The sequence below is a fragment of the Pseudoalteromonas sp. AS71 genome, from assembly GCF_038900275.1.
Taxonomy (GTDB): Bacteria; Pseudomonadota; Gammaproteobacteria; order Enterobacterales; family Alteromonadaceae; genus Pseudoalteromonas.
Genome location: NZ_JBBMQZ010000018.1, coordinates 1 through 57,671, shown reverse-complemented (window position 1 = coordinate 57,671; position 57,671 = coordinate 1). Strand labels below are relative to the sequence as shown.

General features: G+C 40.7%; 50 protein-coding genes (1 of these 50 running past the window's edge). 16 read left to right on the top strand and 34 right to left on the bottom strand.

Annotation, left to right across the window (positions count from 1 at the left end; genetic code table 11):
- The 5 genes from tilS to lpxB form a co-directional block, all read right to left on the bottom strand.
- Positions 1-544: the 5' end (the start) of a tRNA lysidine(34) synthetase TilS gene (gene tilS / locus WNY98_RS14240; protein WP_342878203.1), read on the bottom strand. Its footprint begins 761 nt before the window's first position; only the first 544 of its 1,305 coding nucleotides appear in the window; the start codon lies at positions 542-544; its stop codon lies off the left edge, out of view.
- An 84-nt stretch (positions 545-628) separates the two neighbouring features.
- A complete protein-coding gene (accA, locus tag WNY98_RS14235; protein ID WP_024599973.1) occupies positions 629-1,585 on the bottom strand; it encodes an acetyl-CoA carboxylase carboxyl transferase subunit alpha in 957 nt (318 codons plus the stop codon).
- 16 nt (positions 1,586-1,601) lie between these two features.
- Positions 1,602-5,093 (bottom strand): DNA polymerase III subunit alpha, encoded by a 3,492-nt coding sequence (gene dnaE / locus WNY98_RS14230; RefSeq protein WP_342878202.1) that lies wholly within the window; start codon positions 5,091-5,093, stop codon positions 1,602-1,604.
- A 2-nt stretch (positions 5,094-5,095) separates the two neighbouring features.
- Positions 5,096-5,698 (bottom strand): ribonuclease HII, encoded by a 603-nt coding sequence (gene rnhB, locus WNY98_RS14225; protein ID WP_076924448.1) that lies wholly within the window; start codon positions 5,696-5,698, stop codon positions 5,096-5,098.
- Positions 5,688-6,845, bottom strand: coding sequence for a lipid-A-disaccharide synthase (gene lpxB, locus WNY98_RS14220; RefSeq protein WP_076924449.1), 1,158 nt, complete (start codon positions 6,843-6,845; stop codon positions 5,688-5,690). Before lpxB ends, rnhB begins: the two co-directional genes overlap by 11 nt.
- A 301-nt stretch (positions 6,846-7,146) precedes the next feature.
- Here lpxB and WNY98_RS14215 point away from each other — a divergent pair, with 301 nt between their 5' ends.
- Genes WNY98_RS14215 through cydC form a run of 5 tightly spaced genes read left to right on the top strand, consistent with a single transcriptional unit; the run spans position 7,147 to position 13,564 of the window.
- The gene (locus WNY98_RS14215; RefSeq protein WP_076924450.1) at positions 7,147-8,730 is read left to right on the top strand and encodes a cytochrome ubiquinol oxidase subunit I; all 1,584 of its coding nucleotides are present in this window, start codon (positions 7,147-7,149) and stop codon (positions 8,728-8,730) included.
- The gene (gene cydB / locus WNY98_RS14210) at positions 8,727-9,866 is read left to right on the top strand and encodes a cytochrome d ubiquinol oxidase subunit II (RefSeq protein ID WP_342878201.1); all 1,140 of its coding nucleotides are present in this window, start codon (positions 8,727-8,729) and stop codon (positions 9,864-9,866) included. The genes WNY98_RS14215 and cydB overlap by 4 nt, the downstream gene beginning before the upstream one ends.
- Positions 9,867-9,878: 12 nt before the next feature.
- A complete protein-coding gene (cydX, locus tag WNY98_RS14205) occupies positions 9,879-10,043 on the top strand; it encodes a cytochrome bd-I oxidase subunit CydX (protein ID WP_002958303.1) in 165 nt (54 codons plus the stop codon).
- Positions 10,033-11,826: a thiol reductant ABC exporter subunit CydD gene (gene cydD, locus WNY98_RS14200; RefSeq protein ID WP_342878200.1), complete on the top strand. Its 1,794-nt coding sequence runs from the start codon at positions 10,033-10,035 to the stop codon at positions 11,824-11,826. The genes cydX and cydD overlap by 11 nt, the downstream gene beginning before the upstream one ends.
- A complete protein-coding gene (gene cydC, locus WNY98_RS14195) occupies positions 11,819-13,564 on the top strand; it encodes a thiol reductant ABC exporter subunit CydC (protein WP_342878199.1) in 1,746 nt (581 codons plus the stop codon). The genes cydD and cydC overlap by 8 nt, the downstream gene beginning before the upstream one ends.
- On the opposite strand, the gene WNY98_RS14190 is transcribed toward cydC, so the two are convergent.
- The 14 genes from WNY98_RS14190 to rpsB form a co-directional block, all read right to left on the bottom strand.
- Positions 13,547-13,939, bottom strand: a complete 393-nt coding sequence (locus tag WNY98_RS14190) for a septal ring lytic transglycosylase RlpA family protein (protein WP_182780454.1) — start codon at positions 13,937-13,939, stop codon at positions 13,547-13,549. The two genes, cydC and WNY98_RS14190, sit on opposite strands and share 18 nt — an antisense overlap.
- A 148-nt stretch (positions 13,940-14,087) precedes the next feature.
- Positions 14,088-14,858 (bottom strand): acyl-ACP--UDP-N-acetylglucosamine O-acyltransferase, encoded by a 771-nt coding sequence (lpxA, locus tag WNY98_RS14185; protein ID WP_007580998.1) that lies wholly within the window; start codon positions 14,856-14,858, stop codon positions 14,088-14,090.
- A 2-nt stretch (positions 14,859-14,860) separates the two neighbouring features.
- A complete protein-coding gene (gene fabZ, locus WNY98_RS14180) occupies positions 14,861-15,313 on the bottom strand; it encodes a 3-hydroxyacyl-ACP dehydratase FabZ (RefSeq protein ID WP_024599065.1) in 453 nt (150 codons plus the stop codon).
- 26 nt (positions 15,314-15,339) lie between these two features.
- Positions 15,340-16,362, bottom strand: coding sequence for a UDP-3-O-(3-hydroxymyristoyl)glucosamine N-acyltransferase (lpxD, locus tag WNY98_RS14175; RefSeq protein ID WP_076924455.1), 1,023 nt, complete (start codon positions 16,360-16,362; stop codon positions 15,340-15,342).
- A 7-nt stretch (positions 16,363-16,369) separates the two neighbouring features.
- Positions 16,370-16,888 (bottom strand): OmpH family outer membrane protein, encoded by a 519-nt coding sequence (locus WNY98_RS14170; protein ID WP_007580993.1) that lies wholly within the window; start codon positions 16,886-16,888, stop codon positions 16,370-16,372.
- 11 nt (positions 16,889-16,899) lie between these two features.
- The gene (bamA, locus tag WNY98_RS14165) at positions 16,900-19,371 is read right to left on the bottom strand and encodes an outer membrane protein assembly factor BamA (protein ID WP_024599063.1); all 2,472 of its coding nucleotides are present in this window, start codon (positions 19,369-19,371) and stop codon (positions 16,900-16,902) included.
- Positions 19,372-19,467: 96 nt separating this feature from the next.
- A complete protein-coding gene (gene rseP / locus WNY98_RS14160) occupies positions 19,468-20,820 on the bottom strand; it encodes a sigma E protease regulator RseP (protein WP_024599062.1) in 1,353 nt (450 codons plus the stop codon).
- Position 20,821: 1 nt separating this feature from the next.
- The gene (ispC, locus tag WNY98_RS14155; protein ID WP_342878198.1) at positions 20,822-22,027 is read right to left on the bottom strand and encodes a 1-deoxy-D-xylulose-5-phosphate reductoisomerase; all 1,206 of its coding nucleotides are present in this window, start codon (positions 22,025-22,027) and stop codon (positions 20,822-20,824) included.
- A complete protein-coding gene (locus tag WNY98_RS14150; RefSeq protein WP_024599060.1) occupies positions 22,024-22,890 on the bottom strand; it encodes a phosphatidate cytidylyltransferase in 867 nt (288 codons plus the stop codon). The genes ispC and WNY98_RS14150 overlap by 4 nt, the downstream gene beginning before the upstream one ends.
- A gap of 19 nt (positions 22,891-22,909) precedes the next feature.
- Positions 22,910-23,689: an isoprenyl transferase gene (locus tag WNY98_RS14145; protein WP_024599059.1), complete on the bottom strand. Its 780-nt coding sequence runs from the start codon at positions 23,687-23,689 to the stop codon at positions 22,910-22,912.
- A gap of 58 nt (positions 23,690-23,747) precedes the next feature.
- Positions 23,748-24,305: a ribosome recycling factor gene (frr, locus tag WNY98_RS14140; protein ID WP_024599058.1), complete on the bottom strand. Its 558-nt coding sequence runs from the start codon at positions 24,303-24,305 to the stop codon at positions 23,748-23,750.
- Positions 24,306-24,318: 13 nt separating this feature from the next.
- Positions 24,319-25,068: a UMP kinase gene (pyrH, locus tag WNY98_RS14135; RefSeq protein WP_024596498.1), complete on the bottom strand. Its 750-nt coding sequence runs from the start codon at positions 25,066-25,068 to the stop codon at positions 24,319-24,321.
- A 157-nt stretch (positions 25,069-25,225) separates the two neighbouring features.
- Positions 25,226-26,077 carry a translation elongation factor Ts gene (tsf, locus tag WNY98_RS14130; protein WP_008168613.1) on the bottom strand — a complete coding sequence of 284 codons (852 nt, stop codon included), beginning with the start codon at positions 26,075-26,077 and terminating at the stop codon, positions 25,226-25,228.
- 103 nt (positions 26,078-26,180) lie between these two features.
- Entirely contained in the window at positions 26,181-26,909 is a 729-nt protein-coding gene (gene rpsB / locus WNY98_RS14125; RefSeq protein ID WP_024599057.1) for a 30S ribosomal protein S2, read from the bottom strand.
- Positions 26,910-27,180: 271 nt separating this feature from the next.
- Here rpsB and map point away from each other — a divergent pair, with 271 nt between their 5' ends.
- From map to dapD, 3 genes are read left to right on the top strand one after another with little or no spacing between them, the layout of a single operon-like run.
- Positions 27,181-27,966, top strand: coding sequence for a type I methionyl aminopeptidase (gene map, locus WNY98_RS14120; RefSeq protein ID WP_024599056.1), 786 nt, complete (start codon positions 27,181-27,183; stop codon positions 27,964-27,966).
- A 30-nt stretch (positions 27,967-27,996) separates the two neighbouring features.
- Complete coding sequence (glnD, locus tag WNY98_RS14115; RefSeq protein WP_076924458.1) at positions 27,997-30,615, top strand: [protein-PII] uridylyltransferase; 2,619 nt, start codon at positions 27,997-27,999, stop codon at positions 30,613-30,615.
- Between the two features lie 9 nt (positions 30,616-30,624).
- A complete protein-coding gene (gene dapD / locus WNY98_RS14110) occupies positions 30,625-31,452 on the top strand; it encodes a 2,3,4,5-tetrahydropyridine-2,6-dicarboxylate N-succinyltransferase (RefSeq protein WP_002958324.1) in 828 nt (275 codons plus the stop codon).
- Positions 31,453-31,562: 110 nt separating this feature from the next.
- Here dapD and WNY98_RS14105 read toward each other — a convergent pair whose 3' ends face one another.
- On the bottom strand, positions 31,563-32,561 hold the full coding sequence (locus WNY98_RS14105; protein ID WP_342878197.1) for a DUF2971 domain-containing protein: 999 nt from the start codon (positions 32,559-32,561) through the stop codon (positions 31,563-31,565).
- 161 nt (positions 32,562-32,722) lie between these two features.
- Here WNY98_RS14105 and WNY98_RS14100 point away from each other — a divergent pair, with 161 nt between their 5' ends.
- Entirely contained in the window at positions 32,723-34,753 is a 2,031-nt protein-coding gene (locus WNY98_RS14100; RefSeq protein WP_024606267.1) for a BCCT family transporter, read from the top strand.
- Positions 34,754-34,836: 83 nt separating this feature from the next.
- Here WNY98_RS14100 and WNY98_RS14095 read toward each other — a convergent pair whose 3' ends face one another.
- The 8 genes from WNY98_RS14095 to pspA form a co-directional block, all read right to left on the bottom strand.
- Positions 34,837-35,181: a 4a-hydroxytetrahydrobiopterin dehydratase gene (locus WNY98_RS14095; RefSeq protein WP_342878196.1), complete on the bottom strand. Its 345-nt coding sequence runs from the start codon at positions 35,179-35,181 to the stop codon at positions 34,837-34,839.
- 37 nt (positions 35,182-35,218) lie between these two features.
- A complete protein-coding gene (phhA, locus tag WNY98_RS14090) occupies positions 35,219-36,016 on the bottom strand; it encodes a phenylalanine 4-monooxygenase (RefSeq protein ID WP_342878195.1) in 798 nt (265 codons plus the stop codon).
- Positions 36,017-36,247: 231 nt separating this feature from the next.
- Positions 36,248-37,435: a methionine gamma-lyase gene (gene megL, locus WNY98_RS14085; protein ID WP_342878194.1), complete on the bottom strand. Its 1,188-nt coding sequence runs from the start codon at positions 37,433-37,435 to the stop codon at positions 36,248-36,250.
- A gap of 146 nt (positions 37,436-37,581) precedes the next feature.
- Positions 37,582-38,607, bottom strand: coding sequence for a TIGR01620 family protein (locus tag WNY98_RS14080; protein ID WP_342878193.1), 1,026 nt, complete (start codon positions 38,605-38,607; stop codon positions 37,582-37,584).
- A complete protein-coding gene (locus tag WNY98_RS14075) occupies positions 38,604-40,022 on the bottom strand; it encodes a YcjX family protein (RefSeq protein WP_342878192.1) in 1,419 nt (472 codons plus the stop codon). The genes WNY98_RS14080 and WNY98_RS14075 overlap by 4 nt, the downstream gene beginning before the upstream one ends.
- Before the next feature lie 63 nt (positions 40,023-40,085).
- A complete protein-coding gene (gene pspC, locus WNY98_RS14070) occupies positions 40,086-40,487 on the bottom strand; it encodes an envelope stress response membrane protein PspC (RefSeq protein ID WP_024596503.1) in 402 nt (133 codons plus the stop codon).
- Positions 40,484-40,717 carry an envelope stress response membrane protein PspB gene (pspB, locus tag WNY98_RS14065; protein ID WP_076924465.1) on the bottom strand — a complete coding sequence of 78 codons (234 nt, stop codon included), beginning with the start codon at positions 40,715-40,717 and terminating at the stop codon, positions 40,484-40,486. Before pspB ends, pspC begins: the two co-directional genes overlap by 4 nt.
- A gap of 67 nt (positions 40,718-40,784) precedes the next feature.
- Positions 40,785-41,444, bottom strand: a complete 660-nt coding sequence (pspA, locus tag WNY98_RS14060; protein WP_024600109.1) for a phage shock protein PspA — start codon at positions 41,442-41,444, stop codon at positions 40,785-40,787.
- 186 nt (positions 41,445-41,630) lie between these two features.
- Between pspA and pspF the strand changes: the two genes are divergently transcribed.
- The 7 genes from pspF (at position 41,631) to WNY98_RS14025 (ending at position 48,583) form a co-directional block, all read left to right on the top strand.
- The gene (gene pspF / locus WNY98_RS14055) at positions 41,631-42,695 is read left to right on the top strand and encodes a phage shock protein operon transcriptional activator (protein WP_076924466.1); all 1,065 of its coding nucleotides are present in this window, start codon (positions 41,631-41,633) and stop codon (positions 42,693-42,695) included.
- 15 nt (positions 42,696-42,710) lie between these two features.
- Positions 42,711-44,318: an ABC transporter substrate-binding protein gene (locus WNY98_RS14050; RefSeq protein WP_342878191.1), complete on the top strand. Its 1,608-nt coding sequence runs from the start codon at positions 42,711-42,713 to the stop codon at positions 44,316-44,318.
- Positions 44,318-45,352, top strand: coding sequence for an ABC transporter permease (locus tag WNY98_RS14045; RefSeq protein WP_342878190.1), 1,035 nt, complete (start codon positions 44,318-44,320; stop codon positions 45,350-45,352). Before WNY98_RS14050 ends, WNY98_RS14045 begins: the two co-directional genes overlap by 1 nt.
- Positions 45,339-46,232 (top strand): ABC transporter permease subunit, encoded by an 894-nt coding sequence (locus WNY98_RS14040; RefSeq protein ID WP_024600105.1) that lies wholly within the window; start codon positions 45,339-45,341, stop codon positions 46,230-46,232. The genes WNY98_RS14045 and WNY98_RS14040 overlap by 14 nt, the downstream gene beginning before the upstream one ends.
- The gene (locus tag WNY98_RS14035; RefSeq protein ID WP_002958338.1) at positions 46,233-47,225 is read left to right on the top strand and encodes an oligopeptide/dipeptide ABC transporter ATP-binding protein; all 993 of its coding nucleotides are present in this window, start codon (positions 46,233-46,235) and stop codon (positions 47,223-47,225) included.
- Positions 47,225-47,986: an ABC transporter ATP-binding protein gene (locus WNY98_RS14030; RefSeq protein WP_024600104.1), complete on the top strand. Its 762-nt coding sequence runs from the start codon at positions 47,225-47,227 to the stop codon at positions 47,984-47,986. The genes WNY98_RS14035 and WNY98_RS14030 overlap by 1 nt, the downstream gene beginning before the upstream one ends.
- Before the next feature lie 105 nt (positions 47,987-48,091).
- Positions 48,092-48,583, top strand: coding sequence for a VOC family protein (locus tag WNY98_RS14025; protein WP_076924468.1), 492 nt, complete (start codon positions 48,092-48,094; stop codon positions 48,581-48,583).
- Between the two features lie 67 nt (positions 48,584-48,650).
- Here the strand turns inward: WNY98_RS14025 and WNY98_RS14020 are convergent, their stop codons facing one another.
- The 6 genes from WNY98_RS14020 to tig all read right to left on the bottom strand — a co-directional run bounded on the left by WNY98_RS14020 (position 48,651) and on the right by tig (position 57,224).
- On the bottom strand, positions 48,651-50,552 hold the full coding sequence (locus WNY98_RS14020; protein WP_342878189.1) for a SurA N-terminal domain-containing protein: 1,902 nt from the start codon (positions 50,550-50,552) through the stop codon (positions 48,651-48,653).
- Positions 50,553-50,723: 171 nt separating this feature from the next.
- The gene (locus tag WNY98_RS14015; protein WP_157823336.1) at positions 50,724-51,014 is read right to left on the bottom strand and encodes an HU family DNA-binding protein; all 291 of its coding nucleotides are present in this window, start codon (positions 51,012-51,014) and stop codon (positions 50,724-50,726) included.
- Between the two features lie 183 nt (positions 51,015-51,197).
- On the bottom strand, positions 51,198-53,567 hold the full coding sequence (gene lon / locus WNY98_RS14010) for an endopeptidase La (protein ID WP_294123145.1): 2,370 nt from the start codon (positions 53,565-53,567) through the stop codon (positions 51,198-51,200).
- 151 nt (positions 53,568-53,718) lie between these two features.
- Entirely contained in the window at positions 53,719-55,002 is a 1,284-nt protein-coding gene (gene clpX, locus WNY98_RS14005; RefSeq protein WP_002958344.1) for an ATP-dependent protease ATP-binding subunit ClpX, read from the bottom strand.
- Positions 55,003-55,137: 135 nt separating this feature from the next.
- Entirely contained in the window at positions 55,138-55,755 is a 618-nt protein-coding gene (clpP, locus tag WNY98_RS14000) for an ATP-dependent Clp endopeptidase proteolytic subunit ClpP (RefSeq protein ID WP_024590978.1), read from the bottom strand.
- Positions 55,756-55,919: 164 nt separating this feature from the next.
- Positions 55,920-57,224, bottom strand: a complete 1,305-nt coding sequence (gene tig / locus WNY98_RS13995; RefSeq protein ID WP_024600100.1) for a trigger factor — start codon at positions 57,222-57,224, stop codon at positions 55,920-55,922.
- Positions 57,225-57,671 lie beyond the last annotated feature (447 nt).

The following is a 57,671-nucleotide window of genomic DNA, read 5'->3' as shown; positions in this document are numbered from 1 at the left end:
ACTGCGCTGCAAACGCTTCTATATCGCTGCGCGTTACACTTAACAATGGCCTAAAGCATACACGCCCACTTTGCAGTAAACGCTCTTTATACATAGCACCAAGCCCTTTTAAACCCGAGCCACGCTTTAAGCGCAGTAAAAACGTTTCTACTTGGTCGTTTAAGTGTTGGCCCAGTAAAATAATGCTGCCTTGTGGGCTTAGTTCATCAAGTGCTTTATAACGGGCGTCGCGTGCTTGGGCTTCAAGACTTGTGCGCGACTGCTGCTCAATGACAACTTTCGCAGTTTCATAAGGCACACTAAGCTCAATACATACGTTTTTGCAAAAGCGTTGCCAGTCATCAGCATACTGGCTCAAGCCATGGTGAACATAAATAGCCGAGACATTAATTGCAGGGTTATCTGCTTTTAAAGTGCGCATTAAATGCAACAACACCACAGAATCAACGCCACCAGAGAGCGCCACTGTAAAAGCAGTGTTGCCTTGCTCAATATAGCTATTTAGTGATTTTTTTAATTGCTGATAAATTGCTGATGTATGCATATGGGCGCACTTTAATATAAAAACTCTGAACATTTTAAAGCAAAAAAGCCGCATAAGCGGCTTTTTTTTTAACATTTAATGCGTTTAGCAATAACCAAACGACATTAAACGTTTATAACGTTGATCAAGCATTTCTTCAAGCGTAAGCGCTTGAAGATCAGCTAAGTCACGTTTTAGGCGTTCTTTTAAGTTACGTGCCATACCATCGTAATTGCGGTGCGCTCCACCTAGAGGTTCATCAATTAAATTACTGATTAAATCTAGTTCTTTCACGCGCTCTGCGGTTACACCCATAGCTTCTGCTGCAAGTGGTGCTTTGTCGGCGCTTTTCCAAAGAATAGACGCACAACCTTCAGGCGAAATTACAGAGTAAGTACTGTATTGCAACATGTTAACTCTGTCGCCAACACCAATCGCTAATGCACCACCTGAACCGCCTTCGCCTATAACCGTACATATTGTCGGCACTTTAAGTGTCGCCATTACTTTTAAGTTACGTGCGATTGCTTCAGATTGACCACGCTCTTCTGCACCAACACCTGGGTATGCACCCGGTGTGTCGATAAAAGTCATGATTGGCATTTTAAAACGCTCAGCCATTTCCATTAAGCGTAATGCCTTACGGTAACCTTCTGGCTTTGGCATACCAAAGTTGCGTTTAATTTTTTCAGCAGTGTCACGGCCTTTTTGTTGGCCAATAACCATTACTGGTTCGCCATCTAAACGCGCAACGCCACCTAAAATAGCCGGATCGTTAGCAAAAGTACGATCGCCAGCAAACTCGTCAAATTCCGTGAAAATGCGCTCGATATAATCTCGAGTGTAAGGACGCAACGGATGACGTGCTAACTGTGATACTTGCCAAGCGCCTAAATTAGAAAAAATCTCCTGTTTTTGTTTGGCACTTTTTTCTTTTAGTTTGCTGACTTCCTCTTCTAACTCAAGGTCTAATTCGCCAGCGCGGCTTATATTTTGTAATTCTTCAATTTTTGCTTCTAATTCTGCAATTGGAAGCTCAAAATCAAGATAATTGAGGCTCATGCTCTAAACTACCTAATTAGTTAAATTCTAGTTCTACATCTTGCGCTGCCATTAATGATAACTTATGTATTAAGTCGTCACTTGGCGTAACACACCATTCGATCCCAAGAGTTAATTGAGCCAACGCATCTGGACGTTGGTAATAAACCTTGATCGGACACGTTCCCATTTTATAGGGTTCGAGTACTTTTTGTAATTTATCGAAGAAACCTGCCTCGACTTGCACCATGTTCAGCGTCATTTTAATCGCTTTAATACGTTTTTCACGCGCTTGAGCAATGGTGTTTATTTCTCTGGCGGTCATTGTAATACCACCGGAGAAGTTATCAAAGCTGACCTGTCCAGATATTACCAAGATATTGTTAACTTGGAGCATATCTTGGTACTTTTCAAACTCGTCTGAATACAAGCGTACATCAATCCGTGCACTCTTGTCATCTAAAGTTACTAAGGCCCAACGATTTCCTTTTTTATTGATTAATACCCTTGAAGCAATCACTAAACCTGCGGCCGTTGCAAATACATCACGGTTAGTTGGCTGTAAATCAACTATTTTCCCGCTGGTATAATGCCTAAGCTCACGTCGGTACTGATTTATCGGGTGCCCAGTTAAATAAAGGCCTAGGGTTTCTTTTTCACCATCTAACCATTCGTTATCGGTGAGTCCCGTGGCTTTAATAAAGGCTTGTTCAACTTCGTCAGGCTCGGTGGCTAATAAACCAAACAAATCACTTTGCCCTAATAGCTCAGCTTTGTTGTGTTGATCAGCTGCACGCATTGCATCTTTTAAACTGGCCAGTAATGTAGCACGTCCAGATTGGGTTTTCTCTGGTCCTAATTGATCCAAAGCACCTGCGTAAATTAATTTTTCAGTAACACGTTTATTTAAGCGTTTTAAATCAACACGGGCACAAAAATCAAATAAATCTTTAAATGGGCCACCTTTTGCACGCGCTTCTAAAATTGCTTCAACCGGAGCCTCACCTACGCCTTTTATCGCGCCAATGCCGTAAACAATTTCACCTTCAAGGTTTACTGTAAACTTAAACTCACCTGCATTTACGTCTGGTGGCAATAAAGTGAGCTTCATGTTTTCACATTCGTCCACCAAAATAACTATTTTGTCGGTGTTATCCATATCGGCCGACATTACCGCAGCCATAAACTCAGCAGGATGATGCGTTTTCATCCACAGCGTTTGATACGAAACGAGTGCATATGCCGCTGAGTGAGATTTATTAAAGCCGTAACCAGCGAATTTTTCTACCAAGTCGAAGATTTTTATCGCGAGCTCGCCGTCGATGCCGTTATTTCTTGCGCCATCTTCAAACGTTGAACGCTGCTTTGCCATTTCTTCGGGTTTTTTCTTACCCATTGCACGACGCAGCATGTCGGCGCCACCTAGCGTGTAGCCTGCTAGTACTTGCGCAATTTGCATTACTTGCTCTTGATACAAGATAATGCCGTACGTTGGATCAAGTATTGGTTTTAAGCTTTCGTGCTGATACTGCGCATCTGGGTATGAAATTTCTTCTCGGCCCAATTTTCGGTCGATAAAGTTATCTACCATGCCTGATTGCAGCGGACCTGGTCGGAACAAGGCCACAAGTGCAATCATATCTTCAAAGCAGTCGGGTTTAAGTCGGCGTACTAAGTCTTTCATACCGCGCGACTCTAGCTGGAATACAGCGGTAGTCTCAGCGCGAAGTAGTAACTCAATACTTTTTTTATCATCCAGTGGGATGGTATTTATATCGACAAGGTCTTTACCTTGGCGCTCCATGCGCACGTTGGTCATATCGACCGCCCACTGCAATATAGTCAGTGTACGTAAACCCAAGAAATCGAACTTAACTAAGCCTGCGGTTTCTACGTCGTTTTTATCAAATTGTGTGACCGGAAACTTACCTTCGTCATCGCAATAAAGCGCGGCAAAGTCGGTAATAGTGGTTGGTGATATTACTACGCCACCCGCATGTTTACCTGCGTTACGTGTACACCCTTCAAGGATGCGACACATGTCGATTAAATCTTTTACTTCGTTGTCGCCATCGTAGGCTTCTTGCAAGCGTGGTTCTATATCAAACGCTTTAGCAAGCGTCATCCCTGGATCGCCTGGAATCATTTTTGAAATACGATCAACAAACCCATAAGGATGCCCAAGCACTCGCCCTACATCGCGTATTACCGCTTTTGCAGCCATAGTACCAAAGGTAATAATTTGCGATACGGCGTTTCGACCATACAAAGCCGACACGTGATCAATTACCTCGTCACGTCTATCCATACAGAAATCGACGTCGAAATCGGGCATTGATACACGTTCTGGATTCAAAAATCGCTCAAAAAGCAAATCGAATTCAAGTGGATCCAAATCGGTAATTTTAAGTGCGTACGCAACTAACGAACCCGCACCTGAACCACGACCAGGTCCAACAGGGATATTGTTATCTTTACTCCACTGAATAAACTCCATTACGATTAAGAAGTAACCGGGGAATCCCATTTGGTTAATTACGCCAAGTTCTATATCAAGTCGCTCGTCGTATTCAACACGTTTTACTTTTCGCTCTTCTTCATCGGGGAATAAAAACTGCAACCGCTCTTCAAGACCATCTTGTGACACTTTAACTAAAAACTCATCAATCTTAAGTGAGCCAGTTGGGTAATCAGGTAAAAAGTAAGTCCCTAGCTGAACAGTTACATTACAACGCTTAGCTATCTCTACCGTGTTTTGTAAAGCCTCTGGAATGTCGCTAAACAGCTCTGCCATTTGCTCTGATGTTTTTAGGTATTGTTCTTCAGAGAAACGTTTAGGGCGGCGTTTATCATCCAGCGTGTAGCCGTCAAAAATAGCAACGCGAATTTCGTGCGCTTCAAAGTTTTCTGGCTTTAAAAACACTACTTCGTTGGTGGCTACAACAGGTAACTGCTCTTTGGTAGAAAGCTCTACCGCCATGTGTAAGTAGTCTTCTTCAAGCGGTCGATTGGTGCGAACTAGCTCAAGGTAGTAGTTATCGCTAAAATGCTGCTTGTAAAAACTAACTACCGATTCAATGACACTTGGGTTATTTTTTAATAACGCTTTACCTAAGTCACCGTCTTTAGCGCCAGAGAGAATAATTAAGCCCGTTTTATGTTCCACCAGCCATTCTCGGTCAATCACTGGCCTATGAAACACATGCCCACGCTGATACGCTTTAGATATTAACAAGGTAATATTTTTATAGCCGTCGTTGTCTTTGGCTAATATGGTTAAGCGGCTTGGCTCGTCAGGAAATTCAGGACTACGAACCCAAAAATCTGCCCCCACAATAGGCTTAATACCGGCGTTATGCGTGGCGCCATAAAAGCGCACTAAGCCACAAAAGTTCATTTGATCGGTAATCGCAATCGCAGGCATTTGCAGCTCTTGCGCTTTAGCGACTATCGGCTTTGTTTTAGCGAGGCCGTCAACCATCGAGAAGTCAGAATGAACCCTTAAATGGACAAAATCAGGAGCCGCCATACTTAACCCTCGCCATTGGCTTGCGCCAATACACGTTGCACAGGCTTAAAGCTTTTACGATGCTCGTCAATCGCGCCGTACTGTTCAAGCGCCGCAAAATGCGCTTTAGTCGGATATCCTTTGTGCCCTGCAAAGCCATATTCTGGGTGGCGTTTATCAAGTTCAATCATTTCATCATCACGCGCTACTTTAGCTAAAATAGACGCGGCTGATATTTCAGCTACCAAGCTATCGCCTTTAACAACGGCTTGCGCTGGCATTGCTAATTTAGGCAAACGATTACCATCTATAAATACAAATTCAGGTTGTGTGCTTAACGCCTCTACTGCGCGGGTCATGGCAAGCATCGTTGCGTGCAGAATATTTAATTCATCAATCTCTGTCGGATTGCAGCGACCATAGGCGTAACACAATGCTTTTTCCTTTATTTCAATCGCGAGTGCTTGGCGTTTTTTATCTGTTAATTTTTTAGAATCTGCTAAGCCTGCAATAGGTTTAGTGGGATCTAAAATAACGGCGGCAGTGACTACGTCGCCAACAAGTGGGCCGCGCCCTACTTCATCTACACCGGCAATTAAGGCTACGTTGGGTCTATCAATTTGCATTTATTAACTCCGCCACAGCATTGGCTGCTTGTTCACTGGCATTTAATCTAATTTTTTCGTGAATAGCTAAAAAGCGTGCTTTTAGCTCAATGTTATCTGTATTAAGCATAGGAGTAAGCGCATTTGTTAAATTAGCCACATTACACTCACTTTGTAAAAACTCAGGTACTAGCTCTTCGTCGGCTAATAAATTAGGCAGCGAAAAGTACTTAATATTAAACGTAAATAAGGTTTTAAAAATCCAATAGCTTAAAGGCTTTATTTTATAGCCCACTACCATTGGCTTTTTATAAAGCATGCCTTCAAGTGTTGCGGTGCCCGACGCTAATAAAATAGCATCAGCAGCTTGCATAGCTAATTTTGATTGTCCATCAAGCAGGTTAACATTAAGGTTTGGCGCGGTAGCATTTAATATATCAGTAAACTGCGCTTTGCGTTTTTCGTTAACCAGTGGCACCACAACTTTAAGATTTGGGTTTTTAGCTTGCAACTGCGCGGCTGTTTTAATGTAAGTTTCACTTAGCAAACCAACTTCAGATCCTCGACTACCAGGTAGCAACGCCAGTACTTTGTCATCAAGGCTTAAGCCGAGTTCTGCACGTGCTTTACTATCGTCGTGCTCAAGCGCTATATCGTCAGCCAAAGTATGCCCTACAAATGTACATGGCACTTGGTGTTTATCATAAAATTCTTTTTCGAATGGTAATAACGCCAACACTAAGTTAGTCGCTGCACTAATTGTATGAATACGCTTTTCGCGCCACGCCCAAACAGACGGACTTACATACTGTACGGTTTTAATGCCCGCATCTTTAAGTGGTTTTTCTACACGTAAGTTAAAGTCGGGTGCGTCTATACCTATAAATACATCAGGTGGATTATCTACAAAATGCTGCACGAGTTGTTTACGTATTTTAAGCAAACGCGGCAAACGACCAAGTACCTCAACAAGTCCCATTACCGACAGCTCATCCATGTCGTAAAGTGTTTTACAGCCTTGCGCTTGCATTTTAGGCCCAGCTATACCTTCAAAAATAGCATCCGGGAAGTGCTTTTTAAGGGCTTTAATTAAGCCTTCGCCTAAAATATCGCCCGACAGTTCACCTGCCACAATACCAATTCGTAGTTGTTTTTTATCTTCATTCATTTGATTTTATTTCACAAGTAAACCAAGCGTTCATGAGTATTAGTTTACCGTGTTTTACTGTTTGGTTAAACGCTTTAAATAACTGGTTTTTTATCATTAAATTTAATTTATTGTATTGTTTGTTTTTAATACTGATGTAGCATATAAAATATATATTAAGTTTTACTAATATACATATTGACAAAAATTGCACAAACGTAAATAATATTACAAACTTTCAGTAATTACTGAAAGTTCATTAAATGTTAACTTTGCCAATTAAATATTGTCCTGTTAATCCGTCACTCTCAAGGAGCCAATAATGATAGATGAAACCTTTGTGGATCTATCGCGATTACAGTTTGCTGTTACCGCTCTCTTTCATTTCTTATTCGTACCATTAACTATAGGTATGACCTGGATTTTAGTTATTATGGAATCGGTTTATGTTATGACCGGTCGCGAAATTTATCGTGACATGACTAAGTTTTGGGGAAAATTGTTTGGTATTAACTTTGCAATTGGTGTGGCGACAGGCCTTACCATGGAGTTTGAGTTTGGTACTAACTGGTCTTATTACTCGCATTACGTGGGTGATGTTTTTGGGGCTCCCCTTGCTATTGAAGGTTTAATGGCATTCTTTTTAGAATCGACTTTTGTAGGTATGTTCTTTTTAGGCTGGGATAGACTCTCTAAACGCCAACATTTAGGTGCAACCTTTTTAATGGCCATTGGTACCAATATGTCGGCGCTGTGGATTTTAATTGCCAACGGCTGGATGCAAAACCCAGTAGGTGCTGAATTTAACTATCAAACCATGCGCATGGAAATGACAAGCTTTGCAGAGCTTGTATTTAACCCTGTAGCACAAGTTAAGTTTATTCATACTGTATCGGCAGGCTATGTAGCTGCATCTATGTTTGTACTGGGCATAAGCAGTTGGTACATATTAAAAGGCCGTGATTTAGCGTTTGCTAAACGTTCTTTCTCGGTCGCATCGGGCTTTGGTTTAGCGTCAATTTTATGTGTAATTTTACTCGGTGACGAATCAGGCTACGAGGTAGGTGAAGTTCAAAAAGTAAAACTTGCAACAATTGAAGCTGAGTGGCACACCGAAGAAGCTCCGGCTGCGTTTACCGCATTTGGTTTTCCTGATTCAGAAGAGCAAGTAACACATGCTGCGGTTAAAATACCTTATGCACTGGGATTAATTGCTACGCGTTCACTTGATGAGCAAGTAACGGGTATTAACGACCTAGAAAAACAACACGAAGTACGTATTCGCAACGGTATGATTGCTTATGAATACCTTACAAAGCTCAGAAACGGCGAAGATACACCAGAAAATATTGCCAAGTTTAATTCTATCAAAGACGATTTAGGCTATGGCTTGTTGCTTAAGCGCTACACACCTGATGTTGTAGATGCTACCGAAGAGCACATTCAAAAAGCCGTTAAAGACTCATTCCCTAAAGTAGGCCCTATGTTCTGGTCATTTAGGATTATGGTTGCCTGTGGTGTAGCCATGCTTGGTGTATTTATATTGGCATTTTACTACAACGCACATCGCGTTATTGAGCAAAAGCGCTGGTTGTTATGGGCTGCAGTATTGAGCATTCCACTACCTTGGATAGCTATTGAATTTGGCTGGATAGTTGCTGAGTATGGCCGTCAACCTTGGGCTATATCTGAAATACTGCCGACCTTTTTAGCGACGTCGTCACTGACAGTAAACGATATTTTAATTAGCTTAACTGGGTTTATTGTTTTCTACACTGGTTTAGCCATAGTTGAAGGTTGGTTGATGATTCGCTTTGTTAAGCAAGGACCAAGCTCTCTACATACTGGTAAATACCATTTTGAATTACCAAACAAAGCTGAGCAAACTAAAGGAGAGCAATCATGATTTTTGATTATGAAACATTAAAAATGCTTTGGTGGTTGATCATTGGTGTGCTGCTTATTGGCTTTGCTATTACCGATGGAATGGATATGGGCGTTGCTATGTTGCTTCGCCTAGTTGGTAAAACTGACTCAGAGCGACGTACGGTAATTAATACCATTGGCCCGCACTGGGATGGTAACCAAGTCTGGTTTATAACTGCAGGCGGCGCGTTATTTGCAGCGTGGCCTATGGTTTATGCTGCCGCATTTTCGGGCTTTTACTTTGCCATGATGCTAGTACTATTTGCTTTGTTTTTTAGACCACTTGGGTTTGATTACCGCAGTAAAGTAGACTCAAAACGCTGGCGCAACAACTGGGATTGGGGCTTGCTTGCAGGCAGCGCGATTCCAGCTCTGGTTTTTGGCGTTGCATTTGGTAATTTATTTTTAGGCGTACCGTTTAATATTGATAACCTAATGCGTGTTAGCTACCAAGGCTCATTCTTTGGCTTACTAAACCCATTCGGATTACTTGCTGGCTTAGTCAGTATTACTATGTTGGTTGCTCATGCAGGTATGTGGTTACAACTTCGTACAGCCGATGCAGTAGCTGAGCGTTCGGGTCAATATGGGCGTTATTCACTAATTGTATTTATTGTGTTATTTGCTGCAGCTGGCTTTTGGGTTGCTAATTTAACGGGTTACCAAATTGTATCAATGGCTGATACGCAAAGTCATGCAGACCCTTTAGCTAAAGTAGTCACTACAGCGCAAGGTGCTTGGTTAAGTAATTACAGCAATCGTCCGTGGACAATGACCTTCCCTATTTTAGCCTTTGCAATGGCATTAAGTGCACTTGTGTTTTCTAAATTAAATAAGCCAGCACTTGGACTTATTTCAACAAGCTTAATGTTAATTGGCGTGATTATGACAGCAGGTGTTTCACTGTTCCCATTTATTATGCCATCAAGCAATAATCCAAATATTAGCTTAACAATTTGGGATGCGGTATCGAGCCATAAAACGCTCAATGTAATGTTTGTTGCAGTGTGTATTTTTGTTCCACTTATTTTAGCTTATACCACTTGGTGTTACGTAAAAATGTGGCGCAGAGTAACGGTTGAAGAAATTGAAAACAACACTCACGGTAGCTACTAAGGAGACTAAACTATGTGGTATTTCGCTTGGATTTTAGGTGTACTTTTGGCCTGTACCTTAGGTGTAATAAATGTAATGTGGTACGAATTTCATCAAAATAAAAACAGCATTGCTGATGATGAACAAGCCATGCACGATTTATTAAACGATGCTAACAACACAAAAGATGACGACTAACCCCCGACCAGATCGCGCGCAGCAGCAATCACTGCGCGCTTTTTTAAAGCGTCAAAGTAAACCCGCTGCAGTGTGGTTAAAGTTAAGCATTGCACTGGGTACTTTTAACGCATTACTAATGATTGCGGGTGCTTATTTACTTGCGCAAACTATTCACAATGTAATGTTTGAAGGTAATAATTTAGCCCAAGTTACTCACTTACTATGGCCCTTAGCAGGCATTATTTTATTGCGCGCGGTGTTTTTAGCATTAAGCGAACGCTTGAGTGCATATGCTGCACTTAAAATAAAATCGGCTATGCGCCAAACACTTCTAAATAAGCTCAGCTTACTTGGGCCAAGCTATATAGAACAACACGGCCAAGGCGCTACATTAAATACCCTGCATAATGGCGTAGAAGCACTCCACGACTATTATGCTAAATATCTACCCGGTGCTGCTTACAGCGCGCTTATTCCGCTGGCAATATTGGTTGTTATTTTTCCGACAGATTATAAAGCTGGGCTGATATTTTTATTAACCGCCCCGCTCATTCCTTTTTTCATGATTTTGGTAGGCTCAAAAGCCGAAGCTTTAAACCAAAAACGCTGGAAGCAACTTGCCGTGCTAGGCAATTACTTTTTTGACCGCGTACAAGGTTTAACTCAACTCAAGCTATTTAATGCAACACGTACCGAGCTGAAACAAATAGCTAAAATTTCAGATGATTTTAGACACGCTACACTCGATGTTTTAAAAATCGCGTTTTTATCATCATTTGCACTTGAGTTTTTAGCTACCATTAGTGTTGCACTCGTTGCCGTAATTATTGGTTTTAGACTGTTTTTTGGTACTCTTGATTTTGCCACTGGCTTTGTAGTGCTACTTTTAGCGCCTGAATTTTATTTACCACTGCGCCAACTGGGTAGCCATTACCATGCACGCTTACAAGGCATTAGTGCAGCGGCCGATATGGTTGCGATTTTAAATGCACCATTGCCAAGTGACGAAAATGCGTCAGGGACTACAAGTACGCTTGAAAACAATTTAACTTTAAATGCAATTAACTCCATAAGTATTACCGACCTTAGTTTTATATACCCAGATAGTAACGAAGGCATTAAAAATATAAATTTAACACTGCCAAATAAAGGCTTAATTGCAGTTGTGGGCAGTAGTGGATCAGGTAAAAGTACGTTGTTTGATTGCCTATTAGGGTTTCATCCTGAGGTGATAAACCACCTATCTATTAATGAGCAGAGTTTAAGTACAACCGATATTACTTACCTGCAAAATAACATTGCATGGATACCACAAAAAGCGACGCTGTTTTACGACACCATTGCTGCCAACATTAAATTGGCCAAACCAACTGCCACACAGCAAGAGCTTGAACATGCAGCAAAGCAAGCTGGTGTGCTTGAATTTATAAATACCCTACCCGATGGTTTTAACACCCAGATAGGTGAGCAAGGAGAGGGGCTTTCTGGCGGACAAAAGCAACGCATCGCACTGGCTCGCGCATTTATAAAGCAAGCACCAGTCTTAGTGCTTGATGAGCCTACAGCGCACCTTGATAGCCAAACAGAGCAGCTTATTCAAGATGCTATTAATGAATACGCTAAAAACAACTTAGTATTAGTCATTGCTCATCGATTAAATACCGTTAAACACGCTAGTAATATAATTGTTATGCACGATGGAAAAATAGCTGAGCAAGGTCACTTTGAGAAACTTGCAGCGCAAAATGGTGTATTTGCTAACTTATTAAAAACGGCTAAGCAAGGGGTGGCGCATGCATAACTTTATTCGCTTATTAAAGCTTTGCGCTCCTCATTACAAAGCAATGCTACTAGGCACATTTTTAGCGACGATTACGGTATTAGCTAATGTGGGTTTATTGGCTATATCTGGCTGGTTTTTAGCATCAATGGCGGCTGCAGGTATTGCGGGCGTGCAAATGAACTACTTTACTCCAGCAGGTACGATTCGGTTTTTAGCAATCGTACGAACTGCATCGCGCTATGGAGAACGTTTGGTCACTCATAACGCCACGTTTTTATTACTAAGTGAAATACGTACCAATGTATTTGCAACGTTAAGTAAGCTTAACAACGTTGATTTAGCAATGAGCCGCAGCGCCGATTTAGTTAACCGATTACAAAACGATGTAGACGCACTCGACAAGTTTTATTTAAACGTTTTACTGCCTATGCTGGTCGCTCTTTTGAGTGTACCAATCATCATGTTGTTTATGTCGGCCTATAATGGCAACGTCGCCCTTATTTGCTTTACTGGCATTATACTTATTGGTGTGGTTATACCAGCCCTACTCAGCGCAAAGCTCACTAAAAACAGCCATAAAGAAACACAACTTAGTGCACAACTTCGCTCTGAGCTTTCAGATACACTCACAGGACTTAGAGAGCTTAGTATTTATCAAGCCCGTTCGCAGCAGCTTAATAAGTGCGATGAATTAAGCGAGCAGTATAATCAGCAATTATTTATTCGCCACAAAGCACTGGCAAACTCAGATGGGATGAGCTTGTTGGTTGTTCAATTAGCCATGCTTGCTAGCATAGCAACCATTGTCCCGCTGGTTTACGCCAACAGTATGGTAAATGTAGAACTTGCTATGTTAAGCCTATTTGTACTGGCAAGTTTTGAAAGCGTATTGCTACTACCTAACGCGTTTATAGAGCTTCCTAGTGTACTAAAAGCAGCAGAGCGATTATTTTCGCTTGAAGATAAAGCAGCTAACTCACAAGTTAAAGATACACATGTAGACGTTGATGAAAAATTTAGTGCGCAAAATAACACATTGGCACTTAACAATATCAGCTATCAATATGGTGAACAAATAGCACTAACTGATGTTAGCTTTGAGTTGATACCCCAGCAAAAAGTAGCGATTGTCGGTAGAAGCGGCAGCGGTAAAACCACGCTTGTAAATTTACTTACTGGTTTATGGCCTTTGCAACAAGGGAACATCACTCTAAATAATCAAAATAGTGTTGTTAATTTATATTCATTAAATAGCGATATACGCGCAAACGTTATAAATATACTCGCTCAGCAGCATCATATTTTTGATGGCACACTGAGTGAAAATTTGCGTTATGCCGCACCGAGTGCCACTAAAGAGCAATTGATTGAAGCGCTAACGTTAGCGCAATTAAGCCCATGGTTTAATGAACTAAAAGAAGGCTTGAAAACACGATTAGGCACTGGCGGACGTAACGTATCGCAAGGCCAATCTAGGCGTATAGCCATTGCGCAAGCATTACTTAAAAACCCTGCTATTTTAGTCCTTGATGAACCAACAGAAGGTCTCGATAATCAATCTAAGCAAGGGGTAATGCAAGCAATCATGCATGTTATGAATAACGCGAGTGTGCTCACAATTACGCACGATCCCGCTCTACTTGCTCAAATGGATAATGTTGTATGGTTAGAAGACGGTAAAGTAGTGGCTCAAGGCTCTCACAAAGAGCTCAGTAGCGCTTATCCAGATTATGTGGCACTAACTACCCGGTTTTAATACCTTTACTGATACATCAATAACGCCGACTTTAGGGTCGGCTATTTTTTTAAACATGCTTTTTGATAAATCAATAATACGACCTCGCACATACGGGCCTCTGTCATTTATTCTTACTGTGACTGATTTATTATTAGCTAGGTTGGTAACAATTACTTTAGTACCAAAATCGAATTCTAAATGGGCAGCCGTTGCAGCTTGTTGGCTAAAGCGCTCTCCGTTGGCAGTTGTCCTCCCGTGGTATTTATCTGCATAAAAAGATGCTTTGCCAACTTGTGTGATTTCCCCAGTAGATGATTTAACAATAGGCTGGCTACTACAAGCGGCTAAAGCTGAAGTAATAAAAAGAGTGACAACTAACTTAGGTAAACGCATAGGATGACTTTTATTATACAAATTAGATGCATACTAACTTGAGTTCGCTGAGTATTAACTGAATTGGGTCTAAACCATGGGCAATAAAAAACCACCTTCGATTTATCATCTAGGGTGGCTTTTTAAATACTTAAAGCAAACTCGCGAATTATCTTACGATGCCGCGCTCTGAGTTTTTAACAAAGTCGACCATCAATTTCACAGCAGGATACTTTGCGGCATCCTCACTAAGCGACTCAATAGCTTCTTCTGCACCTAAGCTTTTACGATAAAATGCTTTGTATGCTCGGCGTACAGCCATAATTTCATCACTTTCGAAACCACGACGCTTCATGCCTTCTTTATTGATAGCTGCAGGACCTGCAGGCATACCAATGGTAGTAACAAATGGTGGTACATCTTTGTTAACACCAGAATACATACCAATAAAGGCATGTGCACCAATTTTACAAAACTGATGAACACCCGAATTACCACCAAGGATAACCCAGTCACCAACATGTACATGGCCGGCTACACTTGCATTGTTAGCAAAAATTACGTTATCGCCAATTACCGCGTCATGTGCAACGTGGGTATAAGCCATAAACAAATTATTACTACCAATTTTAGTAACGCCTTGGTCTTGAATCGTTCCACGGTGAATTGTGGCACATTCACGGATAACGTTGTTATCACCCATGATCAATGTAGTTGGCTCGTTATTGTATTTTTTGTCTTGGCAGGCTTCGCCTACAGACGCAAATTGAAAAATATGATTGCCAGAGCCAATAGTTGACGGCCCTTTAACAACAACGTGAGACTCAATAATACAGTTATCACCGATAACAACATCATTGCCAATATAACTATACGGACCAACTGAGACATTGTTGCCTAGTTTAGCGCCAGGTTCGATTATTGCTGTAGAATGGATCACTATTAAAACTCTCTTCTAGCACACATAATTTCGGCACTACATACTACTTTGCCGTCGACTTTTGCTTCTGCAGAAAACTTCCAAATGTTGCGACGTTCTTTTAAAAACTCAACATGAAGATGCATTGTATCGCCTGGTATTACAGGTTGCTTAAAGCGCGCATTATCAACAGCTGCAAACAAATAAAGCTCATTTTCGCTGCGATTTTCAACCGTTTTAAAACCCAATAAACCCGTTGCTTGTGCCATCGCTTCTAAAATTAACACACCCGGAAAGATGGGCTGGTTTGGAAAGTGCCCAGTGAAAATAGGTTCGTTTATAGAAACATTTTTAATAGCATGTAAAGATTTACCTGGAGTAAAATCGATAACACGATCAATTAGTAGCATCGGGTAACGATGCGGTAATAAAGCTAAAATTTCTTGAATATCAAGGCTATTTAATTCGTTTGCCAAAATAGCATCCTTATTAGTGTTCAATATTATGACTTAGCCAATGCTTCAAGCGCTTTAAGACGAGACTTCATATCTGAAAGGTTACGCAAGTGAGCAATAGTTTTACGCCATTCTTTGTTTGTTGTATGGGGCATACCAGATGAGTAAATACCTGGTTCGGTGATTGATTTTGTCACCATACTCATGCCGGTAATTATAACACCATCACATACAGACATGTGACCATTAATTGCAACCATGCCACCAATTTGACAGTTCTTGCCAATGGTAACGCTTCCTGCAAGAACAGTGCAGCCCGCAATTGCGGTGCCTGAATTAACTTCAACGTTGTGCGCTATTTGACACTGATTATCGATAATAACATTGCTGTGAATGATGGTATTGTCCAGTGCACCACGATCAATTGTCGTACTAGCACCGATTTCAACTTTGTTGCCTATGATCACTGAACCAAGCTGAGGTATTTTAACCCACTGCCCGCGCTCATTTGCATAGCCAAATCCATCACTACCTACAACACTATTTGCTTGAAACAAACAATCTGAACCAATTTCAACATCGTGATAAATAGTCACACTAGGCCAAAGCTTAGTGCCTGAACCTATTTTAACACGTTCCCCGATAAAACTGTTCGGACCAATTTGCGCGTTGTCACCTATCACTGCATCAGCTTCAATGACTGCGTTAGCACCAATAGCGGCGCTATCACTAACAATCGCTGTTGAATGAACAGTTGCACTTGGATGAATACCCGTCGAGGCTGAGCGTGGTGTAGTATCCATAAATTGCGCTAATTTTGCGTAACTTACATACGGATTAGCAACAATAACTTTGCTACCACTAAAGTACTCTGCATCAGCTTGGCTTACTATTACAGCGCTGGCTTGAGTAGTCTCAAGTTGCGAGCGATATTTTGAGTTCGCTAAAAATGCAATATGCCCAGAATGGGCATTTGCAAGTGTCGCTATTTTTTTTATTTCTAAAGCGCCATCACCCTGAAGTTCGGCGCCTAGAAGTTCCGCAATTTGCGAAAGCGTATAATTTTGCATAGAGTGATTATTTCTTACTAACAGCGGCTACAACTTTAGATGAAAGATCAGTCACTTCTTTAGGGTTAAAGTAAATAGTAGTGTCTTTTACTTTAACTTCGTCGAAGTCGCCGTCTTTAGCAATCTCTTCAATTGTTTTGATGATTACACCTTGAACTTTTGCAAGCTCTTGGTTTTGACGCGCTTTGATTTCTTGCTCTAAAGGGCGACCCTGTTCAGCAAGATTTTTTTGCATGCCTTGAATTTTTTCACGTAACGTATCTTTTTGAGCTTGGCTCATAGTGGTACTTTCACGTTTAAATTTTTCAGCTTCAAAACGAATATCGCCTTGTAACTTTTCAAGCTCTTGACGACGTTCAGCAAACTCAGTTTGTAAAGACTGTTCAATTTTAGCCATTTGAGGAATTTGCTTGTAGATTTCCTGCATATCAACAATACCTACTTTGTGTGCAAATGCATTCACAGAAGTACCCATCATTAAAGTTGCTAAAACTGCTACAGCTGTTGATTTAAATAATTTTTTCACAAAAAACTCCTTTAGAAAGTGTTACTAATGTTAAAGCTGATGGTTTTCGTATCGTCATCTTCTTCTTTTTGCAATGGATACGCAAAACTGATCAGCATTGGACCCATTGGAGAGATCCATTGTAATGAAAGACCGGTTGAAACCCTAAAGCGCATTGGGTCTGAATAGTCATCTAACTTAGCACGTTCATCAACGCCTAAGTTTTGATAGCGGTCTACGTTAAACTCAGTATCCCATACGTTTGCAGCATCAACAAAGAAGCTAGTACGTACAGAGCTGGTATTTTCTTCATCTAAGAATGGCGTAGGAACAATTAGCTCCATACCTGCCACTGCTTTAGCATTACCACCAATACGGCCTTGTGGCACTAGAATATCAAATTCTGATGCGCCACCAATGCTACCGGTTGTAGTACCGTCTGCACCTGGCGTACCCGGAATAGACTGCGGTATACGTGATACAGCACGTGGTAATATTGTATTACGGTCAAAGCCACGAAGTTCCATTTCAGTTATACGGAAGTACTCTTGGAATGGAAGTGTTTGCTCATACCCATTTGTAGAACCATAACCATTACCATAACCAAGTGCTGCACGCGTTGAGAATACCCAACGGTGATCATTTGATATAGGCCAGTAAAAACGCGAATCGTAATTCAGTTTAAAGTACTGAAGATCTGAGTTAGGCGTTGTTGCTGTTAAGTTTAGAGTTTGACGCGAACCCGCTGTTGGGAATAAACCACGGTTAACGGTAATACGCGACCAACCAACACTCAGCTCATACTTAGTAAAGTCAAAGCCTGCATCTGGGTTATCTGGATCTAAGAATGTTTCACGAAGTACACGCGTTTGCTCGTACTCTGCAATATCCGAAAGCTCTTCTTTAATCCAACGAGCGCCAAAGTTAACACGATTTACAGCATCAATTGGAAAACCAATATTTGTGCCTAAACCATAACTTTTCGATTTATATTCAACAAGACTAAATTTACTTGCATCGTAGTTTCTGTAAAAGATACTACTGCCTTGCGATACACCATCTGGCGTAAAGTACGGGTCTGTGTACGATAAGCTTAAGCTTTCAGAACCTGTAGACGTATTAAGGTTTAAACCAATTTGGTTACCTGTGCCTAAAAAGTTAGATTCTGTTACACCAATATTAAACTGCAGACCTAAGTAAGAGCCATAAGCAAGACCAGCATTAAAGCTACCTGCTGATTGCTCTTTTACAGTAAAGTCTACGTCAACTTGGTCATCCACACCCGGTACAGGCACTACGTTAAAATCAACAGTTTCCATGTAAGGTAAACGTTGAATTTGCAGTTTTGAACGCTCAAGGTTTTGATTAGATAACCATGCGCCTTCAAGTTGTGTCATTTCACGACGAAGTACTTCATCAGCCGTATTTTGGTTACCGCCAACAATAATACGACGAACGTATACACGCTTACCTGGATTAACCGATAGTGTTAATTGCACTTCTTGGTTTTCGTCGTCAATTTCTGGAATTGTACGAACTTCAGCATTAGCATAACCAAAACGTGCTAAGTAGCTTTTAATAAACTCTTCAGATGAAGTAACTACAGAGCCGTTATAAAGCTCACCCGCTCTAAGGGGGATAACACTTTTAATTAAGTCTTCACGGCCAAGCAAGTCACCAATAAAGTCAAAACCTTTAACTTTATATTTTACGCCCTCAGTTAAGTTAGCTGTAACGTAAACTGATTCACGTTCAGGACTCACTGAAACTTGCGTTGAGTCGATATTAAAACGTAGGTAACCACGGTCTAAATAATAACTACGAATTTTTTCTAAATCGCCTTCAATGGTTTGCTTTTGGTAGCGGTCGCTACCCATAAACTGCCACCAAGGTAAATCTTGTTGCGATTCAGCAAGCTTAAGAAGCTCTTCATTAGAAAAAAGTTCATTACCCACTAAGTTAATTTGGCGGATAGAAGCAGCATCACCTTCATCAAACTCTAACTTAAGTTTAACGCGGTTACGTGGCAGCTTAGTAATACTGATGTCTACTTTAGCGTTGTATTTACCAATACTGTGGAAAAACTCAACTAAGCCTTTTTCGATACTATCGATAACGGTTTTATCAAGTGGTTCACCTTGGCGAATATCTTGCTGATCAAGAGACTCATTAAGCTGCTCGTCTTTAATGTCTTTATTGCCTTCAAACTCAATAAAGCTGATGGTAGGACGTTCCGTTACTTTAAAAATAACGTTGTTGCCATCACGAAGTGCTTTTATGTTATCAAAGTGCCCTGAACGATAAAGTGACTTTATTGTTTTTGAAATCGTATAGTCATCAACATTATCGCCTACGTTAATAGGAATATGTGTTAGCGCTGCACCAAGTGCTACGCGCTGCAAACCTTCAACTTTTAGGTCTTCAACAATAAAGGAGTTTTGGCCTAGGGCTGCAAAACTTGCACCCAATAAACTTGTTATTGCCAAATGTTTTTTTATAGCCATTTTATTATCTTTATCCTTTACAACTGTATTACCGCATAACACCTTACTAGTGGTGCTTTACAATCGTGTTCTAATTAGTAATTTGCCACGCTGTAACTACAAACGCGATACATCATTGAACAAAGCGAAACATGTTAGAAAAATGAGCAACAAGGCACCCACTTTAAAACCAAACTCTTGTGTCTTTTCAGAGACCGGCTTTTTACGAAAAAGTTCAATTATGTAATACATTAAGTGTCCACCATCAAGCACTGGTAAGGGTAATAAATTAAATACACCCAAGTTAACGCTTATTAAAGCTAGAAAGCTTAAAAAGGCCACTAACCCATAGCTTACGCTAGTTCCAGCGCCGACTGCAATGCCCACAGGACCACTTAAATTTTTAACCGAAACCTGGCCTGTAATTAAATTACCAATCATGTCAAAACTGAGAGTAATTAAGCGCCACGTTTCTTTTGTGCCTCGCACGATACTATCGAGCGGGCCGTAATGTCTAGTCTCTACATAACCATCAGGCCATTGCTGAACAACAGGAGCAACACCTAAAAAGCCTTGCTCAATACCGTTATTATCTATGCGCCCTTTAGGGGTAACTGTAATGGCTTGTATAGTATCTTGTCTTTTTACACTAAATTGTAAAGATTTGTTAGCTGATTGCGTAATAAGATTAACTAATTGCTGCCAATTGCTTATTGTTTCACCGTTTACAGCTAAAATTGTGTCGTTAACTTGTAAATTAGCGTGTTCTGCGGCTGAGTCTTTAGTTACGGCGGCTATTGTTAAAGTTGCCTGAGGTCTAAATGGCACAATACCCAACGAACTTAGTGGTGGTACGTCTCGCTGATCAAGCTTCCACCCCTCTAAATTAAGCGTTTTAACACGTGGTTGCAGGTTTTTATCACGAACAATAACTTCAACGCTTTCTTCGCCTAAGTTAGACATAAGCGCAAACGTGGCATCTTGCCATGTCGTTATGTCATCATCACCAATTTTTATAATATGTTGAGAAGGCATAATGCCTGCCTGCTCTGCACGACTGCCTTCGGTTATGCTGCCAACAACGGGCTTTACCGACTGCACACCTACCATATACATCACCGCAAGAGCAAAAATGGCAAACAAAAAGTTAGCCATTGGTCCCGCAGCAACAATAGCAATACGGGCTTGTACAGATTTAGCGTTAAACGACAAGTGGCGTTGATTTGCTGGTACGTCATCAACTCGCTCATCAAGCATTTTTACATATCCGCCTAATGGTATAGCGGCAATCACGTATTCGGTATTATATTTGTCATGCCATTTTAACAGTGGCTTACCAAAACCAATTGAAAAACGCAGCACTTTAACGCCCATTTTTCGTGCAACCCAAAAATGGCCATATTCATGTATGGCCACTAAAATACCAAGCGCTAAAATAAACGAGCCAAGATTCCAAAAAAAATCAAACATATTAATGCGCCACTTTTGTTATAAATTCTGAAGCGCTAATACGCGCTAATTTATCACACTCTAAAATTTCATCTAGGCTTTGCACATTGGTGTAAGTTGCAGCTTCTAGCGTCTGTGCATTTATTTTGTATATATCGGTAAAACCAATTTTACCGCTTAAGAACGCGCCCACAGCTATTTCATTTGCTGCGTTAACCGTTGTTGTTGCGCCCTGCCCTGCACTACACGCATCAATCGCTAATTGTAAATTTGGGTAACGAGAAAAATCAGGTTTAGTAAACGAAAAATCACAAATATCAGAGAAGTTTAACGGTTTAACACCCGCACTAATTCGCTCAGGATATGCAAGTGCATGGGCAATTGGCGTGCGCATATCGGGGTTACCCATTTGCGCTAAAATAGAACCATCGTGGTACTGCACCATTGAATGAATAATACTTTGCGGATGAATAACCACATCAATATCACTCGCATCACAATTAAATAACCACTTAGCTTCAATAAACTCTAAGCCTTTATTCATCATAGTTGCGGAATCTACTGATATTTTTTGACCCATCGACCAATTAGGGTGCGCTACCGCTTCACTTACAGTTACATCTTTCAATGTGTTTATATCGCGCGTTAAAAATGGCCCACCAGAGCCGGTAAGCAAAATTTTACTTACGCCATGTTGCTGTAGTTTTTGATCGCCTTTGGCATTTTGTAACGAAGAAGGTAGGCATTGAAAAATTGCATTATGTTCGCTGTCTATTGGCAGCAAAGTGGCTTTATGTTGTTTAACTTTGTCAATAAACAACTGACCTGACATAACTAAAGATTCTTTATTAGCAAGCAGTACTTTTTTACCTGCTTCAACAGCACTTAATGTCGGCAGTAAACCCGCTGCACCTACAATTGCCGACATTACAATGTCAACATCAGGATGAGCGCATAAGTCACTCATTGCTTGCTCACCGTGCATAACAAGAGTTTGGCACTGGGTGTTAGCGAAATAAGCAGATAACTGCTCTGCGGCCTGCTGGTTAGCCATAATTGCATAAAGCGGCTCATGTTCAATACACAACTCCGCCATTTTTTTTGCATTTTGTCCTGCAGCCAAAACAAAAACATCAAATAACTCTTTATTGCGCGATACAACATCAAGTGTACTTAAACCAATTGAGCCTGTTGCGCCTAAAATAACCAGCAATTGCTTTTGGCTCATAAACTAAGAGTCCACGCATAGCACATAACAAACATTGGAGCAGCAGCCGTTAAGCTGTCAATTCTATCTAAAATACCGCCGTGCCCTGGTAAACATCGACCGCTATCTTTTAAACCAGCTTCACGTTTAAACATGCTTTCCAGTAAATCACCTACCGCAGAAAACAACGCAATAAATGCTGTCATTATCGCGTACACAGGCCATACAACTAAATCAACATCGGTAAAGTGACAAAATGCTAATACAAAAATAATAGAAGCAACTACACCGCCTGCTAACCCTTCAATTGTTTTATTAGGGCTTACTTTAGGCATTAATTTATGTTTACCAAAACTCTTGCCTGTAAAGTAAGCACCCACATCTGCGCTCCATACAATACCAAGTACGACTAAAATTAGTACTGAACCAAAATGAGTTGATTCAACGTACTGCGCACTGCGTAATGTATTTAGTGCAAGCCATAACGGTACAAGCGTTAATAAACCTGCAATGCCGCGCATAACTAAGCCTTCATTCCACGCCTTAGCCATTTCTGGGTAGCGCCAAATTAAATAGCTAGCAACAATCCACCAAGCAAACGAAAGCGTAAATAAATAATTTGCATCACCTACTAGCTTGCCATTTTCCCATAATGATTCAATAGGCCAATGTAAATTAAGCAGGCCAAGTAAGGCTGCAATCAACACAACAAAGGCGCCACGTTTGAGCTTGTTACATAAGCCCATAAATGCAGACCATTCCCATGCGCCTAATAATACAATTGCACCAGCAAAGTAACTAAATAACGTAAGCGGTGTATAAAAAACCAAAGCCAATGCTGATGGTGCAAGCACAAGTGAGGTTAAAATTCGTTGTTTTAACAAAATGTGACCCTTATTCTATTTAGGTTTGAGCGAGTAATTGTTTTATTTGTTCGCCCGTACAACCAAAACGTCGCTCTCTGGCAACGTAACACGCAATGGCCTCAGCAAATGCTGCTTCATTAAAATCAGGCCAAAGTGTCTCGGTAAAGTAAAGTTCTGCATAAGCAACTTGCCATAGTAAAAAATTACTAATACGAACATCGCCACCAGTGCGAATAAGCAAATCAGGTTCTGCCTGATCTGCCATGCTCATATGCTGTGCTAAGCGCTCTTCTGTAATATCTTCTGCGTTGAGTGTGCCCTGCGCAACTTGCAAAGCAAGTTGTTTAGCCGCATTGGCAACATCCCAACGACCACCATAATTGGCTGCAACATTTAAACACAGCCCGGTGTTATTTTCAGTCAGCTTATGCGCAGCGTCTACCTTGCTACGTAATCCTTCAGAAAATCGTGATAAGTCTCCAATAATGGTCAGTTTTACATTGTTTTTATGAAGCTTTTTAACTTCCTTTGTTAAAACAAATAAGAAAAGCTCCATTAAAGTGTTTACTTCGTCTTCAGGGCGGCGCCAGTTTTCACTACTAAAAGCAAATAAGGTTAACGATTGTATCCCTAATTTAGTACAAAACTGAACAGATTGACGAACTGCGTCTACGCCTTTTTTATGCCCATACACACGAGGTCTATTTCTAGCTTGCGCCCAACGTCCGTTCCCATCCATGATGATAGCAACATGTTTGGGTAAACATTGCTGTGAAATTGTGTCAGCATCTAGAACCATAAATATCGAGTATTCCATAAAAAAACGCCGCCTAGTATACCCTAGACGGCGTTTCAAAACTAATAATTTTAGTTGCTTAGATTTCCATCAATTCTGTTTCTTTAGCTGCTAATAAAGTATCCATTTCTTTAATAAACTTATCAGTAAGCTTTTGAATCGCATCATCTGATTGACGCGCTTCATCTTCAGATATGTCTTTATCTTTTAATAAACCCTTTACATCGCCATTAGCATCACGACGAATGTTACGAATAGCAACACGACCGCCTTCAACTTCAGCACGTACAATTTTGATTAGGTCTTTACGACGCTCTTCTGTAAGTGGAGGAAGTGGTACACGAATAACAGTACCTGCCGACATAGGGTTTAAACCTAAATCAGACGCCATAATTGCTTTTTCAACAGCTTGCGCTAAAGACTTATCAAATACACCAATAGCCAGTGTACGAGAATCTTCAATTGTTACATTAGCAACTTGGTTTAAAGGCGTTGGTGCTCCGTAGTACGACACCATAATGCCATCTAAAATTGCAGGATGTGCACGGCCAGTACGAATTTTAGATAATTGGCTACCTAGTGCTGTTACACTTTTTTGCATGCGCGCTTGCGCGTCTTTTTGAATATCGTTAATCACGGTGTAATCCTAATTATTTGATTATTTCATCTGAGGCTTGTGAAGAAATAAGTGTTCCTTCTTCTTCACCCATAATTACGCGTTTTAGCGCGCCTGATTTATTCATGTTAAATACGCTCAATGGCATATTGTGATCGCGGGCTAAAGTAAATGCCGCTAAATCCATAACTTTTAATTCTTTTTCAATGATTTCATTGTAGCTTAAATGGCTGTAAAGCGTTGCTTCTGGGTTCTTAACAGGGTCATCACTGTATACGCCATCAACTTTAGTCGCTTTAATTACTGTATCTGCTTCAATTTCGATACCGCGTAAACATGCTGCAGAATCGGTAGTAAAAAATGGATTACCTGTACCCGCTGCAAAAATAACAACGCGGCCAGTTTTCAATAAACTAATTGCTTCAGCCCAGTTATAAGCGTCACATACACCATTAAGCGGAATAGCCGACATCAAACGACAATTTACAAATGCACGGTGTAGCGCATCACGCATTGCAAGGCCGTTCATAACCGTTGCAAGCATGCCCATGTGATCGCCCACTACGCGATTCATACCTGCTTCTGCAAGTGACCCACCGCGTAAAAAGTTGCCTCCACCAATAACTAAACCCACTTCTACGTCGAGCTCAACTAGCTCTTTAATTTCTTGTGCCATACGGTCTAAAACTTTAGGGTCGATGCCGAAGCCTTCGTCTCCCATTAAAGCTTCACCACTTAATTTGAGAAGAACACGTCTAAAAATAGGTTTGCGATTGATAGTCATAGTATTGGGGCCAACTTTTATTGAATTATGGATAAAAAATAACCGCGCTTATGTTAAACATAAAAGCGCGGTTATTTTAAAGAATTTCTAGCTGCGAAGCAAAACCAAATAGTACTTTAATTGCATCTAATTTCCTTTTGCTTCACAAATAGTAATCTTACTTAGCTTTAGCAGCAGCGATTTGAGCAGCAACTTCAGCAGCAAAATCTTCTTCTTTCTTCTCGATACCTTCACCAACTTCTACACGTACGAAGCTAGTAACTGTTGCGTTTTTCTCTTTAAGAATATCGCCAACAGATTTTTTAGGCTCCATGATGAAAGCTTGACCAGTAAGAGAAACCTCACCAGTGAATTTTTTCATACGGCCAACAACCATCTTCTCAGCGATTTCAGCAGGCTTGCCTTCATTCATCGCGATTTCGATTTGTACTTGCTTTTCTTTTTCAACAACGTCAGCAGGTACATCTGAAGGTGTTAGGTATTCAGGGCTAGATGCAGCAACGTGCATAGCAACGTGCTTAAGTGTTTCTTCATCAGCAACACCTGCAACAACAACACCGATACGATCGCCATGACGGTACTCAACTAGGTTTTCACCAGTTACGTACTGTAAACGACGTACATTGATGTTTTCGCCAATTTTAGTAACTAGCTCAACACGGTCTTCTTCAAACTTAGCTTGTAAGTCTTCGATAGAGATAGTGTCAGCAATTGCAGCGTCAGCAACTTTATTAGCAAATGCTAAGAAGCTTACGTCTTTTGCAACGAAATCTGTTTGACAGTTAACTTCTACTAGCACTGCAACACCAGCGTTTTGCTTGATGATGATAGTACCTTCAGCAGCAATGTTACCTGCTTTTTTAGCAGCTTTAGCAGCGCCACTTTTACGCATGTTTTCAATCGCTAACTCGATGTCGCCATCAGTCTCAGTTAACGCTTTTTTACAATCCATCATGCCAGCGCCTGTGCGCTCGCGTAATTCTTTAACTAGGGCAGTAGTTACAGCCATTAGTAAATCCTCAAATCTGAAATCAGGTTAGATAAGCGGGTTACCCGCTCGACAAGAATAGCAAGTCTTCACCTTAAAAAGATGAAGACTTGATGACAGCTAATTACTCAGCTTCAACGAAATCGTCTTTCTCAGCTTGAGCAACGATGTTATTCTCGCGACCTTCAGTAATAGCAGCTGCAACAGCGCTAGTGTAAAGGCTTACAGCACGGATAGCATCATCATTACCTGGAACGATGTAATCAACACCGTCTGGGTTAGAGTTAGTATCAACGATTGCAACAACAGGAATACCTAGGTTGTTTGCTTCACGGATAGCAATGTGCTCGTGGTCAGCATCGATAACGAAAAGCGCGTCTGGAAGACCGCCCATGTTTTTGATACCACCAAGGCTCTTTTCAAGCTTTTCCATTTCGCGGTTAAGCATTAACGTTTCTTTCTTAGTTAACTTCTCGAAAGTTCCGTCTTGGCTTTGTGCTTCAAGGTCTTTAAGACGCTTGATTGATTGACGTACAGTTTTCCAGTTAGTCAACATACCACCTAACCAACGGTGATTTACGAAGAACTGGTCGCTTTCTAAAGCAGCTGATTTAACTGCGTCGCTTGCTGCGCGCTTAGTACCAACGAAAAGAACTTTACCTTTGTTTGCTGCAGCACTTGATAAAAACTTAAGTGCATCGTTGAACATTGGTACAGTTTGCTCAAGGTTGATGATATGTACACGGTTACGTGTGCCGAAGATGAAAGGCTTCATCTTAGGGTTCCAGTAACGTGCTTGGTGACCAAAGTGAACACCAGCTTGAAGCATATCGCGCATTGAAACGTTTGCCATTTTATAGATCCTCTATAGTTGTTTAGGGTTAGGCCTCCACATATCCCATAGCACCAACACCGAAGTAATTAAACTTCAAATGCACCCAAGTGTATGTGACGATACGTGTGTGTGTTAAAATAAAATTGTGTTTGCCTTAAATACAAAAAATCATTTAAGAATTTATTTGTAAAAAGACGGCGCGCTTTATACCATATTAAAATTAAATACTCAACGTCGCGTGCAAAATTTGTTCGGCGATAAATGTTAAAAACTCAACTTTGGAGCCTCAATGAGCGCTATTATCAAGACCCCTGAAGAAATAGAGAAAATGCGCGTAGCTGGGCGCTTAGCGGCCGATGTACTTGAAATGATCGGCCCTCATGTAGTGCCAGGTGTTACCACCGATGAGCTAAATACACTTTGTCATGATTATATTGTTAATGTGCAACAAGCAATCCCTGCTCCGTTAAATTATCATGGCTTTCCAAAATCAGTTTGTACGTCAGTTAATCATGTTATTTGTCACGGAATTCCAAATGACAAAGCATTAAAAGAAGGTGACAGCGTTAATATTGACGTAACGGTCATTAAAGATGGTTACCACGGCGATACATCTAAAATGTTCCACGTTGGTACACCAAATATTCAAGCTAAACGTCTTGCAGAAGTAACACAAGAAAGCCTATACCTTGCTATTAAAATGGTAAAACCAGGTGTGCGTTTAGGTGATATTGGTGAAGCAATTCAAAAATATGCAGAGAGCTTTAATTACTCAATTGTACGTGAGTATTGCGGCCACGGTATTGGCGCAGGATTTCATGAAGAACCACAAATAATGCATTACGGTAAAGCCGGTACCGGCGAAGCCTTAAAAGCAGGTATGTGTTTAACTATTGAACCTATGGTTAATGCGGGTAAACGCCAATGTAAGCTTCTTAAAGATGAGTGGACAGTAGTTACACGCGACCGTAGTTTGTCTGCACAGTGGGAACACACATTATTAGTGACTGAAAATGGTGTTGAAATTTTAACGCTACGATCAGATGATACAATCGACAGGATCATAGAACACTAATAATAAATAAGAAATTAGGAGCCAGCCCACGTGGCATTACCCAACAAAGTAAAAAAGTTGCTTAGCGATGCTGAGCAACTTAGTGATTATCGCGATTGTTCTAGCTATTTTTATAAATGGTTACATAACGAATTTTCTAAACAACCGGTTGGGAATTTAATTAATGCCCGGGCTGAGTTTATTGACCGCCTACTCATTAAGCTTTTTCATGTTTACGACTTAGCACGCGAACCTGATTTAGCATTAATAGCTGTGGGCGGGTACGGACGTGGCGAGCTACACCCCTACTCCGACATCGACTTTTTATTGCTTGTAACTAAACCGCCAAGCGAAGAAATATGCGAAAAAATAGGCCAGTTTGTTACCATGCTATGGGATCTCAACTTAGAGATTGGTCACAGCGTGCGTACGATAGAACAAGCCATTGAGCAAAAACGTGAAGACGTTACCTTTGCCACCAGCTTGCTCGAAAGTCGCCTTATTTTTGGTAACCACATTGAGTTTGAAAAACTCAAAATGCACATTCTTGAAACGCCAGTATGGCGCTCTGGTGAATTTTTTACTGCCAAAGTTCAAGAACAAAATTTACGCCACAGAAAGTGCCACGGCACCGCGTATAATCTTGAGCCAAACATTAAAGAAAACCCAGGTGGTCTGCGCGACTTACAAACCATTATTTGGGTGGCAAAAAAGCACTTTAGAACCGAAACCCTGCAAGAGTTAATAAGCCATGGATACTTAACTCATGAAGAGTTTCAAGAGCTTTCTGAGTGCCTAGAAAACCTATGGAACATTCGCTTTGCACTGCATTTAGCTGCAGGTCGAGCGGAAAACCGCTTATTGTTTGATCATCAACCGCTAGCCGCCGAAATTTTAGGTTTTGGTAGCGACGGCAAAGCTTCTGTTGAGCGTATGATGAAACGCTTGTTTAGAATAATGAGCCGCGTGCGCGAACTTAACCAAATGCTACTTTCATACTTTGAACAAAGTATAATGCCCGAAAGTAGTGCTGTGGTAGCAATAGAACTCGACAGAAACTTTGAGCAAGTAGGTCATCAAATACGCGTAAAAGATCCGTCGGTATTTTTTAGACGCGACCAACTCTTTGTATTGTTTGAGCACATAGCCGATAACCCAGCAATAACGCATATTTACCCAAGTACTATTCGTACAATTCGCCAAGTGCGCCGTCGTTTATTGGGTGACTTACAAGATTATGCAGCCTGTCGTGAAGCCTTTTTACGCCTTGTTAAACACCCTAACGGCATGGGCCGCGCATTTACGTTAATGCACAAGCACGGCATGCTTGCCGCCTACTTACCGCAGTGGCGTAATATATTTGGGCAAATGCAGTTTGATTTGTTTCACGCTTACACCGTAGATGAGCACACCCACAAATTAATCAAAAATATTTACGAATATTTTGATAAAACAGGCATTAGTGAGTTTCCTATTTGTAGTGAAATAGTCACTCGAATGGACAAACCAGAGCTACTTTATTTAGCCGGTATATTTCACGACATTGCTAAAGGCCGAGGTGGTGACCACTCAGAACTTGGCGCTGTTGACGCAATAGCATTTGCTAAATTACATGGTTTTTCATCGGTGGATGCAAAACTCGTTGCATGGCTTGTAAGTAACCATTTACTTATGTCGGTTACCGCACAGCGTAAAGATATTAATGATCCTGCTGTAATAAAAGACTTCGCTACACGCGTTAAAACAGAGCGCCAACTCGACTACTTATATTGTTTAACCGTTGCCGACATACGTGCGACCAACGACAACTTATGGAACGATTGGAAAAACACCCTACTGCGTGAGCTATACTTACACACGCAGCGCGCTTTGCGCCTAGGGCTCGAAAACCCAATGGATCAACGCGACCAAATTCGCGATAAAAAGCACCAAGCTAAACAACGCTTAATAAATCTGGGTTATGCCGAAGAAAAAATTGATTTAATTTGGAGCCGCTTTAAAGCTAACTACTTTACCGCCTTTAGTGAACAGCAAATATCATGGCAAAGTGAGCATTTATTAAGTAGCACAGATTTAAGCCAACCAAGTGTTATTGTCTCTAACAAAGCTATGCATGGTGGCACACAAGTATTTGTATACAGCCCCTACTCTGGCCCACTGTTTGCCCGATTAGTAAGTGTAATTGGCTCTAAAAAAGCACAAATACAACATGCGCAAGTACTAACCACTAAAGACGGTTACGTCTTGTTTAGCTTTGTAATACTTGAAGTAAGTGGTGACCCTATTGCAAGTGGTCGAGCGCAATCAATTAAACGCGGGCTTGAGCAAGCACTGAGCGATCCGCGTAAAAAGATTCGCTTTAAAAAGAGCCGCTCTCAACGTTTTAAAGATTTCAATATTAAACCTAAAATTGTGTTGCGCCCACATGCACGCAAAGACCGCAGCTTAATAGAAATTCAAGCCGTCGATATACAAGGTTTACTAACCAAAATAGCCGAAGTTTTCCAAGCGCATTTACTACACATTCACGCTGCCCGTATTACAACGGTAGGTGAACGTGCCGAGGATTTCTTTGTTGTATCAAATAACGAATACCAAGCGCTGACTGATGAAGAGCAAGCAAAAATTCATCAGGCATTACGTAAAAAATTCAACGCCGAAACAGAATAGAGGACACACATGTCAGATTTAAAAACGATGATCGAAAACGCATGGGATAACCGCGATAGCATTAGCCCAAGCACAGTATCAAGCGACGTAAAACAAGCTATTATCGACGCACTTGATTTACTTGATAGCGGCGCAGCACGCGTTGCTGAAAAAATATCAGGTGAATGGGTTGTACACCAGTGGCTTAAAAAAGCAGTGTTACTGTCGTTTCGTATTCGCGACAACCAACCAATGAACGACGGCGTAAACCAGTTTTACGACAAAGTACCGCTTAAATTTAGCGACTACACGCCAGAGCAATTTCAACAAGGCGGTATGCGCGTAGTACCAAATGCGGTAGCACGTAAAGGCAGCTTTGTAGGTAAAAACGTTGTACTTATGCCATCGTATGTAAATATTGGCGCATACGTTGACGACGGCACCATGGTTGATACATGGGCGACTGTAGGCTCGTGTGCACAAATTGGTAAGAACGTACATTTATCAGGTGGCGTAGGCATAGGCGGTGTTTTAGAGCCTCTACAAGCTAACCCAACCATCATTGAAGACAACTGCTTTATTGGCGCACGTTCGGAAATTGTTGAAGGCGTAATTGTTGAAGAAGGCGCGGTAATTTCAATGGGCGTTTACATCAGCCAAAGCACCCGTATTTATGACCGCGAAACTGGTGAAATTCACTACGGCCGCGTACCAGCAGGCGCAGTAGTTGTACCAGGTGCACTACCGTCAAAAGATGGCACTCACAGCCTTTATGCTGCAATCATCGTGAAAAAAGTAGATAAGCAAACACGTGAAAAAGTAGGTATAAACGCCCTACTACGCTCAATTGATGAGTAATAGTCGATTGGGTTGAGTGAAACGAAACCCAACGATACGTTGAAGTTAAGTGTTTTAGCTAAACTTTAATTGTATATAGAAAGCTCTAAGCCCTTTGGGTTTAGAGCTTTTTAAATTCTTCTAAATGAAGTTTGAGTCCTGGACACCTCTACATTAAAATTCAATGAACTCAAAAAAGACTTTAAGCCTTTAACAGCTAACTCATTATTTTCTGATGGTCCTATTATAATTTCATCAATTGAATTTTTAGGAAAAGGTATCGCTCTATATGGGGCTATAATGCCAGACTTTAGGGTTCTGTAGCATAAAGGAAAAAACTCTTTCACTCCATTTTCAAGCTCTATAAAATCAATATTAGAGGAGTCTATAAAATCAAAATAACCCTTTTCAGTATTTTCATTTAATGAGACTAAACCAGGGTAAAAAAGAGTAAAACGATACTCTTCTTCATATTCGAACGCTTGATCTTTTATGCTAGCAATCTTAAAAATCGCTTCATTAAAAATTTCAATTGCAGCAATAGCACATTTTTCATTTAGGTCATTTCCATTTAAATTTGGATCTAACACATAACTTAAAACCTCAGGCAGATAGTGTTCTTCAATTAAAGAATGAAGCATTTCCTCAGTTGATTGGTAATCAACATCATCATAGCCACTCAAAAGTTTTCTTTGCCTAAAGTACTCATCATCAAATAGCTTTTCTTTATTAAACTTTATGCAATATGAAGTTTGCTCTGACCCGTAAGTTAGCCAGTGGTTTAGGCTATCACGCTTAGTTGTAAATGAAGTGGTATAAATTTCATCAATGGTATTATTATCAATTATATTCCATAGAAAATTTAAAAAATGATTTGCGAGATGCACGTCCTTACTTCGCATTTCTTTTTGGGTAACATCTAAAGGTATATTTTTGTGTTTGGCATAAATTTCTTCGAGTTTGATTTGTGAAAACTCAGACAAACTCCCTCTGAGTGATTTTATTCTATCAATACCTTGCTTTATTTCTCTAAAATCATTTAGATACTCTGCGTTAGTAGCCCATAAACTTTTGCTCTCTAAAATTCCCTTTAAACCATCTGCAGAAGTGTAATGATAAACATATTCCATATTTAAAATCCCAAGTAATGTTAATCTTTAGTTTAACCTTGATAAGTGGCAACAATAAAATTTGATAATCTTAAACAAGAGACTGAATTAGCCAACACACCCAAGATATAATAAGGTAGTAAAGCATAATTGAAAGTTAGCAATTAATATTAAGGATTAATATGACAAAAACTGCTTTACGCTCAACTATTTTGCTACCGGTATTTTTACCTGCAGTGGTTATTATTCTGCTCTTGGTAATTGGTACAATTAGCAACCCTGAACTCGCAGGGCAAGTATTCAGCGTTACCCTCAAGTGGATAACAGAAACCTTTGGTTGGTTTTATATGTTATCAGTCGCTATTTTCTTAGTTTTCATTGTTTGTGTAGCAGCCTCCAGCTGGGGAAATATCAAGCTGGGCCCTGATCATGCGCAGCCGCAATACAGTTTCGCTGAATGGTTTGCTATGCTATTTTCGGCCGGTTACGGAGTCGCATTACTTTATTTTGGTGTAGCAGAGCCCGTGCTCCATTATGCATCTCCGCCCGCAGGCGCAGCAGAAACCGTCGACGCTGCCAAGCAAGCTATGCAAATTGCATTTTTTCATTGGGGTTTTCACATATGGGCAATCTATGGGATTGTCGGTTTAGTCCTTGCGTATTTTGCATTTCGTCATGGCCTCCCACTGTCGATTCGCTCAGCGTTGTATCCACTTATTGGTGATAAAATATATGGTCCTATTGGTCACACTGTTGATGTGTTTGCCATATTAGGCACGTTATTTGGCATTGCCACAACGTTAGGACTTTCCGTTACCCAAATTAATGCTGGGCTGCATTATTTGTGGCCAAGTATCCCTATTAATACCACAGTACAAATTACTGCTATTGCCATTATTACCGCAGCAGCTACTCTCTCAGTAGTGGCTGGGATGGATAAAGGTGTAAAGCGCTTATCTATTGTAAACATGACTCTTGCAGTGTCGTTAATGGCCTTTGTATTTTTTATTGGCCCTACTATTCATATTCTTGAATCGTTTTTACAAAATACCGGCAGCTACCTTAGCGGTATTGTTGAGCGTACTTTTAATTTACAGGCGTACAGCCGTAGTGATTGGATTGGTAACTGGACCCTATTTATATTTGGCTGGACTATTGCTTGGGCACCCTTTGTTGGCATGTTTATCGCTAAAATTAGCCGCGGCAGAACCATCAGGCAATTTGTTGTTGGCGTGATGCTAGTCCCGACTATTTTTACCTTTTTATGGTTTTCTGTGTTTGGTGATACCGCGTTAAATCTAATAATGAATGAAGGGTTCAATACTTTAATTACTGATGTTCAAGCAAACCAAGCTGTTGCATTGTTTCAGTTATTTGAGGTGTTACCGTTATCATTTATTATTTCGCTACTTACCGTTATTCTAATCATTACCTTTTTTGTTACTTCGTCTGACTCAGGATCATTAGTTATTGATTCTCTCGCCTCTGGAGGTAATATTAATACACCCGCATGGCAACGCGTGTTTTGGGCTGTGCTAGAGGGCGCGGTGGCTGCTGTTTTATTAGTGGCAGGTGGGTTAAGTGCGCTACAAACTATGACTATAGCCAGTGCCTTACCCTTTGCGATTATTATGCTTATTGCAACCGCTGGGCTTTGGCGAGCACTCACCATTGAAGGCCATCGCGATACTAGTTTACAAGCACATGCGCTTAATGGCCGTAATATTAACTTATCTCATTGGAAGCGCCGTTTAGCCGCCATGGTTAATTACCCCAATAAAGAAAAAGTACACACCTTCATTAGTAGTGTAGTAGTACAAGCAATGCAAGCCGTTCAGGCTGAATTAAAAGCGCGACAATGGCATGCAGAGGTTGATTTTGATACCGACTTAGGCCGTGCTCATTTAACTGTGCTACGCCATGAGCATGTTGATTTTGTGTATGACATTCGTCTAACCGAACACCCTATGCCAAGCTTTGCCTATTCTGAGCTGAAACCTGAGATTGATAACATCGAAATGTATTACAAGGCTGATGTTTTCTTACGCCGTGGTGGGCAATCTTACGATGTGTATGGTTACAGTGAAGATGATATTGTGAAGGATATTCTTGATCAATTTGAGAATTACTTACACTTTTTAGGTAACAGCCCAGGTGAACTACCTTGGGATATGGCCGAACACGATGACATGTTAAATAGCGATAAACCTTAAATAAGCATCGTATTTAATACACAATTATTGCAATAAAAAAGACACTGAAAAGTGCCTTTTTAGTTCGCTCAATTAATTTTTAACTACAGCGCGTTAAATACGTCGTCTGTTTTAGCTGCGCAAATAAAATCGTTTTTGTGTAGGCCTTTAATTGAATGGCTCCACCATGTAACCGTTACTTTGCCCCACTCGGTTAATAAACCTGGGTGATGGCCTTCGTCTTCTGCCATGTCGCCTACTTTGTTAGTAAACGCGATAGCCTGTTTAAAGTTTTTAAATTTATAAACACGCTCAAGCTGCATAATACCGTCGCGTACTTCTGGTACCCAGTCTGGAATTTTAGTAGTTAATTGCGCTAACTCTTCGTCAGATACTTTTGGCGCATCTACATGACAGGCTTCGCATTTTTGTGCACTTAATGAAGACATTCTAAATCCTTACTTTTAGCTTTTTTAGCATTAATGTTTAACTGGCTAATTTTTCTTTTGGTGGAAATTTTGGGTCGTGCAAACCAAGCTCTTTAGCTCGCTCAACCAAAGTCATAATATCCATTTGCGATATATCAAACAGATCATGAATCGAATTTATGGTGTAGTACTGTGGCTGCATAATATCAATACGGTACGGCGTACGCAGTACATCAAGCACATTCATTGGGCTGATTTCTGGCGTGTTTGAGTATACGTACTGAGTTTCACCTGGGCTTGATAAAATACCGCCGCCGTAAATACGCAGGCCGTCTTCGGTTTGCATTAAACCAAATTCAACTGTAAACCAGTATATACGCGCAAGGTATACACGGTCCTTTTTCTGCGCTGCGTAACCTAATTGCCCGTACTTGTGCGTAAACTCGGCAAAGTCAGGGTTAGTTAGCATGGCGCAATGGCCAAATATTTCATGAAAAATATCTGGCTCTTGTAGGTAGTCAAATTCTTCGCGGCTACGAATAAATGTAGCTACCGGAAACTGCTTGTTTGCCAGTAATCTAAAAAACTCATCAAAGTCGATAAGCGCAGGTACTGGCGCGACTTGCCAACCGGTAGTGGCTAGTAACACTTCGTTTAGTTCGCTTAATTGCGGAATGCGATCGTGTGGCAGGTTAATTACTTTTAAACCTTCCATGTACTCGTTGCAGGCTTTGCCTTTAATGCATTTAAGTTGACGTGCTACAAGCTCAGACCAAATTTTATTTTCTTCATCACTCCAGTGTATAACACCATTTTCGTCTGGTGTTTTGGATGTGTATTTACTTGCTTTAGCCATAAGTACCTTCTTGGGTGTGAGCCCTAAATCGGTGTCAGTGTGATACTCAAACCTATTGAATATCGAATGACCCCATACTATGCAAAAGTGAAGAAAAGTTTAATAGATAGGCTAACATCAGTATTTGTCGCGATCACTTGAATTGTAAAGCTAAAATTACACCTGTGGCACATTAAAAGTACAGACCTTTAAATAAAGGCCTGCGGCTTATTTTTATGTGTACATAATTAATTACACCCAACCAATTTCAGTAAAAGCTTGGTCTAAATCACTAATAATGTCGTTAACATCTTCAAGCCCAACCGAGAGTCTGATCAGCCCATCACTTATTCCAGCAGCGGCTCGCTCCTCTGGCGTATAAGGCGAGTGAGTCATAGATGCAGGATGCTGAATCAGTGTTTCAGCGTCGCCGAGGCTTACTGCAAGTGTACAAAGTTTCATACTATCAATAAATTGTGCGCCATCTTGTAGCGTGCCTTTTATTTCAAATGCAATAACACCACCAGCGGCTTTCATTTGATTACCAATAAACTTATGACCTGGGTGCGATTTAAGCCCTGGGTAATATACGGTACTTACTTGTGGGTGCGCTTCTAGATATTGCGCTATTGTTTGTGCACTCTGACAATGGCGTTCTATTCTAATGGCGAGTGTTTTTAGGCCTCGATTAATTAGCCATGCATCGTGCGGGCTTATGGTTGCACCAATGTCTTTTAATACGGTCATTTTAATGTGTGTTATGTGCTCAAGCGATCCACATACAATACCAGCGACCACGTCTCCGTGACCATTTAAGTACTTGGTCGCACTGTGCATTATAATGTCGATACCGTATTTTTTAGGCGATTGCAGTAGCGGCGTTAAAAAGGTGTTATCGACCACACTAATTAAATTGTGCTCTTTAGCAACTGTGCCAATAAGTGCCAAATCAATAACCGCCATAGTGGGGTTGATTGGCGTTTCTACAAATATCATTTTTGAATTAGGTTTGATAGCAGCGCGTAGTTCGTCCTCGTTGGTCATATCAACAAAAGTGACTTCGATTCCCCAGCGCGGCAACATATGCGAGAAAAACGCAAAGGTACAACCATACAAAGCACTTGAGGCAACAAGGTGATCTCCCTGCGATAAAAAGCTCAGTACTGAGGCAGATACAGCCCCCATACCTGTTGCGGTTGCAGCAGCTGCTTCACAGCTCTCTAGTTGAGCAACTTTTTGTTCAAGCTCTGTGGTTGTAGGGTTTCCTAAGCGCGTATAAATATAGCCAGGTTCGTCGCCTGCAAAACGCGCAGCACCTTGTGCGGCATTTTCAAAATGAAAGGTAGAGGTTTGATACAAAGGAGAAGTGAGTGCGCCGTGCGGGTCGTTTGCTTTTTGTGGTCCGTGAATACACTGGGTGTTTATATGATGCTTGCTCATTGTAGGCTCATTTTTTGATTATTATGTTTTAGCGAGTCAACAATCAAAACGTATACGCTTACAAACAGCAAGCATGCCGGATGCTCAGATGGCTATTTGTGTAAAAACCGTGCAGCGCACATTTGTACACAAATATTGCCACTTTTTTATTGTGTTGACTCCGCCTTTTTACGGCTCATAATTTTACCTGCGATGCTTTGCACAGTACCTTTTAGTAAACTGCGTTTGTTTTCAAGCCGTGGTAATGGGCGACTAAGCTCCATTGCTTTGTAACCAATACGCGCTGTAAAAATACCGGCGCTGACTCCCTGCGCCGCCCGTCCAGAAAGCTTACCTAAAAGCTCAGCACTTAATGCAGTTGCAGCAAGGTCAGAGACAAGCTCAGCACTGCCTACAAACATTACTTGCCTTATTAGCATGCGGTATAACTTTATACGGCTCGCGTAGCCAAAACCAATGCCATAAATTTTACCAATTTGTTCTATTAACTTAGTACCGCGCCAAAGCACGGCCATCATATCCACCAGCGCAAGTGGGCTTAGGGCAACTAGCAGTGCGGATTCAGTCGCAAAACGATTTATAAGCTTTTTGGCTTTGGTATCTTGAGTTATTAATAGACTATTGGCATACAGCGTCATTATTTCTTTGTCGCTGTGATGCGTTGCTACTTGGTTTTTGAAGGTTTCAAAATTATCAAGTTGCTGGTGTTTATTGAGCTTTTCGAGCCAAGGTAATGCACCACCTACTTGCTCACTATTTAAAAGCCTGTCGGCTTCAACTCGGTGCAACTGGTTACGCTTTAAGCTGCGCAGCATTCGGTACTCTCGCCACAACAAACGCCCTATTAGCAGCACGCCACTTACAACCGCAGTTAAATAAACACTGCCTAAAATAATTGACTGCTCGAAAGCAAATACTAACGAGTATGCAAACTCTAAAAGCACCAGTACTATAAAACTAATAGCAAAAACACCTTTAAGTGTTTGCCACTTTGACTTTTTGTACACCGGTTCCAGATCTATTTCGGGCTCAAGTGCTTCGTCTTCAAGCTCTTCGTAATCACTTTGCCCGTGCTGAATAATTTTTGCAGGTGCTAAAACGGGTTCGTTTTGCTCAATGCTTTGCGTATCTATGCGACGCCCTGCTTGAAATGTTTGGTTTGACTCACTCATGTTAATTTGTCTCCTAGCAGGTACTGCATGACATGATCTAATCGAATATGTTTTAGTTGTTTATCGGGGCTCGGTATTGGAGAAAACGATAAAAACTCAAATCCCTGTGCTGGCCACTCACTTTTATTAAGCATCCGCGAGGGAGGTTGCGGCGGTAAATACGTAAGCCAATCAGGCTCGTGTAATGGTTTACCGTAAATGCAGTCAAGCGTTTGGCCTTTGTCGGCAATTTGGCGCGGCTGCGTTGCTGTAATTGACGACATAGCCATGGTTTCTATTTTTACACCATCAAACTTTAAATGATTGCTTTGCTCATGCACGAGCGAATCAAGTAGCAGTGCTAAATCTTTATGGTGCTTAGCACTTATATGATCTGACTTATTAGCTGCAAATAATATTTTGTCTATGTTGGGCTTAAATAAACGTTTAAAAAAGCCCGATTCACCATAGTTAAAGTGTGCGAGTAATTGGTTTATTACACTGCTTTGCTCTTGGAGTGTTTCGTGCCCTTCGTTTAGCGCACTAAGTACATCTACAAGTACGATTTGGCGATCAAAGTGCCTAAAATGCTCATTATAAAATGGTTTTACAACTTCTTTTATATAGGCGTTAAAGCGCTTAATTAAATGCGCTAAATTAGAACCCGCAACGACATCGTCACTATTTATTTCACCCGACACTGGAAAAAACAATAACAATGGCGCGCCTTGTAAGTCGCCAGGCATAAGCATACGCCCTGGTTGTAGCATGGCAAGTTTGGTGTCTTTTTTAAGCCCTACTAACATGCTTTGATAAAGCTGAGCAATATGAGCCAGTGCGTTTTCATCTACAGGTGCATTTAAATCAAGTTGCTCAACGGCTGCTAGAAAATCACTTGATGTATTTACACGCGAAGGCTGAGTTAATAACGGATATTGCTGCTCGCACCATTGAGAATAGCTTTGCTCAAGCATAGGTAAATCAAGGAGCCATTCACCTGGGTAGTCAATAATATCTAAATAAAGTGTTGATTGCGGCGAAAAGTGGCCACGCAGCCCCGCATTACTTTGATACTTGATTGCCAAGCGTAGTGTATTAATACGCTCGGTTGATGCAGGCCATGTGGGCATCCCATCGCTAGGTAATAATGAATTTAGCGCGCGCGTATAATTAAATGTAGGGACTTTTAACGCCTCTTGCGGTACAACTTTAGTGGCAACATGGCGGTGCTCGCGCATTACATCAAAAAAAGGTAAGTTTCTATCGTCCGCTTGGGTTGTTAAGTGCTTAACAAGCGCGGTAATAAAGGCTGTTTTACCACTACCACTTAGGCCAGTTACGGCTAGTTTTACGTGTTGGTCTAAACTGCGATGAAGGGCTTTTTGTGCTTTGCCTTTAATGCTTTTAAAGGTCTTTTTTGCAAATGATTGGCTCATAAAGTGTCTTGCACCTAATTTGCCGTAATTTATCACGTTGCAAATAAGGTGCTATTAAATCCTTTAAAGTTTGTTAATTTCACGGCTCACCGTAAACTCGCTTGAAGTTACATGGCGCTCCATATCTTGAAGGCGAGTATCTACACGCGTTAAACGCTCTTTTAAATCTTGCAATGCGCGGCGCGGTGGCTCGCCCTTTTGCCATACTTTAAATTTTACTTCTAGCGGATCGTCAGTTTTAGTTGAGCTTTTTGTTTGCGCTGTTGCGGGCTCTTTTTTATCTAAAATAAACCAGGCTGCAATATACGCTACCACAAATAATGGGCCACCCGTTAGCAGTACCGCACTAACAAATATAATGCGAACTAACCATAACTCCATATTAAAGTAGTCACTTAATCCCGCACATACTCCAGCTATTTTACCGCGTTGTGGGTCTCTTAATAATTCGCGTTTGGCACTCATACTTTGCGTCTCCATTGTGGTGACTCTTGATCAAGCAATGCTTCAAGTGTTTCAACTCTGTCTGCCATTTTTTCGGCTTTATGTGCAAGCTCAAGTAACTGGCGATGTTCGTGTTCACTTAAACCTTGGCTTACTTGTTTTTTGCTACGGTAGTGTAAAATTAACCACAGCGGGGCAACAAAAATCATAAACATAACAAATGGAACAATTATTACCTCTGAATCAAACATAATCCTCTCCTGACAATCCGTTTTGATGTTTTTAAGCAGTGGGGCACTTTAAGTACCCCTTTATAAGTTATTTATCAGCTAGCTTCTTTTTAAGTTCGGCTAGCTCATCATCTATCTTTTCATTTTTTTGTAGATTAGCAATTTCGTCCGCTAACGTCTTTTTACCTAAATCGTAAGACTCAATTTGAGATTCTAGTCCATCAATTTTAGTTTCGTAACGTTCAAAGCGATTAAGTGCGTCTTCTACTTTAGAGCTATCAAGCGTCTTTTTCACTTCAAGGCGCGACTCAGCCGAACGCTGGCGAAGTATAATTGCCTTTTGACGAGATTTCGCATCTGCTAGTTTTTCTTGTAGCGTCGTTACTTCTTGTTGTAGTTTCTCGATATGAGACTCTACATGTTCAAGTTCACTAGTGACTGAAGCAACGGCATCTGCCGACTTTTGCTTTTCAAGTAAGGCTGAACGCGCTAAATCGTCGCGGTCTTTACTTAAAGCCAGTTCGGCTTTATCCTGCCAATCACTTACCTGCGCTTTAAGTGTATCTAAGCGGCGTACAATTTCTTTTTTCTCAGCCAGTGTTTTAGCTGATGTAGAGCGTACTTCAACAAGCGTATCTTCCATTTCTTGAATAATCAGACGAACCATTTTTTCTGGGTCTTCTGCTTTATCTAAAATGGCGTTGATATTAGAATTAACAATATCTGCAAAACGTGAAAAAATTCCCATAACATTTACCTCTGTAATTAAAACGTAGTTAGTCTGCTATAACTAGTATCAATATGCTTGCCAACTTTTTAAAAGTTAAAATACACTTTATTTTCATTACGTTAAACTAATTATACAAATTTCTTTAGTTATCCCTAATTATGAAATACACTAACTGTTAGTAAAAATGACCAAGAGTTAGGAAATATGAGCCAATATCGCCAACAGGATAATTTACTCGGCCAATCAGATAGCTTTCTGTCTGTACTCGATCAGGTATCGCAACTGGCTAATCTAGATAAACCGGTACTTATTATTGGTGAACGCGGCACAGGTAAAGAGTTAATAGCAGCACGCTTACACTTTTTATCAAAACGTTGGGATCAAAACTACGTAAAACTTAACTGTGCAGCGCTTAACGAAAACTTACTCGAAAGTGAGTTATTTGGCCACGAAAGCGGTGCTTTTACGGGGGCAAGTAAACGTCACGAAGGTCGTTTTGAACGCGCTAACAGTGGCACACTGTTTTTAGATGAATTAGCTAATACCTCAGCTATGGTACAAGAAAAACTGCTACGCGTTATAGAATACGGTGAGTTTGAACGTGTTGGCGGCAAACAAACTGTAAAAGTAGATACACGCTTAGTGTGTGCGACAAACGAAGACCTCCCTTATTTAGCTGAGCAAGGTGAATTTAGAAGTGACTTACTCGACCGTTTAGCCTTTGATGTAATTACCCTGCCACCACTGCGAGAACGTCAAGACGATATTATGCTTCTTGCTGAGCAGTTTGCGATGAATATGGCACGCGATTTAGAGTGGGAACTGTTTAGCGGTTTTACTCGAAGCGCAACAGAAACACTGCTTAGTTATGATTGGCCTGGTAATATTCGTGAACTTAAAAATGTGGTTGAACGCAGTTTGTATCGCCACGGTAGTGAACATATCCCCGTTCACCAGATTATTTTAGACCCATTCGATAGCCCATTTAGACCAAAAGCGCGCATAAAAGCACCTATAGCTGCTCAAACTGTTAATGCAGAGCCTATTGCTGTTGCGCCACCGATTGCTCAAGCAAGCAGTAATATAGCCGTTGATATTCAATTTCCATGTAGCTTAAAAGAGCGCTCAAACGACTTTGAAATAAACATGATTAATAAAGCACTCGAACATAGCCAATTTAATCAAAAGAAAACTGCAGAAGTACTTGGTTTAACGTATCATCAATTACGTGGTTATCTTAAAAAATACAACTTGTTGGATCAACAATAGTCAGAGGTTATGCGGGTGCATAAATTATTACTTGTTTTGCTTACCACCACTTTAGTTGGTTGCCTTGATAGCAAAGAAGAAATCATAGAAGAAAAAAACCAAGGCTTAGTTTATTGCGCTGAAGCTAACCCTGTGTCGTTTAATCCGCAAGTAACGACCACCGGTTCAACTATTGATATAATTGCTAACCAATTATATGACCGTTTAATTAGCATTGACCCTGTTACGGCAGAGTTTCAAAGTGAATTAGCAACCGATTGGAAAATTAGTAAAGATGGTAAATCGGTTACCTTTACCTTGCGTAAAGATGTAAAGTTTCATACAACTTCTTATTTTACGCCGTCGCGTGATTTTAACGCCGACGACGTTATATTCACCTTTAGCCGATTATTCGATGTATACAATCCATACCACTTTGTGGGCGATGCCAATTACCCGTATTTTCAAAGTGTGGGGATTGATCAACTCATTCGTAAAATTGTGCGCGTGTCTGACTACCAAGTGCGCTTTGAGTTATTTAATCCTGAAAGTAGCTTTTTAGCTAATATGGCTACCGACTTTGCTGTGGTACTTTCAGAAGAATACGCCATGGAACTTAAGAAAAACAAGCAAGAAAACTTGTTTGATCAGTATCCTATTGGCACCGGCCCGTATATTTATAAAGAATACCGTCGAGATCACCTTGTACGCTTTTACCGTAATCCACTTTATTGGAAGCACGACGTTGTCCTTGAACAATTAGTTTACGATATAACGCCTAACGGCACTACGCGCATAGCAAAAATGCTGACAAAAGAGTGCGATGTAACGGCTCATCCAAGTAGTGCGCAATTGAGTATTTTAGCGCAACGTGATGATATAAATATTGAAAAAGAAACAAATTTAAACATAGGGTATTGGGCATTTAATACAGAACGTGCCCCTTTCGACGACTTGCGCGTACGTCAAGCACTCGCGCATGCAATAGATGTAGATAAAATAATGCAAGCGGTTTATTACGGTAACGGTACTCGCGCACAATCTATTTTACCGCCAACCTCTTGGGCGTTTGAGCCGCAAGAAGATATACCTACATTTGATCCAGAACTCGCTAAAAAGTTACTAATTGAAGCAGGCTTGCCTGATGGCTTTGATATGACAATATGGGCTATGCCTGTGAGTCGTATTTATAACCCCAACGCACGTAAAATGGCTGAGCTTATGCAAAGTGATTTACGCAAAGTGGGCGTTAATGTAAGCATTGTAGAGTATGAGTGGAATACGTTTATTCAACGTATTGGCGAGCACAGGCACGACAGTGTATTACTTGGTTGGGCCGCAGATACACCCGATCCTGATAACTTTTTTAGCCCACTGTTGAGCTGTACCGCTACTTTTAGTGGTAAAAATCCAGCAAACTGGTGTAATCCTCAATTTGATTTATTGCTTACTCAAGCACTCGATACGACTGATTTAAACAAACGTAAAAAATACTATGAAGACGCACAAAGCTTAATTATTCAAGAGCTGCCGTTATTACCTATTGCTCATGGCCTGCGCTTTCAAGCGAGTAGTGCCGATGTGGAAGGCATAACACTTGGCCCATTTGGCGCTATTTCGCTTGCTAATGCGAGGAAAAAATAATGATCTTAGATTATATTTTGCGCCGCCTTGGTTTGTTCTTTTTTATGATACTGATGCTCAGCGTATTTACGTTTTCACTGGCGTATTTATTTCCCGGTGATCCGCTAAGTAATTTAAGTGGCATACCAAGTAGTAACTTTGCACAGCATAGTGAGCTTGAAGACAAATATTTATATAACAGCAATTACTTTATGCAATACATTGCCTTCCTGGGGCGAATATTCCAAGGTGATTGGGGGCTTTCGTTTGCCTCTGGTAACAGCGTGTTTAGCCATATTGTTGATTTGCTACCGGCTACTTTAGAGTTAAGCGTGTACGCATTAATAGTATCGGTTGTTGTTGGTGTACCGACTGGTATTTTAGGCTCTGGCTATCATAAACGTTGGCCCGATAAACTTATAAACTCGACCACTATGGTGGGCTATTCAATGCCTGTATTTTGGCTCGCATTGTTATTAATAATGGTTTTTTCGTTAAAGCTTGGCTGGTTTCCTATGTCAGGCCGAATGGGGCTCCTTTATGAGATACCCGCAAATACTGGGTTTATTTTAATTGATATTGCACTGGCTGGTTTTCCATATAAAGGAATGGCCTTTATTGATGCGCTACGCCATTTAACGCTCCCTACTATTGTACTGGCCATGTATCCGACCACTGTATTAGTGCGCTTTACTCGCGAGTCTATGCTTAAGGTAATGGATCAAAACTTTATTAAAACAGCTAGGGCAAAAGGCCTTAATCGCCGCCAACTTATCATGCACCATGCACTACGTAATGCATTACTGCCGGTAATTAAGCAAATTGGTTTGCAATTTAGTACGCTAATAACGCTTGCGATGATTACCGAAGTTATTTTTTCGTGGCCGGGTATTGGCCGATGGTTAATCGATAGTATTTATCAACGTGACTTTCCAGCAATTCAAGGCGGATTAATGGCAGTGTCTTTATTTGTTATTTTAGCCTCTATTACAGCTGAACTTACTTACACTTTATTCGATCCACTCTCGCGGAATCAGGCCCATGGCAAAGTTTAATTTATTTTCTGAAGAGTCGAATAAATCGCCACTTGCGCGATTTTGGCGAAAGTTTAAAAATAACCACCCTGCTTTGGTTGGTTTATGGATATTTATGGCGTTTGCATTATTGGCCGCCACCGCTCCTTTTTTAGCCCCTTATGGTGTAAACCAACAGCATAGTGATGCACTACTTATTCCACCATCGTGGCGAGAAATGGGCGATGTACGCTTTATTTTAGGCACCGATGATTTAGGTCGCGATGTACTCTCGCGCTTAATGAATGGTGCTACGTATACATTTGGGCTTTCTGTTGTAGCCGCCCTGATCACAACCATTTTTGGTGTATTAGTGGGTACTTTTGCAGGAATTAGCAAAGGACTTCGTTCAAGCTTTTTAAATCACTTACTTGATATAACCCTTTCTATTCCTTCTTTGTTATTAGCAATAATAATAATCGCTATACTCGGCCCGGGTTTAATGAATACCGTATGGGCAATTATTTTAGCGTTACTGCCGCAATTTATTCACTCAGTGCGTAACCTGATTGTTGATGAATTAAGTAAAGATTACATTACTGCGTTTAGGCTCGATGGTGCGTCTAATTGGCATATTATATCGCGTGGTATTTTCCCTAATATTTATGAGCATATTGTGGTTATTTTCACTATGGCTCTTTCTACCGCAATATTGGATATTTCTGCCCTTGGCTTTTTAAAGCTAGGTGCACAGCCTCCCACAACCGAATGGGGCGCAATATTAGCCGAAAACTTAGGCCTTATTTATTTAGCACCTTGGACTGTAGCGCTACCTGGTGTACTGTTATTTTTAGCCGTATTATCTACCAATTTAGTAGGTGATGGCCTGCGACAAGTGCTTAAAGCACGTAAGGCAGATTAAATGCAATTACTTGATGTTCGTAACTTAACAATTGAACTACGTACCTCTGAAACTGTAATTAGAGCCGTAGACAGAGTGAGCTTTAGCTTAAAAGAAGGCGAAGTACATGCGCTTGTGGGCGAATCGGGCTCTGGTAAAAGCCTAATAGCAAAAGCGATTATTGGTGTATTAAACGAACGCTGGGATATTACGGCCGACCGTATTCATTGGCGCGGCGTAGACTTAATGCGTTTAAGCCCAGAAAAACGCCGTAAGATAGTAAGCCAAGATATAGCGATGATTTATCAAGATCCAAGTCGCTGTCTTGATCCGACCGCTAAAATATTTGATCAAATTGCTGAAACACTCCCAGAGGTCGCAACTAAAGGTTTCTTTTTAAAACGCAACCGCGAGAGAAAAGACAGAGTAAAAGCGCTTATTCATAAAGTGGGTATTAAAAACCACGAAGCGGTACTAAGTAGCTACCCTCACGAGCTCTCAGAAGGCGTATGCCAAAAAGTAATGATTGCAATGGCCATTGCCCGCACTCCAAAGCTATTGATAGCTGATGAGCCAACTACAGCGCTTGAGAGCACAACTCGCGCACAAGTATTTAGGTTATTAAAAAGCTTAAACCAACTTAAAAATATGTCTATTTTAATGATCTCTCATGAGCTTGAAGAGATTGCACATTGGTCGCATGGCATTCATGTTTTATATTGCGGGCAAATGGTTGAAGCAGGCCCAACCCATGAAATATTTAAACAGCCTCGCCATCCTTACACTCAAGCATTATTAAAAAGCTTGCCAGACTACGAACAAGGTTTAGCGCATAAAGAACCTTTTTATGCACTTAAAGGGACTATCCCTACTCTGCAACATTTACCTATTGGCTGTCGCCTCGGGCCGCGTTGCCCGCAAGCACAAAAAGCCTGCGTGGTAACGCCAGCCCTTACTAAGCATCATGGTCATAGTTATGCGTGCCACTTTCCGTTAATTAAGGACATGAAATAATGCAGCCGCTGCTAAAAGTACAAGCACTATCAAAAACATTCAATGTGCGAGCGGGGCTTTTTTCACGTAAAAAGTTTGAAGTACTTAAAAATATTTCGTTTTGTGTTGGTAAAGGCGAAAGTATTGCCATAATTGGTGAAACAGGTGCAGGTAAAAGTACATTAGCAAAACTACTTTCAGGAGCTGATACTGCTGATAGCGGGCAAATTTTACTCGAAAATAATATTATTGAAGATAATGGCGTACGCGATAATCAATGTCGGGATATTCGTATGATTTTTCAAGACTCAGCTGCATCGCTCAACCCAGGGCTAACCATAGGTGAAATGCTTGATGATTGCCTGCAATATAATACAGAGCTTGATGCCAGCGAACGAGCTGAAAAGATTGATGCAACGCTTTCAAAAGTGGGTTTATTAATCGATCATAAACACTACTACCCGCATATGTTTAGTGTGGGGCAACTACAGCGTGTGGCGTTTTCTCGTGCATTAATTTTAGATCCTAAGGTGATTGTGCTCGACGAAGCTGTTTCGTCTTTAGACCCTTCTATACGTGCGCAAATAGTGAATTTATTACTTAAGCTACAGCGCGACACTGGCCTTACGTATGTGATGATCACCCACCATTTAAGCCTAGTGCGCCACATCAGTGATTATGTGGTTGTACTCGACAAAGGCGAAGTGGTTGAATACGGCCCTACTGAAGATGTTTTTCAAAACCCCCAATCAAAAGTAACGCAGCGATTACTGAGCTGCTAAAAGCAGCTTTCTAATCACCAAACTCGACTTCTTTGCAATGTAACCTCGTTTATGAAGGTCTTTGTTAAATGCGCAATTTAACAACTAAAACCATAAAGAGGATCTATGCTAAAAAAAACATTACTCACAGGCATTTCATCATTAGCGTTATTGCTGCTATCAACAACTTCAATAGCTGACGAAAACTCTGCCCCTAAAAGTTGGGTTGGTGGCATTGATCATTTAGGTTTAACCGTATCAAACTTAAATGCATCCAAAGCATTTTTTACTGATGTACTTGGTTTTAAAACGCTAGGAAATGACCCTGCCTATCCCGCTTATTTTTTATCAAACAATAAAATAACCATTACATTATGGCGCGTAAAAAATGATGAAAAACGTGTGGAGTTTAATCGAGCAGAAAATGTGGGCTTACACCATTTAGCACTCAGTGTTGAAAGTATCAAAAAGTTAAGCGAGCTACATACACACTTAAAAATGCAAAATAATATTATCATAGAGTTTGCACCAGAAAACTTAGGTAAAGGTCCAACCCAACATATGATGATAAGAGAGCCTAGCGGCAATCGGATTGAGTTTATTGCCAGAGGTAATTAATACCAACTTTATTTAAGACAATAAAAAAGGCGCTTTAAAAGCGCCTTTCTTTATGAGCTAAAATTAATTATTCAACAGTTTGTGTAGCCGTTGGTAAGTTAAGTTCAGCATTGGCTTTAAGCGCTTCAATAAATACCATGTAGTTTTTATTAGCTTGCGCCATAGTAATGCTTTGTTTTGCTTGAGGGTCAATATTAGCTGCAACTTGTGCATCTGTTACCGACTTAAGCGCAACAATTGCTGCATCACCATTATTTAAATTAACAAGCTCAACTACCGCAGAATCTGCTGGGTGAGCCATTTTAAATGCTTGAGTCACAATAGCCGGTGAAACAGTGTAGCTTTGACGTGTTAACTGCGCTTCTTGACGAACCGTCAAGCTTTGCTCGTTTGCTACATCATTTAAGCTCTTACCTGCTTGTACTTCTGCAAATAAGCTACGCGCTTTTTCTTTAGCAAGCTCTGATGATTTTTCATTAACTAAACGCGCTTTAATTTGCTCGCTTACTTCATCCAGCGGTTTAGTAGCAGCAGCTTTATGCTCGTTAATACGAACAATAATTGCATGCTCCTCACCAAGCTCAATAACTTCAGAGTTTACTTTATCTTCAAGTAAATCAACTGATGTTAGTGCTGTTACAACTGCAGGGCTGTTTAACGGCTCCGGAAGAGCATTAAGTGCTAAAAGAGGCGTAGATTTAACTTCCACTTCAGCAACTTCTGCAGCATCGTCTAAGCGGTCTGAAATTTCAAATGCAAGTGCACCCATTTCAGTTTGCTTTTCGTAAAATGCATCTACTTTTTCAGCTTGTTCTAGTTCAGCACGTAAGTCAGCTTTAACATCGTCATACGCTTTAACTTGTTGTGGTTGAATGTCTGTAAGTTTAATTATGTGATAACCAAACTCAGAAGCAACAACCTCAGAAATGTCACCTTTGTTTTGAAGTGCGAAAGTCGCGTCTTCAAATGCAGGGTCCATTACGTCACGTTCTATCCATTCAAGATCGCCGCCCATTTCGCCACTAACGATATCGTCAGATGATGATTCTGCTAACTCAGCAAAGTCTGCACCTTGTTCTAGTTGTGCATGAAGTGCATTGGCTTTTTCTTTTGCTGCGTCATCGTCTTCACTGTTATCAATTAAGATATGTGATACGCGACGCTTTTCTGGCTCAACGTATTGTGCTTTATTTTGCTCGTAATACGCTTTAACGTCATCCTCGGTTACCGATTCAACATTAATATCTGATGCTTTAAGCTCAATATAACTTACTGAGATAAGCTCTGGGGATAAAAATTGTGATGCGTTTAGCTCGTAGTAATCAGACACTTCTTGCTCTGATACTTCTACGTTCGCGGCAAGCGCTTCTTTATTAATAACTAAGTAATCAATACTACGAGTTTGCTGCTGCAGAGCGATTGCGCTTTTAAGCTCGCTCTCTAGTGCAAAGTCTGTACCTGCAACAGCAGATACTACCTGACTACGTGTCATATCTTTACGTAAGTATTCACGAAAAGCATCTGGTTGAAAGTTCATTTGACGAATTACTTGTAAGTAACGATCGTTATTAAACTTTTCACCAATTTGAAAGTACGGTAGTTCTAAAATTGTTTTACGTACACTTTCGTCGCTTACGCGAAGGCCTAAATCAGCCGCTAGCTGTGATTGCAATTCTTGTTGTACTAAGCGGTCAACTACACCTTGGCGAATTTGCGCCATGTAATTTGGATCAGCGGCAATTTGTGTAAAGTATTCACCAAATTGTTGCTCTAAACGGCTTCGTTCATTTTGGTAAGCACGGTTAAAATCGGTTTGACTAATTTTAATTCCATTTACTTCAGCAACGGGTTGTTCTGTGGTTTGACCTAAGTAACTACCGATCCCTGCTAAGGCAAAAGATAAAATCACCGCGCCTAAAATTATTTTGGCTACAGGTCCTTGCGAACCTTCTCTGATTTTCTCAAGCATTTGTTTATCTCTTTTTGATCAAGGTATTTTACCTTGTCACATGTAAAAAAAGCGTATCTTACCAGATACGCTTTTTCACTTGAAGTAACTGGCGGTAAAGTTACTTAATTCATCTGTTGTGGTGAATCAGTAACTTTACACTCGCCATAACTAATGTGTTTAAAACAGTGATTAGTTTACTGCGTCTTTAAGCGCTTTACCGGCTTTAAAAGCAGGAATAGTTGCAGCAGCAATTTGGATTGTTTCACCAGTTTGCGGGTTACGGCCTGAACGTGCAGCACGGTCACGTACTGAGAAGGTACCGAAACCAACAAGTGCAACTGAGTCGCCTTCTTTTAGCGCGCCAGATACAGATTCGATGAATGAATCTAGTGCACGACCTGCAGCCGCTTTAGAAATGTCAGCATCAGCTGCGATTTGATCGATTAATTGAGATTTATTCACAATATCATCCTCTTTCATTGTTATTATCAAGAGCGATGGTTTTTTAAACTAACATCACTTTTTTGAAAATTTTAGAGCAAACTTTTAATGCTCACATGATTATATTTTTCTTAAGCCTACGCCCCATAAGGGCTAGGCTTGAAAACCAGTGCTTAACTTATCATACCGTTTAGATTTGAAAAGCCCTAAAAAGCACTTTTTTTAGCTTTTTTCTTGGTTTTTAGGTGTTTCGACCGAAAAACTCTCAACAGGATGCACTAAAGCAAGCTTTAACACCTCGTCAATCCAAGTAACTGGATGAATATCAAGACCTGCCAGCACGTTCTCTGGGATCTCTTTTAAGTCACGTTCGTTAATTTTTGGAATGATGACTGTTTTAATTCCTCCACGATGAGCTGCTAATAATTTCTCTTTTAAGCCACCAATAGGAAGTACTTCACCACGTAGCGTAATTTCACCGGTCATTGCAACATCTGCTCGTACAGGGTTACCCGTTAAGCTAGATACAAGACCTGTTACCATTGCTGCACCCGCACTTGGGCCATCTTTTGGTGTTGCGCCTTCAGGTACGTGTACGTGAATATCACGCTTTTCGTAAAAGTCGCTATTTATGCGAAATGTATCTGCACGATTACGTACTACCGTCATAGCCGCTTGAATCGACTCTTGCATTACATCGCCCAGTGAACCGGTATAAGTTAACTTGCCTTTACCTGGTACAGCCGCACATTCGATTGTTAGCAAATCACCGCCAACTTCTGTCCATGCTAAGCCTGTAACTTGACCAATACGGTCACCGTCTTCAGCTTTACCATAATCAAAGCGTTGCACACCTAAAAAGTCTTCTAGGTTATCTTGATTGATAGTCACTGTTTTAGTGTCTTTTTCAAGTAAGATATTTTTAACGGCTTTACGACATAGTTTTGAAATTTCGCGCTCGAGGTTACGTACACCCGCTTCACGTGTGTAGTAACGAATAATGCCAATAATTGCACTATCCTCAATTTCAATTTCAGACTCTTTTAAGCCGTTACGTTTTACTTGTTTAGTAATTAAGTGCTCTTTTGCAATGTTTAGCTTTTCATCTTCGGTGTAACCCGATAAGCGGATAACTTCCATACGGTCCAGTAATGGGCCAGGAATGTTAAAGCTGTTTGATGTTGCTACAAACATAACATCAGATAAATCGTAATCTACTTCAAGATAATGATCAGCAAAATGGCTGTTTTGCTCAGGATCAAGCACTTCTAATAGAGCTGATGCTGGGTCTCCTCGCATGTCAGCTGACATTTTATCAATTTCATCTAACAAGAATAATGGATTTTTAACGCCCACTTTTGTCATGTTTTGGATTAACTTACCTGGCATTGAACCGATATATGTACGGCGATGACCACGAATTTCAGCTTCATCACGTACGCCGCCTAATGCCATACGCACATACTTACGACCAGTTGAACGCGCGATAGATTGCCCTAGCGATGTTTTACCAACACCTGGTGGCCCAACTAAACATAAAATTGGCCCTTTAAGCTTATTAGTACGCTGTTGTACCGCGAGGTACTCGATAATGCGTTCTTTTACTTTATCTAAGCCATGGTGATCGCTATCAAGAATTTTTTGCGCGCCCGCTAAATCTTTTTTCACTTTAGAGCGTTTTTTCCATGGCACATTAATTAATGTGTCAATGTATGAACGCACTACGGTTGCCTCTGCAGACATTGGCGACATCATCTTAAGCTTATTAAGCTCTGTCGTCGCTTTGTCTTGTGCTTCTGTTGGCATACCCGATTCTTCAATGCGCTTTTTAAGTGCTTCAAATTCATCAGGTACATCATCAAGCTCACCCAATTCTTTTTGAATGGCTTTCATTTGCTCATTGAGGTAATACTCGCGCTGTGACTTTTCCATCTGCTTTTTAACGCGGGTACGAATTTTTTTCTCAACTTGCAGTAAGTCTATTTCACCTTCCATTAATGCCATTAAATATTCAAGACGTTCTGTCACGTTTGAAATTTCTAGCACTTTTTGTTTTTCAGGTACTTTTAATGGCATATGGGCTGCCATTGTATCGGCAAGGCGCGCTGGCTCATCAATACCTGAAACTGAAGTTAGTACTTCAGGAGGAATTTTTTTATTTAGCTTTACATAGCCTTCAAACTGGCTAATTGCGCTACGAATAAAAATTTCTTGTTCTTTCTCGTCTACCGAATCAGATTCAATAAATTGAGCATTAGCTACAAAAAAGTCTTCGTTATCTACAAATTCTTCGATTTGTGCGCGCTGTGTACCTTCTACTAAAACTTTAACTGTACCGTCCGGTAATTTTAATAACTGAAGTACAGTGGCAATAGTGCCGATACGATAAATATCTTCTTGCTCAGGTTCATCTACAGTTGCATCTTTTTGTGCAACCAAGAAAATTTGTTTGTCTTTGTCCATTGCCGCTTCTAGGCATTTTATTGATTTTTCACGGCCTACAAAAAGCGGGATCACCATGTGCGGATATACCACAACATCGCGCAGTGCAAGGACTGGGATTTCGACTCGGTCGGTTCTCTCAAGCGTCATTATAGTTTCTCTTCGCACTTAATTTATTTTAAAGATTACTCAAGTATATGGGGATAACCTAATTAAAGTTCAACAATTTTCCCTTACTCGATTAAATTAATTATAAAAAAAGGAGCCTAAGGCTCCTTTTTTCACTCAAATAGCTTAAAAACTATTCTGATGCAGCTTTATCTTGTTTATTATTTTCATAAATCAAGATTGGGTCTGACTCACCTTTAATAACGGTTTCATCAATAACCACTTTGCTTACGTCATCCATTGAAGGAAGTTCGTACATAGTATCAAGCAACACACCTTCAACGATTGAACGAAGACCACGTGCACCTGTTTTACGCTCCATTGCTTTGTGGGCAATTGCAGCTAAGGCATCATCACGGAACTCAAGTTCAACGTCTTCCATACCAAACAATACTGAAAACTGTTTAGTAATCGCGTTTTTAGGTTCACTTAATATTTGCACAAGAGCAGCTTCGTCAAGTTCTGTTAACGTAGCAACTACTGGCAAACGACCTATAAACTCAGGAATTAAGCCGTATTTAACTAAATCTTCTGGTTCTACGTCTTTAAATGTTTCACTTAAAGAACGACTCGCCGCAGACTCTTTTACGCTAACGCCAAAACCGATACCGGTATTTTTGTGGCTACGTTGCTCAATTACTTTATCTAAACCTGAAAATGCGCCACCACAAATAAACAAGATTTTAGAAGTATCTACTTGTAAAAACTCTTGTTGTGGATGTTTACGACCACCTTGCGGTGGAACAGAAGCAACGGTGCCTTCAATCAGTTTAAGTAGCGCCTGTTGAACGCCCTCGCCCGATACATCACGCGTAATTGACGGGTTATCTGATTTACGAGAAATTTTGTCAATTTCATCAATGTAAACAATGCCACGTTGCGCTTTTTCAACATCGTAATCGCACTTTTGTAAAAGCTTTTGAATGATGTTTTCAACATCTTCACCTACATAACCTGCTTCGGTTAATGTAGTGGCATCGGCCATAGTAAACGGCACATCGAGTAGACGCGCTAACGTTTCTGCAAGTAATGTTTTACCACTACCTGTTGGACCGATAAGCAAAATATTACTTTTACTTAATTCAATGTCTTGCTTAGTCGATTGGTTACGCAGGCGTTTATAATGGTTATAAACGGCAACAGACAATACTTTTTTAGCATGATCTTGGCCAATAACATAATCGTCTAAGTGTTTACGAATTTCTTTTGGTACAGGTAGTTTGTCAGACGTATCATGCTTAGGAGCAATGTCTTTGATCTCTTCCCTGATAATATCGTTACACAACTCTACACATTCATCACAAACGTATACTGAAGGGCCTGCAATTAATTTACGCACTTCATGTTGGCTTTTGCCACAAAAAGAGCAGTATAACAATTTATTACTTTTGTCGCCGTCTGTAGGAGTGTCAGACATTCAGCTACCTCATTTTATTACGTTGGCCACCAAAACTTTTGGCGGCTATTTCAATACGCTTTAACTATACCAAAATTTATTAGTTTTCGCATAGTAACTCAAAGTGGCAAACAGGCAATCCTGCTCACCAAGCGCTTACTTTTTATCGCGATTTGTAAAAACTGAGTCTACCAAGCCGTAATCTACAGCTTGCGTGGCACTCATAAAGTTATCACGATCTGTGTCTTTAGAGATAATATCCAATGGTTGGCCTGTATGCTCAGCCATTAAGCGATTAAGCTTAGCTTTAATAGACAGAATTTCTTTAGCGTGTATTTCAAAGTCAGATGCTTGACCTTGGAAACCACCTAATGGTTGGTGAATCATCACACGAGAGTTTGGTAAACAAAAACGTTTACCTTTAGCGCCAGCAGTAAGTAAAAAAGCACCCATGCTTGCAGCTTGACCTACACATATTGTACTTACATCTGGTTTGATGAAGTTCATTGTGTCGTAAATAGCCATACCCGCAGTTACTGAACCACCTGGTGAGTTAATGTATAAAAAGATATCTTTATCAGGATTTTCTGATTCTAAAAATAGCATTTGCGCTAAAATCAGATTTGCCATGTTGTCTTCAACTTGACCTGTTAAAAAGATAATACGCTCTTTTAATAATCTCGAATAAATATCATACGAGCGCTCGCCTTTTGGTGTTTGTTCAACAACCATTGGGACCAATGCATTTAGGGGATCTGTAATACCAGTATTCATACTTATTTAATTCCTTATGCGCTTATACTTATCCTTATTATAAGGAAGCATAGTTATCGTTTTTCGCAAATTTAGAGCCAAAAACTAAAATGGCCCGGGCACGCTGTATAAACAGAGTAGCACGAGCCATTTAATCGTTAGCGAGAGCTTAAGTCAATGACTTATTAAGCACCTTGCTGTGGATTCATGATGTCATCAAATGCTTTTTCAACATCAGTAACAACTGCTTTAGCTAAAATAGCTTCAACAGCTTGCTCTTCCATTGCTACATTACGCATTTGCTGCATAAGTTGATCATTACCTTTGTAGTATTCTACTACTTCAGTTGGATCTTCGTATGCAGAAGCTACCGTTGCAATTAATGCTTCAACTTTAGCGTCATCAACTTTAATCTCGTTAGCTTTAATCACTTCACCTAATAAAAGGCCAGTTTTAACACGTGTTACAGCTTGCTCGTGGAACAATTCAGCAGGAAGCTCTGGCATGTTTTGAGCGTCGCCGCCAAAACGTTGAGCTGCTTGCTGACGTAGAGCATCAACTTCTTGATCAACTAGTGCTTTAGGCACTTCGATTTCGTTGTTAGCTAAAAGACCTTTGATTGCTTGGTCTTTAACGCTTGCTTTAACCGCTTGGTCTAGCTCACGTGTCATGTTCTTTTTAACTTCTTCTTTAAGCGCGTCTACGCCGCCTTCGGTAACACCGAATTTAGTTGCAAACTCTTCGCTTAATTCTGGTAATTCTTGCGCTTCAACTTTTTTCACTGTGATAGTGAATTGAGCCGCTTTACCTTTTAAGTTTTCAGCGTGGTAATCATCAGGGAAAGTTACATCAGCAACTACTTCTTCCCCTGCTTTTTTACCTACGATGTTATCTTCAAAACCTGGGATCATACGACCTTGGCCAAGTTCTAATGGGAAGTCTTCAGCTTTGCCGCCTTCAAATACTTCACCGTCGATAGTACCTACGAAATCAACTGTTACACGGTCGTTTTCGCCAGCAGCTGTATCAACATCAGCCCACTCAGCGTGTTGCTTACGAAGTGTTTCTAGCATGTTAGCTAAATCTTCGTCAGTTACTGTTACCGCTGGTTTCTCAACAGTAATTTTATCTAAACCTTGAACTTCAACTTCAGGGTAAACTTCAAACGTTGCTGAGAACTCTAAATCTTTACCTGCTTCAAGTGATTTAGGTGCGAATGTAGGCGCGCCAGCTGGATTGATTTTTTCAGAAACGATTGCTTCGTAAAAATTACGTTGCATTACTTCGCCAGCAACTTCTTGACGAACTGCAGGGCCAAAACGCTTGTTAATTACAGATACTGGAACTTTACCAGCACGGAAACCATCTATACGCTGTGTTTTTGACAGTTGTTGTAGGCGTTTTTTTACTTCGGTCTCAACGTTCTCTGAAGGAACGGTGATAGTTATACGGCGCTCAAGGCCTTGGGTCGTCTCAACAGAAACTTGCATGATTTACCTCAATATTCAATTTTGGCGACTGTTCGCCTTCCTTTACAAACAAAGTGATCTGCATGAGTCTTGATAAAGTTTAAGCGGTTTTTCACACTTAAAAGCATCCGTCGCTACCATGAGATACCATTGCTGCTTTGCCCTTCGGGCACTATGTTAAACAATAGACGCGGCATTATAACCTAATATTTATGATAGTCGAGTATAGGGGGCAATTATTTGGACTAGATAAGGGACTATAGAGACTAACTGAATAAAAAACAGGCTAACTGAGCATTGAATAGAATAAAATACAAATTATTTAATAGAATTAAAGGCTAACGAATTTAGATTTATAACTTAGAGGAGTTTATTTATTATTCTTACTAGATAAGAAAATGGTCGGCGATGCAGGATTTGAACCTGCGACCCCTTGGACCCAAACCAAGTGCGCTACCAAACTGCGCT

Coding starts and splice junctions, on each gene's coding strand:
- WNY98_RS14030 (WP_024600104.1), top strand. CDS start 47,225: ATGCAGCCGCTGCTAAAAGTACAAGCACTATCAAAAACATTCAATGTG.
- WNY98_RS14035 (WP_002958338.1), top strand. CDS start 46,233: ATGCAATTACTTGATGTTCGTAACTTAACAATTGAACTACGTACCTCT.
- rpsB (WP_024599057.1), bottom strand. CDS start 26,909: ATGGCAAACGTTTCAATGCGCGATATGCTTCAAGCTGGTGTTCACTTT.
- tig (WP_024600100.1), bottom strand. CDS start 57,224: ATGCAAGTTTCTGTTGAGACGACCCAAGGCCTTGAGCGCCGTATAACT.
- rnhB (WP_076924448.1), bottom strand. CDS start 5,698: ATGCAAATTGATAGACCCAACGTAGCCTTAATTGCCGGTGTAGATGAA.
- WNY98_RS14145 (WP_024599059.1), bottom strand. CDS start 23,689: ATGGAATACTCGATATTTATGGTTCTAGATGCTGACACAATTTCACAG.
- map (WP_024599056.1), top strand. CDS start 27,181: ATGAGCGCTATTATCAAGACCCCTGAAGAAATAGAGAAAATGCGCGTA.
- WNY98_RS14190 (WP_182780454.1), bottom strand. CDS start 13,939: ATGCGTTTACCTAAGTTAGTTGTCACTCTTTTTATTACTTCAGCTTTA.
- WNY98_RS14095 (WP_342878196.1), bottom strand. CDS start 35,181: ATGTCTTCATTAAGTGCACAAAAATGCGAAGCCTGTCATGTAGATGCG.
- WNY98_RS14080 (WP_342878193.1), bottom strand. CDS start 38,607: ATGAGTGAGTCAAACCAAACATTTCAAGCAGGGCGTCGCATAGATACG.
- tsf (WP_008168613.1), bottom strand. CDS start 26,077: ATGGCTGTAACTACTGCCCTAGTTAAAGAATTACGCGAGCGCACAGGC.
- cydB (WP_342878201.1), top strand. CDS start 8,727: ATGATTTTTGATTATGAAACATTAAAAATGCTTTGGTGGTTGATCATT.
- cydX (WP_002958303.1), top strand. CDS start 9,879: ATGTGGTATTTCGCTTGGATTTTAGGTGTACTTTTGGCCTGTACCTTA.
- clpP (WP_024590978.1), bottom strand. CDS start 55,755: ATGAATACTGGTATTACAGATCCCCTAAATGCATTGGTCCCAATGGTT.
- dapD (WP_002958324.1), top strand. CDS start 30,625: ATGTCAGATTTAAAAACGATGATCGAAAACGCATGGGATAACCGCGAT.
- WNY98_RS14215 (WP_076924450.1), top strand. CDS start 7,147: ATGATAGATGAAACCTTTGTGGATCTATCGCGATTACAGTTTGCTGTT.
- bamA (WP_024599063.1), bottom strand. CDS start 19,371: ATGGCTATAAAAAAACATTTGGCAATAACAAGTTTATTGGGTGCAAGT.
- phhA (WP_342878195.1), bottom strand. CDS start 36,016: ATGGCTAAAGCAAGTAAATACACATCCAAAACACCAGACGAAAATGGT.
- WNY98_RS14100 (WP_024606267.1), top strand. CDS start 32,723: ATGACAAAAACTGCTTTACGCTCAACTATTTTGCTACCGGTATTTTTA.
- lon (WP_294123145.1), bottom strand. CDS start 53,567: ATGACGCTTGAGAGAACCGACCGAGTCGAAATCCCAGTCCTTGCACTG.
- WNY98_RS14040 (WP_024600105.1), top strand. CDS start 45,339: ATGGCAAAGTTTAATTTATTTTCTGAAGAGTCGAATAAATCGCCACTT.
- cydD (WP_342878200.1), top strand. CDS start 10,033: ATGACGACTAACCCCCGACCAGATCGCGCGCAGCAGCAATCACTGCGC.
- WNY98_RS14025 (WP_076924468.1), top strand. CDS start 48,092: ATGCTAAAAAAAACATTACTCACAGGCATTTCATCATTAGCGTTATTG.
- WNY98_RS14015 (WP_157823336.1), bottom strand. CDS start 51,014: ATGAAAGAGGATGATATTGTGAATAAATCTCAATTAATCGATCAAATC.
- accA (WP_024599973.1), bottom strand. CDS start 1,585: ATGAGCCTCAATTATCTTGATTTTGAGCTTCCAATTGCAGAATTAGAA.
- cydC (WP_342878199.1), top strand. CDS start 11,819: ATGCATAACTTTATTCGCTTATTAAAGCTTTGCGCTCCTCATTACAAA.
- pspB (WP_076924465.1), bottom strand. CDS start 40,717: ATGTTTGATTCAGAGGTAATAATTGTTCCATTTGTTATGTTTATGATT.
- rseP (WP_024599062.1), bottom strand. CDS start 20,820: ATGTTTGATTTTTTTTGGAATCTTGGCTCGTTTATTTTAGCGCTTGGT.
- pspA (WP_024600109.1), bottom strand. CDS start 41,444: ATGGGAATTTTTTCACGTTTTGCAGATATTGTTAATTCTAATATCAAC.
- clpX (WP_002958344.1), bottom strand. CDS start 55,002: ATGTCTGACACTCCTACAGACGGCGACAAAAGTAATAAATTGTTATAC.
- WNY98_RS14045 (WP_342878190.1), top strand. CDS start 44,318: ATGATCTTAGATTATATTTTGCGCCGCCTTGGTTTGTTCTTTTTTATG.
- lpxD (WP_076924455.1), bottom strand. CDS start 16,362: ATGCAAAATTATACGCTTTCGCAAATTGCGGAACTTCTAGGCGCCGAA.
- pspC (WP_024596503.1), bottom strand. CDS start 40,487: ATGAGTGCCAAACGCGAATTATTAAGAGACCCACAACGCGGTAAAATA.
- megL (WP_342878194.1), bottom strand. CDS start 37,435: ATGAGCAAGCATCATATAAACACCCAGTGTATTCACGGACCACAAAAA.
- ispC (WP_342878198.1), bottom strand. CDS start 22,027: ATGAGCCAAAAGCAATTGCTGGTTATTTTAGGCGCAACAGGCTCAATT.
- WNY98_RS14105 (WP_342878197.1), bottom strand. CDS start 32,561: ATGGAATATGTTTATCATTACACTTCTGCAGATGGTTTAAAGGGAATT.
- pspF (WP_076924466.1), top strand. CDS start 41,631: ATGAGCCAATATCGCCAACAGGATAATTTACTCGGCCAATCAGATAGC.
- pyrH (WP_024596498.1), bottom strand. CDS start 25,068: ATGACTATCAATCGCAAACCTATTTTTAGACGTGTTCTTCTCAAATTA.
- lpxB (WP_076924449.1), bottom strand. CDS start 6,845: ATGAATGAAGATAAAAAACAACTACGAATTGGTATTGTGGCAGGTGAA.
- WNY98_RS14020 (WP_342878189.1), bottom strand. CDS start 50,552: ATGCTTGAGAAAATCAGAGAAGGTTCGCAAGGACCTGTAGCCAAAATA.
- dnaE (WP_342878202.1), bottom strand. CDS start 5,093: ATGGCGGCTCCTGATTTTGTCCATTTAAGGGTTCATTCTGACTTCTCG.
- WNY98_RS14075 (WP_342878192.1), bottom strand. CDS start 40,022: ATGAGCCAATCATTTGCAAAAAAGACCTTTAAAAGCATTAAAGGCAAA.